The organism is Stenotrophomonas maltophilia, assembly GCF_004920835.1.
GTDB lineage: Bacteria > Pseudomonadota > Gammaproteobacteria > Xanthomonadales > Xanthomonadaceae > Stenotrophomonas > Stenotrophomonas maltophilia_AQ.
Map to the genome: position 1 here is coordinate 56,309 of NZ_QFHO01000012.1, position 54,032 is coordinate 110,340.

Below are 54,032 nucleotides of genomic sequence, written 5' to 3' on the forward strand. Positions count from 1 at the left end.
ATGATCGGATCGGCCTGGCCGAAGGTTGCGAACAGCGTGCCGTCGCCCAGGTACAGGCCGAAGCCCCGCAGGCTGTAGGCCGTTGCGCTGTCGTCGCGGATGGTCACGTGCAACGTGTCATCGCCCACGGCCTTGCCGCCGAAGGTCGAGACGCGCTTGATCTCGCCGGGCAGCGTGGTCTGCCCGGCCGACGGCGTGAACGCGGTGGAAGTCAGGCCGATCTCGGTGATCAGTACGGCGCTGGTGCCGGTATTGGGTGGATTGACCAGCTTGGCGAAGCCGGCTTCGGTGATTTTCAAGCGCATGCGGGGTTTACTCTCCGATCAGTTGGATGCGGCGGAAGGTGGTGCCATGGGCGCCGGCAAGCGCACCGATACCGGTGCTGGCCTGCATGCCCTGGGTGAAGGTGAAGTGCGAACGCACCGGCTTGGTGCGGGTGATCTCGCCGATCACGTCGTCGACGAACTTGGCGGTGGCGGTCTCGCCGCCCTGGTTGGCGATGGTCATCACCGCTTCGAAGGTGTGCGGCGCGCCGGGCGGCTGCATCTCCCACCATTCGCGGATCAGGATCGAGCCACCGAAGGCGGCGACCACGTCGCGCACGCTGCCCCAGGTGCCTTTGCGGCGCTGGATCGCGATCGCGGCGCGAACGCGTGCACGCTTCACTGCCTCCGGCCAGTAGGCCTTCCATTCGTCGACGGACAGCGCCCAGGCCAGCCACGGCAGCAGCGCGGCGGGGCAGCGATCGGCATCCCAGAGTGCGGTGATGTCCACCGGCAGGGGACGAGTCACCGCAGCACGTGCCAGCGCCCGCTCCGCCTGGGTGGCGTTGGGCGGCAACAGGTTGGCTGTGGTCGGTACCCTGACCAGGGCATCGCCGTCGATGATCGCGCCGGGCACGGGCAGCTGGCTGAGTGTGATCACGTTGTTGGTCACGCTGTAATCAGTCACACCCACCGGCACTGGCATGGTGCGGATGTAGCTGGTTGCCTCACGACCTTCCTCCACCTGCACGCCCCAAAGATGGATGCGGCTGTCCGGCTTCAGGTCGGTGTTCCCGGTTGCCCGTCGATCCAGCACGATGCTCACGCCCCGTGGTGCGTCATCCGCGGTTGCGGCATAGGTGTAGCTGTAGCGCTTCCACTCGGTGCCCACCTGCAGACGTGTCCTGCCTGGGCCGGTCGTGCGCATGCCGAAGTCGATGACGCATGGCTCGGTTGCACGCAGCCAGACGCTGATGGTGCGCACGGCACCATTGGGAAACACGCTGCTGTCCTCGTCCACCAGGCCGGCGAAGTTCTGGTCCGGACCCCCGGTCGCGTCGGAAACGGGGAAGGACCAGGCAGTGGGGCTGCCATCGGGAGCGGGATGATAGAACGACAGGTTCGCCGGCTTGACGTGGAAGCCTTTCCACCAGGTGTGACTGAAGGCACCCGAGAACCGCTGCAGGTTGCGCCGCAGCGTATCCGACAACTTAATCCGACCTTGCCAGTCGGTGCGGTACACCGATTGCAGGGTGGCCAGCGAGCCACCGGGATGGCGGAACTGCAGGTTGTGCCCATCGACCGCGCCGCGCAGGCGCGCATTGACCAGGCGCGTGGTGGAATCACTCATCGTTGCCGCCATGGGTCAGGGTCACGGCGGTGCAGTAGGTGGCCTGGGTACGGTCCACCACCACGTCGGCTGCCGGGCTGGCAATCTCCACGCGCTGCACGCCCTCAGCATGCAATGCGGCGAACAGGCCCGAGCGGGTGACGTCGCGACCGAGACGGTGCGATTCGGCGATGTAGCGGTCCAGCCGCGTGCGCGCTTCCGCCAGCACGACCTGCGAATCCGGACCTGCGAAGGTGTAGAGCGTGGCACTGACCATGTAGTTGACGATGGCAGCGGTACGCACCAGCACGTGGTCGGTCAGCGGACGCACATCGGCTGCACCCAGCTTGGCTTCGACCGCGTCGAGCAGGCCCCGGGTGGCAGTGCCATCGGCTTCGCGCGACAGCACCGATACCACCACCTCGCCGGGCGAGGAGCTGGTCGCGCTGGCATCAAGCACGCGCGGGTCCGCGCTCAACGCGTGGAAGATGTAGGCGCCTTCCGGTCCGGCCACACTGAAGCCTTCCGGACCCAGCTGGATGCGGCGACGGAAATCCTCATCGTTCTCGTAACGCGGCGGGATGCCCTCCTGCGGCTTGCCAGGGTCCAGCATCTGGCGGCCGATGCCGAAGATCGCGGCCAGCTGGTCCAGGTCACTGCCGACCGCGTAGGCCAGCATCACGCCGCGTGCCGCATCGTTGACGCGCTGGCGGTCGAGCAGGCGCAGGTAGGTGCAGACCTCCAGGATCTTGAAGGCCGGGTCCGACGGCAGCAGCGCATCGAAGGTGGGATCCAACGCCTGCAGCGCGGTCAGTGATTCATCGAACAACGTCTCGAAATCGAGCACTTCGATGACCGCCGGTGCGGGCAGCTGGGAGAGATTGACACTGGTGAACGAGCCGGATGCCACGGTTAGCGAACCTCGATTCCTTCGATGGTGATCGCCTCGCCGTCGGGCAGATGGATTCCGGTCACTGCCAGGATCATCACGCCAGGGGCGGGGAGGGAGACGTCGACGTTCTCGACGTGGAGCCGGGGTTCCCATCGCGCGAGTGCGTCGACGGTGGCCGCGATCAGGTCCATGCGCAGCGAGCGGTTGGTCGGCGCATCGATCAGTTCGAATACGCGCGAGCCATACTCGCGACGCAGTACGCGGGAGCCCAAGGGCGTGGTGAGAACGTCACGCACGGATTGATGCAGATGGGCCAGCCCATCCAGTGGTTTGCCGGTGTTGGCGTCGATTCCTCGCATGGCCTCTATCGTCGTGGAGTGCGGGTTTTCAGGGCATTGCACGCGTGGCCGTTCAGGGCTGCGCGGGCGTGGTCGGTGCAGTCGGTCCCTGCGCGGTGTGCGTATGGGCCTTGAGGCCGATGGCGCCGGCCTTGATCTCCGCCGGCGTGCTGATGTCCTTGCCGGCGGTGATCGCGCCGGCAACCTCGAGGTCGCCGGTGGCCTTGATCGACGGCGTATCGAGCAGCACCGATTGCGTGGCCATCACCTGCGCATTGCTGCAGTGGACAATGACGTTGCCACTGCCGGCGTGGACGGTCAGCGTGGTGGTTTCCTGGTCGTACTCGACAAAGCTGCCGTCGGCGAATTCAGTGCGCTGCCGCAGGCGTGAATCGGCCGGTGCCGGGAAACGATCCTGGTACAGGCTGCCCAGCACCAGCGCCTGGCCTGGATCACCGTAGGGGCAGGCCAGCACCACCTGCTCGCCCGGCTCCGGTGCACACCAGCTGCGCACGCCGGGCCCGGCACGCCGCTCCAGCCAGGGAATCCAGTCGGTGAGCATGCCGTCGGCATCAATGCGCACGTGGCCATTGGCCTCATCCAGCTCGCGCACGACGCCGATCATCAACAGGTTGGCGATCAGCCTGGCGTGTTCGGCGCTCATGGTGCCGCTCCCTCGATGGACTGGTAGCGGGCCTGGTGATCGCTACCGATCTCCGGCACGAAGCTGTAGAAGGCCTGCGGCACCACGCCACCGGTTTCTTCCCAGCTGTTGCTGCCCAGGGCGACCGGCAACGACCACTCGACCACCCAGGTGCGAAGCCCGGGCTGTGCCGTTGCGGGATCCTCGGGCAGCGCGGCGATCACCTCGATCGCCCCACTGGGTGCGCCTGGGAATCGGCCGAGCTGATGCAGCCAGCTCGCCAGGCCAACAGCGGCGTTACGCAGCTGCATTGCTGCGCCTGCAGTGGCGGTGGCCACGACGATGCGCGCTTCGAAACGCAGCACGGCCTGCAGCTGCCCGCTGCCGTCGTCGTTGTCCTTGCCGCGATCACAGCGGGTCAGTGCCAGCAGGCAGGCCGGCGTGACCGGCCCTTCGGCGCTCGCGTCGCGATAGAACTCGACGGTTGCGAAGCCCGGAAAGCGCGCGCGGATCGCGGCTTCGATAGCGGCATGCAGCGCGTCGAGAGTGGAAGGTTGGGAGTCGTTCGCCATGTCAGCTCGTACGTTGAATGGGAGGACGCGCGTGATCAGGGGCGACGCGCGCTGTCTGCATGTAGTGTTGCCATCACCCGGGGTGGGCGGCATTGCAGGCGTGGCCTTAGCCGGCTCAATACGGGCCGTGCGCGCCTGTGGTGTCACCGGCGGTACATCCGGCTGGTTTCACCAGTGGCGCGCCATTGAGGGTGAAGCCCTGCTGGCTGCCGAGGCTGCACAGCAGGGCGCGCAGCTGATCAGCCAGTTCGTGGTAGTGCCGCGCCACGGCGACGTGGTTGCGCAGCAGCGCATCGTCGTCCGCGGCCTGCAGGTCCGGCAGGGCTCGCGGCGCGCGCAGCTGGGCTGGCGCGATGTGCAGATCAATGCTGAGAGGAGCCTGCGTTGGCTTCGCGCCAGATGCGCACGAACTCAGCGTCAGCATTGCCGCGATCACGGCGAGGGGTCTTGGCATGGGTCTCGATGTCCTGTTGCAGTGCGTTGAACTGCTGGCTGCGCGTGGCCTGTGCGGCGACGTGCTGTGATTCGGCCTGTGCTCCGGCACGTGCGTTGGCCTGGTCCTGCTGGTGGGCGGCCTGGGCGATGCCGGCGCGCAGGGCCTGCTGCGCCGCCTGCACCATGGCGACGGCGCGGTCGGCACTGCGGTCGCGCAGTGTCCAGCCCAGCCAGGCGCAGACCACATGGCTGGCGACCAGTGCAAGCAGGGCGATGCGCATCCGGAGCAGGATCGGCATCAGGAAAGGCTCCCACCGGCGGCGCTATAGGCCGCGCGCAGCGTCTCCAGCGCATGCTCCTTCTGCCCATATCCGGCGCCCGGCAGCGAGGCCCAGATCCCCCGTGCCGCGCTGACGGCGGCGTCGAAGCGGCCGAGGCGGACCAGTTCGTAGGCACCGCATTGCTTGAGCAGGGCCACCGCAGCACGGTCCTGGGACACCGGCCGGAAATCGGGCAGGGCCAGGCGAGCGCGCAGGTCGTCCCAGGTACTGCGCAGGAACTGGTAGCGGCCGGCCGCACTGGACTTGATGCCGTAACGCGGCAGCGATACCAGCACGCGCGGATGATCGCGGTAGTCGCTGAGCAGCTGGCCACCGACGATCACGTCGTAGCCACGGTCACGCGAACGCTGGCGCGGAATATCGGTGCCTTCGGACACGGCCAGCATGTCCAGGAACGCGGCGACGTTGGTGCCGCCGAGGGCGCTGGCTGCAGCGGCGGTCATGCGGCGGCTCCCGGCTGCTTGCGCACCAGGTCCAGCAGCGCAGCTATCTGCACGCTCTGCTGGGTGACCTGGGCACGCAGGGCGCTGACTTCACCGCGCAGCTGGCCGATCTCCTGGGCCATCGCTTCGCGTTCGTGCATCAGCTCATCGGCACGCGTGCGCTCGGCCGCCAGCTGCTCCTGCAGGGTGCGCAGGGTGTTGCTGGTGGCCTCGTCGGCGGTACGGTCGACCTTGGCCGAGGACAGCCATTGTCGAAGCCACAGCGATACCGCGATCACCACGCCGGAGGTACCGCCCAGGTACTTGGCCCAGTCCGGCACACCGGCCAGCAGGTCGCTCTCGTTCATGCGCGTGCGTACCCCTTGAGCAGGGCCGGGTGGACCGGTGGTGGCGGCGTGGAACGGGCGCCGCGCAGCGCGCGCTTGATGGTGGTCTGCGAGACGCCGAACTCGCGCGCGACATGCTCGCGGGGCGTGCCGCTGGCCACCGCGCGTGCGATCTGCTCGCGGCGCTCATGTGCACTGGCGGCGAAGCACGATGCCAGGAACAGCAGCTCGCCACCGAAGTGAGCAACCAGTCGCTGCGCGACCTCAAGGCCAAGGATGTCGATCAGCCGGTGCTGGTCGGGCAGGCTGGAGGGGACGTAGACGATGACGCGATGGCGTCCGGTGGTACTGGAGGTGGTCGGCGGCCACGCACGCACAAGCGTGAGGGCTGCGGATTCGCCGATGACCTCGGCCAGGGTCTGGATGCTGTCGGGCAACGCGTTCATGGGAAGTCTGTTCAGTGGCATGGATATCCACTGTTGCCATCCCGTGGCGTCGGTCAACACCTTTCATCTACTTTCATTGCGGCGTGCTGAAGGCGTTCAGGGCCGGCGGTGAGGATCGGTGAGTGCCTCCAGGTGCAGGTCTCTGAAGCGCTTTTTCAGGTTGTCCGGCTGTGTCCGGACTTCTGCCGCTATGCAGTACTCCTTGTCCTCACCGCGAGAAAACAACGGCAGGGCAAGGGCAGGCGGCAGGTACAGGGTGAGCATGACGCAGGACGGCCCATCCTCATGGTGCGTGACCGCTGAAACGAAAAAGCCCCGGACGATGCCGGGGCTTCAGGACTGCAGGTCAGGCTGGATCAAAGATCGAACACCAGGTTGCCGCCGGTCTTGCGCGGTATGTAGCCGGCATCGCGCAGCCAGCGCGCCGCGTTGACCTGGTCCATGCGCTTGACCGGGAAGCGGTTGGCGAACATCAGGAAGCGTGCAACGGTGATCGACTCGCCCTTGCCCTTGAGAGCAGCCAGGGTTTCGGTGAACCATGGCGCAGGCGGCTGCTGGCTGCCCGGACGGGCGGCGGCACGCGGCTGCAGTGCATTGCCGGTCCCGGTTTGGGCATTGGCCAGCGAGCACAGCGAAATGAAGATCGCATCCAGGCTCACGATGTCCTTGCCACCCTTGGGCTGCGACTTGAACAATTCGATGGCCTTCTGGCGCGTCGACGTGAACTGTTCGACCTCCATGACATTTCCTCTTTTCTAAAGCGGTTGGGGATGCAGGGTGACGGCAGGTGCCGTCGGTGTTGGGGGACGACCTTACCGCATTTTCGCCGATGATGGGCCACGGACCGGCATCAGGCCGGGATCAGGAAGCGCTGCGCGCTTCATCATGCAGGCATCTGCGCCATGCGTTCAGATCCACCCGTGGCGCATCAGCTGGTCCAGCGTATTGCGTACCAGGTCGGCTGGCGTACGGTCGTTGCATACCTCGATGTCGATCAGTTCGTCCGGTAGTGGTTGTTCACTGGCGTGCAGGTCGCTGCTGTGCTGGCCGGGGCGGACGACGCGGATCACGACACCCCCGCGGCGACGAATCGCGCGGGCCTCGTTGGCGAAACGGACATCGGGAACCAGGCCACCTTCCGGCAGGCGCGAGAACAGCGAGCGCACCCACAGCTCCGGGTGGACGCGATCGCGCCCCCATTCAGTGCCGGCACTCTGCATCATGTGGCGAGGCGTGAGGTCGGCCAGCCAGTCGATGGCATCCTCCTTGCGGCTGTCCAGTTCGCGCAGGGACAGGCCGAGGATGGAGGCGACGAACTGCCGCAGCGGTGCGGCGAAGCTGTCGCACGGCAGGGCCAACGCCGAGGCGAGGCCATTGGCAAGGGTGTCCTTGCCGGCACGCTTGCCGCCTGCAATACCGATATAGAGCGGTGGCCGCGCCAGTGATGCGCTGCGCAGCGGCACGCGGCCGAGTGCGGGGCCGGCGCGGAATGCGGCCAGCGTGGCGGCGATCATGCGGTGACCGTTGTCGAGCGAGGTGGGGATCATGCGGTATCTACTCCTGGGAGGATGCGACAGGCGCGGCGACGATCAGGAATCGCGGCTGGCCACGCTGCGGGCGCGAAGCATGCGTTGGGTGATGCGTCCGCCACGTGCGGCAGCGGCGATCGGGTCGAAGCACAGCATGGCGGAGCGGGTGCGACGGCCGGCGGCCAGATGGTCGCGGATGGTGCGCTCGGACAGGATGGGAACGCGTTGATGGATCTGCTGCACGGTCAGCTGTTCGCCTTCGAAGGCATGCAGGTGGGCGCGAGGCATGGCGTGTGCTCCTGGAAGGTGGCGTAGCCGGTGCATGCATCTTGCCCGCCGGGATAACTTTAGTCAACACCTTTCATCTACTTGTATCCTTATGTGCATTGTCCGGATGGGCGGAGGCCCATATCCGCAGTGCCAACGCCGCAAGACGGTCGCGCTCGGCATGGCCACGGATTGCCTGCACACGTTCCAGATACTGCTGACGATGCCGGCGCGGGCTGACCATCCTCCAGCGGCCACAGGCATCAATGCAGCGGTAGCCCCCAAGCTGCAGCAGGCGGCGTGCTTCGCAGGCGAGTCGCCAGTCCGTGGTGTCGGTGCCGGCCTCGCGACCATCGTGGGTGCGTGGCATCAGAACGGGCCCGCCGCGTGTTCGGCGAGGGTGAGCTTCCGTAGCGGCATCAGCCAGACCTTGGCGCGCTCCTTACCCACCACTTTGGTATGCACGCCATGACGCTTGACCACGTAGGCGGCGGCCTCGTTGACCTCGCGGCGGTTCGGCTTGTCGATGCCTACGGCGATGACGATCTCGGTGGCGCGGTACTGTGCGCTCCAGTGCTCGGCGGGGAGGGACCAGTCGAAGTGGCGGTCGATCAGCTCGGCGATCGGCGAGATCGGTTCGTGCTCGCTGTTGGTGGCATTGAGCGCATCCAGTTCCTGGCTGGACAGGTGCCAGGTCTCACCGTCGCAGTACAGCGCGTGGGCCTCGGCCCAGACCTGCTGCATGTCGATCCGCGCCGGTTCGCCCAGTGCCACGGCATGTACGGTCCACCAGCGGGTGTTGCCGGTGGCATCACGCAGGAAGCGCTCATCGTTGACACTGGCGAACAGGATGGTACGCCGCGCATAGCGCGATTCCGTGCGCGCATAGGGGCGACGGATCTCATCGTGGCTGCGCGAGATGAACGACTTCAACGCGGCGATGTCGGTGCGGCGGAAGGTCGCGTCGACCTCACCCAGTTCGACGATCCACTTGGAGATGACCTGCTTGACGCTGTCCTTGTTGGCCGGATCAAGCACCACGCCGTCGGCGATCAGCTGCAGCCCGGCGGGTGCCAGCTGCCGCGCCCAGCGTGTCTTGCCCAGGTTCTGTTTCGACACGAAAGTAAGTACCCCACGGGCGACCACGCCGTCCGGTTCGAACGCCGCGGCCACACCGGAAATCAACCAGCGCCGCATCAACACCTCTTTCAGGATGCGGCCATCGGCCATGCGGGTCGGTTGGGCCTCCTGCACGGTATCGAAGAAGTCCTGCAGGCGTGACTGGCCATCCCATGGCTGCGAAGTAATCCAGCTGGCGACCGGGTTGTAGGGATTTGCCTCGGCCACCTGGCACAGGTTGGTCTCGAAACTGGCCGTTGCCATGCCGGCACGGTGCATGCAGTCCATCACTTCGCCGGCGGCGACCTCCTTGGCATTGTCCACCGTGGCCTGCAGGCCCGGTACCAGGATCTCCAGGTCCTTGCGGATGACGTTGTAGCGCACGGTCACCCCGGTACGCCGGCACAGTTCGGCCAGGTTGCGCGCGGTCGGCAGCGGACGGCCACGCGCGCTGATGTCCGGGAACGGAGTAAAGGTGTCGAACGCGGACAGATTGCCGGGCACCAGGTAGCGCGCGGCGTGCGCCCGCTGCGGTTCGTTCTCTGCCGGGCATACCTCCGGTGCCGTCGCTGGCAGGGGCAGCAGCTGGGCGCGTAGTACCTCCAGGCCTTCGCGCAGATGCAGGTCGTTGAAATCGGTGGGGCGGTCATCAGCGCCATGCATAATGGCGAACTCCGGCCACACCACGCGTGCGTCGATCTCCGCCGCAGCATGGGTGGCCTGGGTGACGCCGGGGTTGTCCAGTGGCTGCCGGGTCCATTGGTCGTTGTCGGCGCAGAGTACGAAGGTGGCGTCGGGCACGGCATTGCGCCAAGCGCGGGCCACCGATGCAAGGTTGCCCGCGTCCCAGGCGACCACCACGCACCAGCCGGTGGCCTGGCGGATCGATTCAGCGGTGGCATAACCCTCGGCGATGGCGATGGGGTGCCCCGGCTGTGGCTTGCCGATGACGTGGAAGCAGCCTTGCTTGCGGCCGCCCGGCAGGAAGTCCTTGTCGCGTGCGAGTGCGGGATCCACGCGAGGAAAGATCGCCTGCAGCGAGACGATCCGGCCCGCTGTGTTCATCACCGGCACCAGCAACGCGTTGTCGATGTGACGGAACACCAGCCCGTCGCTGTTGCGTACCGGCCATGCTGCCACGCGCAGGCCATGCGCCTGGATGCCCTTGCGCACGAGATAGGGATGGCTGCCATCGGCGGGCACGGCGCGGTTCCACAGAACGTTGGCGGCCTTGGCCGCCGCATCCTCGCGCTCGCGCTGCTGCTGTTCGCGCTCGGCGCGGGCCCGTTCCTGGCGCTGGCGGATCGCGCGCTGTTCGGCTGCGCTCAGCATGGTCGGTGATTTCGCGCACCAGGCATGGCGGGTTCCGGTACGCCAGCTGCCGAACTCACCGGCCGGGACGTTGTCACCGAACAGCACGGCCCAGCCGTTGCGGGTGCCGCGGCGGTCGCCCTCCACGTGGAAGCGCACCAGCGTGCCGTCGGCATTGAGTGCATCGCGTCCGCGTGCGTCCGGCACGATGCCGTGTGCATGCATGGCCTGCAGGAACGCGGGAACGACGTTCTGTGCTGGGTGCGGTGTGTGCATTGGGCGGAGTCCCCTTGAAACATGGTTCGATTCACAGCGATCCGTGGCGGCAGGGTGCTGTGCGTTGCCTGCCGTGCGCAGGCCATGCGGCGGCTGCCCGACGCGAGGTGGTCAGTAGGTGGTGGGATGTGCTGAGGCGCTCATGGTGTCGGATCACTTCGCCTTTTGCAATCCCTTCCACTACCTTTCATCCCCAATTGCTTGCGGGGTGTGGAAGCTCGCGTGGGAGATGCGATGGCGATCGCAGATCGCCTTCATCAGCGTGTTCCGTCGCAGTTGGCGAGAACCGGTTTTCCGATGATGGCGTGGCCGTTCCGCACGGCCGCTTTTCCTCTCTCAATCGCCCTGTCCGGGCGCCCATGCACAAGGAGCCTGCATGCCTGAAACCGACCTCGCCGAAGCACACCGATCCGATGAAACACGCGCGTCGTGCATTGCCGCCGCAGCGTTCTCATTCGGTGCGACCACCCCTCGATAAAATACGACTGGCATGACGGACACCATCGACGAAGCGCAGGAACTGGAAGCGCGCCACCTGCAACGCGCATTGGCCCAGCACGCAACGCGGGCCAGCAGCGTTGCCCCTCTCACGCCCATTGGGGAATGCCACAACCCGGACTGCAGCGAAGACTTCGACAACGATCCGGCCAGGCTGTTCTGTGGGCCTGCCTGTGCCGAGCGTTTCGAAGCCATCCATCAACACCGCAACGCATAGGAACAGGGGACATGTCTCTGAACAGCAACGACGCTGGCTTCACCGAACGCATCGCCGGATTGTCGGCCGAGCTCGCCATGCTGGTGAGCCTGGTTGAGAACCACATCCATCTGCAGCTGGCCGATCTGGCGGATGCGGGGGACGTGGATGCACAGGAGCGATTCGCGATGGCCGACCCGGAGCGCTGGTTGGAGAACGCCCGCAACAGCCTGCAGGCGGGTGTCATGTTCCTGGAGCGCGCAGTGCAGCAGCCGGTGCGGTTCTAGCGTTGCCGATCGGGGGCGGAAGGGGCCGGCCAGGCTGGGCGCCCTTCCGTCCCCTCCGGGATGATCAGTGCGCCTCGCGAGCGAGGCTGCGTCATAACGTCGCACCACCTGCGGAGCAACCCTGAACGTGGTCCAAGGTTGGCTGCAGCCCCGTAGAATGGCGGCGTGCGACGTTCTGCTTTCCACCGCCGGTTCCAGGCCCTGGCATGGCTTGCCATGCTGCTGGTGCTGCTCGCCCCGCTGGTGAGCCGCTGGCTGGCGAGTGGTCACGTTGCGGCCACCGCACCGGTGGCAGCCATGAATCACGCGATGCACGCAGAGCATGCGCAGCAGGCGATGGAAGGGCACCACGACCATCACGCGACGGCAATGCAGCACGGTGAGGCCGCGCCAAAGGCACGTGTCGATCCACATGCTGATCATGAGATGGGCGTGGACTGCGATTACTGCCTGATCGCCGGCCGGCTGATCACCCTGCTGGTGGCAGCGCTGTTGCTGTTGGCGCCGATGGCACCGGTGTGCCGCGCGCTGCGTGGTGCGGTGCGGACGTTGCCGCAGCGGATTGCAGGAACGTTGGGTGCACGGGGACCGCCGGTGGCTGCGGCTGTCTGAGCCGAACACGCGGTCATTCATTCGATTCGATTGAAGTCGCCGGGCATGGCCCGGCGCTACCGCGTGCACATTTCTTTCTGCTGCCCGGCCGACCGGGCGGCCCTGCATGCCGTGAACAAATGAAAACGAGCCCCAACTCCGTGCGCCTGCGCAGGGCGGCGTTGCCTGTCCTGTGCGCGTTGCTGCTGCACACCGCTCCCCTGCTTGCCGCCGACACGGCTCCCCCCACCACGTTGGATACGGTGCGCGTGGTCGACACCCGCAGCGGTGAACTGTCTTCTGCCGCCAGCGCCGGCTCTGCGCTGGGCCTGAGCGTGCTGCAGACGCCGGCCAGCCTGACCATCGTTTCGCGCGATCAACTGGAGCAACGTGGTGACAGCAACCTCAGCGAGGCGATCAGCCGCGCCGGCGCGATCAGTGCCATGCCGCACCCCGGCAACGGCCTGAGTGCACTGTCCAGCCGTGGCTTCACCGACGGCGCCTCGGTGATGCGGTTGTATGACGGGCTACGCCAGTACGGCGGCGTGGGCATCACCTTCCCGTTCGACACCTGGTCGATCGAGCGCATCGAAGTGCTGCGTGGACCGGCTTCGGTGATCCATGGCGATGGGGCGATTGGCGGCGTGATCAACATCGTGCCGAAGAAGCCTTCGCGCGGTGCCATCGAGAACGAGATCAGCGTGACCATGGGCAGCGAAGACACCGCGCGCCTGGGCTTCGGCAGCGGTGGCGCGCTGACCCCGGAGCTGGCCTACCGGCTGGATGTGAGCGGGAACTACGGCGGTGGCTGGGTCGACCGCGGCCGCAACAGCGATGCCACTTTCTCCGGTGCATTGCTGTGGCAGGCGCGCCAGGACCTGCAGCTGACCCTTACCCACGCGCAGGGTTACCAGAAACCGATGCGCTACTTCGGCACGCCGCTGGTCGAGGGGCGACAGCTGGAGGCGCTGCGCCACCGCAACTACAACGTGGAAGACAGCGACATCCGCTACCGCGATCGCTGGACCCAGCTCGATGCGCTGTGGACGCCGAACGCGAATGTGGAATGGCGCACGCGCCTCTACCAGATCGACAGCCAGCGCGATTGGCGCAATGCCGAGGCCTATGTCTACAACCGCGCCACTGGCTTGATCGATCGATCGGGCAATACCGAGATCACTCACAACCAGGACCAGACCGGGCTGACCTCCACGCTGCGCGTGCAGGGAACGGCGGGTGGCCTGCAGAACAGCTTCGCGGTGGGCCTGGACGCCAACCGCGCGCACTTCAAGCACACCAACAACACCTATGCCGGCAGCTCGGGCCCGGTCGATCCGTTCGATCCGGTGCCGGGCCAGTTCGCCAGCGATGCGCCGAACCTGCCGCGCTACCGCAACAGTGCCGAGCAGTTCGCGCTGTTCGTGGAAGACCGGTTGGCGCTGAGCGAGCGCTGGTCGGTGCTGGGTGGGCTGCGCCACGACCGTGCACGTATCGATCGTACTGATCTGATCAACGGCCAGAACGCGTTTTCGAAGACCTACAGCAGCACCGGCTGGCGTGCAGGTACGGTATTCGCGCTTCGGCCGACGCTGAGCCTGTATGCGCAGTACTCGCAGGCGGCGGATCCGGTCAGCGGCCTGCTGATGATCAGCCCGGCCAACGGTGCATTCGACCTGGCCAAGGGGCGGCAGATCGAGGTCGGCCTGAAGCAGGCCTTCGAGGGCGGGGAGTGGACGCTGGCCGCGTATCGCATCCGCAAGACTGGCCTGCTCAGCCGCGACCCGCTGGTGCCGGATCGCCGGGTGCAGGTGGGAGCACAGACTTCCCGGGGCATCGAGGCGTCGTTGAACTGGAACTTCGCGCCGAAGTGGTCGCTCGATGCCAATGCCACCGTGCTGAAGGCCGAGTTCGAGGATTTCCTGGAAACCACCGGCTCGCCGGCGGTGCTGGTGTCGCGTGATGGCAACGTGCCGCCGAACGTGGCCGAGCGGCTGGCGAACGCATGGCTGAGCTGGCAGTTCCTGCCGGACTGGAGCGCAGGCGCTGGCGTGCGCTATGTCGGCAAGCGCTACGCCGACAATGCCAACACGCTGGAGTTGCCCGGCTACAGCACCACCGATCTGGCGCTGACCTGGCAGGCAGCACCGCGCACGCGCCTGACCGCTCGCATGTTCAACGTGTTCGACAAGGCGTACTACGCAACCGCGTACTACACCAGCACGCAGTGGCTGCTGGGCGCGGATCGCCGCGTCGAGTTCACCGTCGATCATCGCTTCTGAGGACGCGCACCATGTCGCTGCGATCGAAGGCCAAGCGCTGGACCTATCTGGTGCATCGCTGGCTCGGCATCGGCGGATGCCTGCTGATGCTGCTGTGGTTTGTCAGCGGCATGGTGATGCTGTTCATCGGCTACCCGAAGCTGACGCCGGGGGAGCGCTTGGCAGCCTTGCCCGTGCTGGGGGACGCCCGCGACCTGCAGGGGCTGTCGGTACTGCCTGCCGCGGTGCAGGCCGAGCCGGAGGCCGTGGCCCTGACCACGTTGCGAGGCGCGCCTGCGTATGTGGTGCGCACGGGAAGCAACGTTGGGGCGTGGTCAGCCGTCACTGGCCAGGCCCTGCTGCCGGTGTCGGCACAGCGTGCCGAAGCATCAGCTGCACAGTTCGCCGGCGGCCAGGCGTTCGTGGGCGCGATGCGGGTGGACGAGGACCGCTGGACGCATTCGCGTGCACTGGACGTACATCGGCCGCTGTACCGGGTGGAAGTGGGAGGTACACAGCCGGGAGACCTGTACGTGTCCTCGCACACTGGCGAAGTGGTACTGGATGCACCACGGGTGCAGCAGCGCTGGAACTACGTGGGCGCGTGGCTGCACTGGTTGTACTTCCTGCGCATGCAGTCGGTGGACCCGGTGTGGACGTGGGTGGTGATCGTGTTGTCCGCGCTGTGCACGGTGGCGGCGGTCAGCGGCATCGTGGTCGGGGTGTGGCGTTGGCGTTTCCGTGGTCACTACCGTTCCGGCGCGAAGACACCGTACGTCGAGCCGTGGATGCGCTGGCACCACCTGATCGGATTGGTGGTATCCGCCTTCGTGTTCACCTGGATCTTCAGCGGGCTGATGTCGATGAACCCGTTGGGGGTTTTCAGCAGCACACGCGAGGCGATCGACAGCGGCCGCTATCGCGGTGGTGCGGCGGCGGTGGATGGCGCATTGGGTGCCCCGGCGGCGCTGCTGGCGACGGTCGATGCTACGCGGTTCAAGCCGGTGGAGGTCCAGTGGCGGCGCATCGGAGGTGAACTGTTTGCGGTGCTGCTGGATGGACAAGGCGATACCCGCATCGTGTCCCAGGTTGAAGGGCAGCTGCAGGTTGCGCGCCAGCTGCCAGCGGCATGGCTGCTGCAGAAGGTGCGAGCCATGTCCGATGCACCGGTGCAGGGATTCGTGATCCGGCAGGCGCCGGATGCGTACTTCTATCCGCGTGCACCGGAGGCCATGAATGGTGCGGCGGTGCGCCGCTTCCCGGTGGCAGTGGCGGACTTCGGCGATGCCGAGGCGACGCGCGTCTATCTCGATCTGGCCACCGGCGATCCGTTGCTGACGATGGGGCATCGGGAACGGGTGGGGCGCTGGCTGTTCTACTTCCTGCACAGCTGGGATCTGCCAGCGATGCTGCGTCAGGAAGGTGCGAGGCTGGCTGTGTTGCTGCTGCTGAGCGCTGCTGGCACGGCGTTGTGCGGGACGGCCACGGTGATCGGCTACCGCCGGTTGCGGATGAAGGTGCGGCGGCGCTGATGCTGCCAGTCACACCCGCAGCCAGCGCGTCGACATGGCGACCATCAGCAGCGCCACGGCGACGCCGATGAACGCAGCGATCAGGCCGAAGTGGTTGGCAGCAAAACCGATCAGTGCCGGGCCAGCAAGGATGCCGGCAAAGCCTAGCGTGGACACGGCAGTAATCGCCAGCGCACCCGGCATGCGGGTCTGGTGCCCGGCCAGCGAGAACAGCGCGGGCGCGATGTTGGCGCAGCCGAGGCCGACCAGCACATAGCCGATCAGCGACGCCTGCCACGGCGTGACCAGCGTCAGCACCAGCACGCCAGCGGCGGCAAGCAGAGCACCGAACACGATCGCGCGCTCACGGCCCATACGCGCTACCAGCGCATCGCCGAACAGGCGTGCGACGGTCATGGTCAGGGTGAAGGTCACATAGCCGATACCGGCAATGCTGGCATCGACGCGGCGCACATCGCTGAGGAAGACCGCGCTCCAGTCCAGCATCGCGCCTTCGCCGAGGAAAGCGACGAACGCCAGCACGCCGATGAACAGCACGATGCCGTGCGGAATGGCGAGCATCGGTGTGTCGTGCGGCATGCGCTCGCTGTGCCAGTACGCCGCCGACAGCAGCATCACCAGCAGCATGGCGCCGACACCGATCAGCACCGATGCCAGTGGCGGCAACTGTGCGGAGAGCAGCACGGTCATCGTTGCCGCGCCGAGGAAGCCGCCGATGCTGAAGAACGCGTGGAAGCCGGACATCATCACCCGCCGCGCTTCGCGCTCGACGATGACGGCCTGCACGTTCATCGTGCAGTCCATCGCGCCGACAGCTGCGCCGAACACGAACAGCACCATTCCCAGCGCCCAGGCCGAACCGGCGAGTGCCAGGCCGGGCACCGTCAGGCAGATCAGCAGGCTGCTGGCCACCATCACCCGGCGGCAGCCCAGGCGTGCGGCCAGCACGCCGGACAACGGCATGGCCAGCAGCGAACCGGCACCGAGGCAGAGCAGCACCAGGCCCAGCGTAGCGTCGTTGATGTCGGTGCGCGCCTTGGCGAACGGCACCAGGGTGGCCCACAACGCGGTGGCGAAACCGGGAATGAAGAATGCAGCGCGGGTCGCGTGCTGTTCGGCACGTGGGCGGTTGGCGAGGGACATGAGCGGTACGGTCAGGGCGGGGTGGGGTGTACCGCGATACCGGCGGCGCGGAAGCGCGCGGCCAGTGCGGGCGGTGCCGAGGTGGTCAACACCAGATCGTCGATCTCGTCGAGGCTGGCGATCTGCCAGTTGCCCCGGGCACCGAGTTTTTCGGTGGTGGCGGCGACGATGACGCGGCTGCTGCAGGCCACCATCGCGCGCTTCAGTGTGGCTTCTTCCGCATCCATCGCCCACACGCCGGTGTCGCCATCCACCGCGCATGGGCCGGGCAGGTACACGTCGGCGCGCAGGCGCTGCACCTGGGCCAGTGTTTCGGCACCGACCGCGCCGCCGCCGCGGGCGAGGCGGCCGCCGATCAGCTGTACCGAGGTGCCCTCGTGCTGGCTGGCGGCGGTGGCGATCTGCGGGGCGTTGGTGATCACCGTCAGACCGAGGGCGGCTGGCAGCTGCTGGGCGATGGCCAGATTGGTCGAGCCTGCATCGAGCAGCACTACCTGGCCGGGCTGCAGCAGGGCACAGACGCGGGCGGCCAGTTCGGCCTTGTCGCCACGGTCGCGGGTCAGGCGCTCGCGCAGCGGGCGCTCCTTGGGCGGCGGCAGCACGGCACCACCGTAGACGCGTTGGCACAGCCCCTGGGCAGCCAGCTCGCGCAGGTCGCGGCGGATCGAATCCTCGGAAACCGCATAACGGCGCGCCAGTTCAGCGGCCACCACACGGCCCTGTTGGTGCAGTTCGTCGAGGATCAGCTGGGTCCGCTGGGCGGGAAGGGGGCTGGGATCGGAACTCATGCTGGGAGTGTGCATGTTCGTGCATTAACGTGCAACAACGTGTGATCCGGGATAGGTGGACGCACGCCGGCTGGACTGCCGGTGAACCCGCCCGCGTCCGGGTCTATGGATCACCTTCGTGGCCCGGCATCATGACGGGGCCACCGGCATGGAATCCCCGATGTCCCCCACCGTTCACCGCAAGCTGCGCATCGGCGCGGACCAGTACACCGGCCAGAAAGTGGTCGACCAGCAGTTCCACGAATGCGACTTTTCCGGCGCGGACCTCACCGCCACCGAATTCATCAACTGCAGTTTCTACGATGCCGACAGCCGCGCCGGCTGCCGCTTCAATGGTGCCACGCTGAAGGAAGCCAGTTTCCGCAGCTGTGACATCAGCATGTGCCATTTCAGTTTCATCAAGGCGTTGGGGCTGGAGATCAGCGAGTGCCGCGCACAGGGTGCGGATTTCAGCAACGCCAGCTTCATGAACCAGATAACCACGCGCAGCTGGTTCTGCAGCGCCTTCATCAAGAAGTCGAACCTGCGCTACGCCAATTTCTCGCGGGTGACTCTGGAGAAGTGCGAACTGTGGGAGAACCGCTGGGACGGCGCCAACGTGAACGGTGCCAGCTTCGCAGGATCGGACCTGTCCGGCGGCCAGTTCGAGGGTATCGACTGGAACAGTGCCAACTTCACCGACTGCGACCTGACCAACTCCGAGCTGGGCGAGCTGGACCTGCGCAGCACCAACCTGCGTGGCGCCACGCTGGACGTGCAGCAGGTGGCGCTGTTGATGCAGCGCATCGGTATCACCGTAGTGCCGTAGGCTTCATCCGGCGTACGCCACCCAGCCCTTGAAGCTGAAGCCGGCATAGAACAGCTCCACGTCGTCGAAGCCGGCCTCCTGCAGCAGCGCGACTTCCTGCTCGGGCGCCAGCAGCGGCAGCCGCTCGGCAATCGCTTCGATCGCGCGCTGCGCATCGGCGTGGGCAACCCCCGAAGCTTCCGCGAACGCCGCGTAGCGCTGCAACCAGCGCAGCTTGCCGACCGGATCCTGCGGCACGCTGTGGTGGGCGACAACCAGAGGGGCACCCTGGCGAAGTCGCTTGTGTAGCTCGCGCAACGTATGCAGGCGTTGCGTGGCGTCGAGGAAGTGCAGGGTCAGCAGGCAGCTGGCACCATCGAAGCGCACGTCCGGGGCATCGTCGATGTAGCCTTCCAGCAGCTCAACGCGTGCGTTCAACGGGCCCAGTGTCTGCTCGGCCAGGGCCAGCATCGGCGCAGCCGGGTCCACGCCCAGCAACTGCCAGCCCGGCTGCGCCACGGCAAAGGCCTTCAGCTCCAGCCCCCCACCCGCACCCAGCACCAGCACGCGGCCCTCCGTCGGGACGCGTTCGGCCAGCAGCAGGCGGCTCATCTGCTGCAACGCGAGGAAGCCCGGCACCTGGCGCTGCGGCGCTTCGGCATAGCGGGCCACCGCCTGCGGGTCGGAGAACGTGGACATGCGCGGATTCCTGCGGAGGGGACATACCACTGTAGCGCGCCGTGCAAGTGCCTTTGCGGCTGGACGCTCCCGCCTGCGCTGGCCGGTTCGCAACCAGCTCAGCGCAGTTCCCGCGTCAGCACCTGCCAGATCCGCGGGTCCTGGCACTGCGAGACGTTGAAACGTACATAGTCGGCCGCGCGCTGCGACTGGCTGAAGGCATTGCCCGGGGCCAGCACGATGCCTGCGCGCAGGCATCGCCGGGCCAGTGCGGCGGCATCGCGACCGTCTGGCAGCTGGCACCACAGGAACAGGCCGGCTTCCGGCTGCAGCCACGGCGTGATGCCCAGAGTCTGCAGTTTCCGCTGCGTTTGCCGGCGCGCATCGGCCAGCCGCGAACGCACCGACTGCATGTGGCGGCGGTAGCCGCTGTCGGTCAGCGCGATGTGCATCAATTGTGCCGCGAGGTGTCCACCGCCGAAACTGGTGGCCAGCTTCAGGTCGGTCAGCGCTTCGATCCAGTCATGGCGTGCGGCGATGTAGCCGCATCGCGACGCTGCCGACAGTGTTTTGGAGAAGCTGCCGACGTGGATCACCCGTGACAGCCCATCGAGTGCGGCCAGCCGTGGCGCGGGGCTCAGCTCGAAGTCGGCGAAGATGTCGTCTTCGACGATGATCAGCTCGCTGCGTTCGGCCAGGCCAAGCAGACGATGGGCGGTGCTGGCCGACAATACGGCGCCGGTTGGGTTGTGCAGCCCCGAGTTGGTGATGTACAGCCGCGGCGAATGCGCCTGCAAAGCGTGTGCGAATGCTTCAAGGTCCGGGCCGGTTGCAGTGTAGGGCACGCCGATCGCCTGCACCTGGTGTGCCTTCAGCAACGCGTGGTAGTTGAAGTAGCTGGGGTCATCGACCAGCACGCAGTCGCCGGGTTTGAGCAGGAAACGGCAGATCAGCTCGACCGCATGGGTGCCCGATTCGGTCAGCAGGATCTGTTCCATGGGCGCATCGATGCCCACGGCAGCCGAACGCCGCTGCAGCAGCTGGCGCAGCGCGGGCAGGCCGAGCGGGCCGGCGTAGTCGACCAGCTGTGACGCATCGGCGCGCGCAAGCCGGCGCAGGCCACGACGCATGCCGTCGTGGTACAGCCAATCGCTGGGCATCCAGCCACAGCCCGGTTTGAGATGGCCGGCCGGTGTTTCCAGCGATTGCCGCGACACCCACAGCGGGTCCACCGCGCGATCCAGCCGGGGCTCCATTTCGGCAAGGGCGAGTGGTGCAGCAGGCCCGCTGACGTAGAAGCCCGAGCCCGCGCGCGCGCTGATCACACCCTCGGCGGCCAAGCGCTCATAGGCCTCGACCACGGTGGAGACGGAAACCCCCATTGCGCTGGCCTGTGCACGGACCGAGGGCAGGCGCGAGCCGGGGCCATCGATGCGCGCGCTGATGCGGGTGCGCACCGCCTGGATGACGGATTCGATGCGGGTGAGGGGGCGTGGCATGGCGGACTGTAGTGGAAGTGTGGGCAGTACAGTTACTTGCGACTGTACTGGATTGTAGCTGGGGCCGCGCCGTCTCGGGTGCTTCCATGGAGATCCCGCCGGGTGCTGCCCGGCACGACAGGAGTACAGGCGTGGAACGGTCGGCGAGTGGTTGGATCAATGGCTTCATCGGCGTGGTGATTTTCGCGGGCTCGTTGCCGGCAACCCGTCTGGCAGTGCTGGAGCTGGACGCCGGATTCGTCACCGCTGCGCGTGCCACCATCGCCGCCGTGCTTGGCGTCAGCCTGTTGTTGCTGCTGCGCCAGCCGCGTCCGCAGCGCACCGATCTGGCGGGCCTGGCCGTGGTCAGTTTCGGCGTGGTGGTCGGCTTTCCACTGCTGACCGCACTGGCCCTTCGCCACGCTTCATCGGCACACACCATCGTGTTCCTCGGCCTGCTGCCGCTGAGTACTGCTGTGTTCGGTGTACTGCGCGGTGGCGATCGGCCGCGTCCCGCATTCTGGTTGTTCTCGCTGCTGGGCAGTGCCTGCGTGGTCGGCTATGCGGTACGCAACGGCATCGAGGCCTCGCTTCAGGCTGACCTGCTGATGCTGGCGGCAATCGTGGTGTGTGGGCTCGGCTATGCCGAAGGTGGTCGGCTTGCCCGTCACCTTGGCGGTTGGCAGGTGATCAGTTGGGCGCTGCTGCTGGCACTGCCGGTGATGCTGCCGTTGGCGGTGCTGATGCGCCCGGCCTCGTTCGCGGCAGTCGGTGCTTCGGCGTGGTGGGCACTGGGCTACGTGGCGGTGTTCAGCATGCTGATCGGTTTCCTGTTCTGGTATCGCGGGCTGGCCCAGGGCGGGATTGCCGCGGTTGGTCAACTGCAGCTGCTGCAACCGTTCTTCGGCCTGGCCCTGGCTGCGCTGCTGCTGCACGAATCGGTCAGCCTCAGCATGGTGCTGGTGACCGTGGTCGCGGTGATCTGCGTGGCAGGCGCGCGCCGCTTCAGCCGCTGAGCGAAAAAGGGGGCGGAGGGGATCAAGCCGTAACTTGCCACACTGTGCCTGAAACGCCTTAATCCTCTCCGTCCCCTTTTCGACGATAGCGTGCGCGTATCGTGGAGGGCGGCGAACGGTATTGGCTGCGGCCCGCGTGTTTGGTTGAAGCTGTGCGGATGAAGCCGATCTCGCGTATTTCCTTCGAAGGCCAGGTGGGCCTGGTGACCGGCGCCGCCGGTGGACTGGGCCTGGCCTACAGTCGCCTGCTGGCCGAGCGTGGCGCGCATGTGGTGATGCATGACGTCGGTGCCGGCACCGATGGCCGTGGTACCGATCCGCTGCGCATCCAGCACAGTGCCGAAGCGTTGCAGGCGCGGGGGCTATCGGTGCAGGCCGTCAGTGATCCCATCGACCATCGCGCGGGTTGCCACGGGCTGGTGCAGGATCTGCTGCAGCAGCACGGCCGTATCGATTTCCTGATCCACAACGCCGGCTGGGTCGAGTACCAGACGCTGGAAGCGATCGAGGACGAGGCGCTGGAGCAGATGCTGTGCCTGGCCGCGAAGACGCCGCTGTGGCTGGCGCAGACGGCGTGGCCGGCGATGCGCGCGGCGGGCGGTGGGCGCATCGTCATCACCACGTCCGATCGCGCGCTGTATCCGCAGTACGCACAGCGCGGGCTGTCCGCTTACGCGATGGGCAAGCTGGCCGCGCTTGGCCTGGTCAATGTGCTGGCACTGGAAGGCGCCGAGCACGGTATCGTGGCCAACGCCGTTTCGCCGGTGGCGAAGACCCGCATGTGGGGCGTCGACGGCGAGCCCGACGAGCTGCATCCGGACGCGGTCGCACAGGGCGTGGCCTATCTGGCGTCCACGCGCTGCCAGGACGGCGGATGGGTGCTGCGCGCAAGCAATGGCCAGTTCCACGCACTGCGCCTGCAGGAGGCCGAGCATGTGGCGTATCCGCGGGATCTGCGCGCGGTCAGTGCCGACAGCATCGAGTCGGTGGCCCTGCAGTGGCCGGCCATCGCCCGCGCCAGCGTCGACGTGCGCGGCTGAAGGCGTACTCTAGGCGGGTTCCCACTGCCTGCATCGAGATGATCGACCTGCGCCTGCTTCGCCAGTTCGTGGCCGTGGCCGAAGAGCTGCACTTCCACCGCGCCGCGGCCCGCCTGCACATGTCGCAGCCACCGCTGACAGCGGCGATCCGGCGGCTGGAAGACGAACTGGGCAGTGAACTGATCGTGCGCGGCAATCGTACCCTGGGCCTGACCACGGCCGGGCAGACCTTGCTGGTTGAGGCGCGAGCAACGCTGCAGCAGGCCGAGCAGGCATTGCAGCGCACGCGCGAAGCCGCCGCCGGGCAGTCTGGCAGCCTGCGCGTGGGCCATGTGGGTAGTGCGCTGTATGGCCGCCTGCCAGGCCTGATCCGCCGCTTCCGCCAGCAGTACCCGCAGGTGCAGCTGCATCTGCAGGAAGCGACCTCGCGCCAGCAGCAGCTGTGGCTGCGTGAGCAGCGCATCGATGTCGGCGTGCTGATTCCACCGATTCCCGCGGCCGAGCTGGTACTTCACGACTTCGACCACGACCGCCTCGCGATTGCGCTGCCGCGTGCACATGCGCTGGCCGACGCACCAGAGGTCAGTGTGGCGATGCTCGCCGATGAGCTGTTCGTTTCATGGCCGGCGGGCGAGGGCATCGGCTTTCATGCGCAGGTGCTGGGCCTGTGCACCGCGGCAGGATTCACCCCGCGCGTGGTGCAGGAAGTGCATGGCATGCACGCGGTGCTGTCGCTGGTGGCGGTTGACGCCGGCGTGGCGATCGTGCCGGCCAGCATGGCCAGTTTCCGTTCGCAGGAAATCGTCTATCGGCTGGTGGCCGATGAAGCAGCGCGCTTCGCGCTGCAGTTCTGCACGCGGCCGGAAGCACCGTCGCCGGTGCTGCGCAATTTCCTGGATGCCGCGGCCGCGCGCTGATCCGGTGGATCAGCTGGTCCTGAGCGCTGCGGAGCAGATGCGCAACGGCATCGTCGATTACACCTGCAGGCGTGCGCCAGGCCAACGCGCCGGGACCTGACCGCCGCCTGCGCTGTGCTGTTGCACCTGCTGCTGCGGCGGCCCGCGCTGGTCGCCATCAGAACCGATAGCTGATGGTGCCGCTCACCACGCGCGGGTAGCCGGCGAAGCAGTCGCCAAAGGTGCGGCACGGCGCGTAGTAGCGCTTGCCGGTGAGGTTGGTGATGTTCAACGCCATCGTCCAGTCGGTCACCTGCACTTCCATCAATGCATCGGCCAGCGTGTAGCTCGGAGTGATGATGCGCCCGCCATTGCCCAGCGACACCGTATTGCCCACATGGCGCACGCCCAGGCCCAGCCGCAGGCGTGCGGCATCATCCAGCTGGAAACCCTTCGACACCCAGGCCGAGGCCAGGTCCTGCGGGGTGTCGTTGAGGCGCTGGCCCACTTCCAATGCGAAATTGCTGCGGCTGACCTCAGCCTCGTTGCGCGCAACGGCGGCGGTAACCGTCAGGTCGTTGGAAAACTGGAACTGGCCTTCCAGCTCCACGCCCTTGGAGCGGATCTGGCCGGTCTGCACCACATTCAACACATTGTCCGGATCGTTGGTCTGGCGATTGGTTTCGGTGATGCGGTACGCCGCCAGCGTCAGCAGCAGGTTGCGCGCGGGTTGCCACTTGATGCCGGCCTCGGACTGGCGGCCGCGCATCGGCTTGAAGGCGCTGCCGAACAGATCCTGCCCCGACACTGGCAGGAACGATTCGCTGTAGCTCAGGTAGGGCGAAACGCCCGCACCCAGTTCGCCGATCAGCCCGGCGCGATAGGTGGTGGCGTTGTCGGTCTGGCTGGGCTGGCCTTCCGTCTTCGAGCGGGCATGGTCGCGGCGCGCGCCCAGCACCAGCGAGACACGGTCGGCCCAACGGATCTGGTCCTGCACATAGACACCCAGCTGGGTGGAGGTCTGGTCCGGCTGACGATCCCAGCCACGCACGATCGGTGCTACCGATACCGGGGTGTAGATGTCGATCGGCGTGCCGGTGGCGTCCAGCCGCTGCAGCTGCTCCTTGTACTGGCTGTAGTCCACGCCGGCCAGCAGCAGATGCTGGAAGGCACCGGTGGCGAAGTCGAACTGCAGTGCATTGTCGGCGCTCAAGATCTGCACGTCGGGGCGGGTGCCGTAGGCGGTGCGGTTGACCACGCGCCGCTCGGCGTCGATGAAGGGGTTGGTCGGATTGCTGTAGCTGTCCACGTACATCTGCTGCAGGGTGGTCCTGCCATCGATGTAACGCACTGCCGAGCGCAGGCTGAGCATGTCGTTGAAGCTGTGGTCGAACAGCGCGGTCAGGCTGTACACACGCGAGTCGATGCGGTCGAAGCCGGGATCGCCGATGAAGGTGGACGGGTCGAGGCGGCGTCCGGGCGGGGCCAGCAGGGTCGCGGCCAGCGGCAGGAACTGCTGGCTGGAGCCGGTCTTGTCATGCTGGTAGCTGGCCAGCAGGGTCAAGGTGCTGCGTTCGCCGCGCCAGCTGATCGACGGTGCCAGGTAGACGCGGTCATCCTTCAATACATCGGTCTGCATGTTCGATTCGCGCACCAGCCCGACGAAGCGGCCGGCAAGCGTGCCGGCATCGTTCAATGCGCCGCTGATGTCACCCTGCAGCTGCCTGCGGTCGAAACTGCCGAGCTGCACGCCGACCTCGCCGTTGAGGGCGCCGAAGGTCGGGCGCTTGCTCATCGCATTGATGATGCCGCCTGTGGCGCCGGCACCGTACAGCACCGAAGACGGGCCGCGCAGCACTTCCACCCGTTCCAGGCCGTAGATCTCCGGGCGGGCGAGGGGACTGAAACCGTAGCTGCGGCGCAGGCCATCCTGGTACTGCACCGGGTCCAGCCCGCGCACCGAGGTGGCGTCGTTGCGGGTATCCAGGCCCCAGGCATCGGCGGTGACGCCGGCGCTGTAGCGCAGCACTTCCTGCAGGTTGTGTGCGCCGCGATCGGTGAACAGCTGCTGGGTGACCACGCTGATTGCCTGCGGCGTCTCGGTCAGGGCGGTGTCGGTCTTGGTCGCGGTGCTGGCCCGCTCGGCCACCACCGTTACCTTGTCCAGGGTGCGCGCCGCCGGGTTGTCCTGGGCCTGGGCGAGGGCCGAGGCCAGCAGGGTGGGCAGGGCGAGCGTGTACAGCAGCGGACGGGACGGCAGGGCGGGCATCGGGAATGATCCGGGAAGGGCGGTGACGGCGGATTATCCGGATGCTCGTCCTCAAATACAAATGATTCCCAAATGCAATTGACGGTGATGAGCCCGCTTCAGGGCAGGCCGTCTGCGGCGCCGCGGATGCTCATCCAGGCGCCGCCGTCGGGGGTGCTGCCGGCGCGGACACGGAAGCCGTGCAGACCGGCAATGGCGGCCACGATCGACAGCCCCAGGCCAAAGCCGGGCCCTTGCCCGGCACTGCTGCTGCCGCGGAAGAAGCGCTGGTAGATCAAGGTGCGGTCCTGCGGCGGGATGCCCGGCCCGTTGTCGATCACATCGATCCGGGGCGCGCCGTGGTCCTCCACCGCGCGCAGCAGGATGCGCCCGTGCGCAGGCGTGAACTGCAGGGCGTTGGACAGCAGGTTGGCCACCGCTTCGAACAGCAGTTCGCGATCACCGCGCAGCATCCCGATCTGCGGCGCCACCTGCAGCTGCAGATCCTGTTGCTTCTCTTCGGCCAACGGCAGGTAGAACTGGTGCAGCTCCTGCAGCAGGTCGGCGATGTCGACCTCGTCGAAGGCCGAACGGCGCTGGTGGCTTTCCAGCTCGGACACGCGCAGCAAGGCGGCGAAGCGCGCCATCAGCATGTCGGTCTCCGCCAGCGCCTTGTCCAGCGGGTCCGCATGCGGGTCGTGTTCGTCCAGGCCCACGCGCATGCGGTAGAGGTGTGCACGCAGGCGCGTGAGCGGTGTACGCAGGTCATGCGCGATGCTGTCGCACACGCCTTTGACCTCGGTCATCAGCTGTTCGATGCGTTCCAGCATCGCGTTGACGATGCTCGACAGCCGGTCGATTTCATCGCGGCGGTTGGACACCGGCAGGCGCTGGCCGAGGTCGCCGGCAATGATGCGGTTGGTGGCCGCTTCGATCTGCTGGATCCGCTTCAATGGGCGCCGGCGCAGCAGATGCCAGCCCACCAGCCCGGGGATGACGGTCAGTGACACGCCCCACAGCAGTGCATCGAGGATGATGCTGTTGACCGCCATCAGCTTGCCGTTCTGGCGCACGAACACCAGTGTCCGGCCATCCCGGGTCACCACGCCGAGCGCGCTGCCACCGCTCTCGTGGCGGCCATCGACCAGCGTCCAACCCGCTACCTGATGCGAGTTGCCATCCAGCGGCAGTCCTTCGGGGATGGCCGTCAGCGGGCCCGCCATCGCCACGCCGGCCTTGTCGAACAGCCCGTACGTATACACCTGGTGCAGGTCAAAGCGCTGGCTGTCGCGCAGCGCGTCATCCAGCGCCGGCCCGTCGAAGCTCATGAACAGATGGGCGCGCTGCTGCAGGCCCGATTCGGTCAGGTCGTTCAGGTAGTCCGAGATGCGCCAGTACATCACCCCCAGCAGCAGGCTGGACCAGGCCACGAACAGGATGCAGTACAGGCCCAGCAGGCGGCTGCTGGATGAGCGCCAATGGTCAGGATTGCGCGTCGAAGACATAGCCGGTTCCACGTACGGTCAGGATCGGCTGCGGGCGGCCGGGTTGTTCGATGCGTTTGCGCACGCGGCCGATATGCACGTCGATCAGGTTGGTGCCCGGATCGAAGTGGTAGCCCCAGACTTCCTGGAACAACATGGTGCGGGTGACCACCTGGCCGGCGTTGCGCACCAGGAATTCGAGCAGCTTGAACTCGGTCGGCAGCAGCGCGATTTCATGCCCGCCGCGTCGCGCCGAACGGGTCATCAGGTCCAGTTCCAGGTCACCGGCGCGCAGTACGTTGTCGATGGCGCCAGTCGGGCCTTGGCGCCGGATCAGCACTTCCACGCGTGCAGCCATCTCATCGGAGGCGAAGGGCTTGGTCAGGTAGTCGTCGCCACCGGCGCGCAGGCCACGCACGCGTTCATCCACGTCCGACAGCGCGCTGATCATCAGCACCGGCGTGGTGATGCCTTCACGGCGCAGCGTGGTGACCAGGGCCAGCCCGTCGATGCCGGGCAGCATGCGGTCCAGGGTGATCACCGCGTAGTCGCCTGCACGTGCCAGCGCCAGGCCACGGCCGCCGTCGCTGGCCAGGTCCACGTCGAAGCCGTGGCTGCGCAGTTCAGTGGCGATTTCCTCTGCGGTGACAAGATCGTCCTCGATGGTGAGTACGCGCGGCATGGGCCAGTGTGCAGAGTGGGACAGGGGCATCCTCGCAATCGTGGGCAGCGACTGCAAATGAAAAATGTTTCATGCGTGATTTAGCAGGATCGTGCCGCCGCGTCTTCTATATTCGGCGCCGAACGCTCCCCCACGCGTGGAACCTGCAGCCGATGATCCCTCCGAACCCCTCCCGTCCGTACCGCGCCTGGCGGCTGCCGCGAACCGCGGGCCTGCCGCTGTTGGCGCTTGCCCTGGCCGGCCTGCTCAGCGCCTGCGGCAAGGACGCGCCCAAGCCGGGCGCCACGGCACCGGAGGTGACCGTGCTGACCCTGCGCAGTCAGCCGCTGGCACTGCAGCAGGAACTGCCCGGGCGCAGCGTCGCCTCGCAGGAATCGGATGTGCGCCCGCAGGTCGATGGCGTGCTGGTGAAGCGCCTGTTCGAGCAGGGCCAGTGGGTGAAGGCCGGGCAGCCGCTGTTCCAGATCGAGCCCGCGCTGTACCAGGCTGCGCTGAACGAGGCGCGGGCCAACCTGAAAACTGCCGAGGCCGCTGCGGTGACCGCGCGCCTGCGGGCGCAGCGCATGCAGGCGCTGGGCAAGGACCAGCTGGCCGCGCGCCAGGACGTGGATGATGCGGTGGCCGGCGACCAGCAGGCCGCCGCCGCCGCGCAGGCCGCACAGGCCGCGCGTGACACGGCCAGCACACGGCTGGGGTTTGCCACGGTGACCTCGCCGATCGCAGGCCGCATCGGCCGCGCGCTGTTCACCCCGGGTGCGCTGGTTACCTCCGGCCAGGCCGATCCACTGGCACGGGTGCAGCAGATGGACCCGATGAACGTGGACATCACCCAGTCCAGCAATGAGTATCTGGCACTACGCCGCGCCATCGCCGACGGTGGCGTGCAGGCCGATACTGCGCCGGTACGGCTGCGCCTGTCTGATGGCACCGACTACCCGTTGCCGGGGACGCTGGAGTTCGCCGACATCGACGTGCAGCAGGAAACCGGCAGCATCACCCTGCGTGCGCGTTTCCCCAACCCCGATGGGCAACTGCTGCCAGGCATGTACGTGCGCGCGCTGGTGGGGCAGGGGACCCGCCAGCAGGCGCTGCTGGTGCCACAGGCTGCGGTGGATCGCAGCCCCAAGGGTGAGGCGCAGGCATGGCTGGTGGACAAGGACGGCAAGGCACGGCTGCGGCTGTTCCGCACCGCGCGTGCGATCGGCGACCAGTGGCTGGTGCTCGATGGCCTGGCTGCCGGCGAGCAGGTGGTGGTAGCCGGCGCGCAGGGCCTGGCCGATGGCATGACGGTGCGGGTGAAGCCTGCGCCAGCTTCCACCGCGAAGGACTGAGCGCATGCTGCCGCGCTTCTTCATCCATCGCCCGGTATTCGCCTGGGTCCTGGCGATCTGCATCATGGCCTTCGGCACCATCGCGGTGACCCAGCTGCCGGTGGAGCAGTACCCGGACATCGCACCGCCGCAGGTCAACATCACCGCCAATTACACCGGGGCCTCGGCGCAGACGGTGGAAGACAGCGTCACCCAGGTGATCGAGCAGCAGATCAAGGGTATCGACCATCTGCTGTATTTCTCGTCCACCAGTTCCTCGTCCGGGCAGGCGCGCATCACGGTCACCTTCGACCAGAGCGCCAACCCGGATATCGCCCAGGTGCAGGTACAGAACAGCGTCAACCAGGCGATCAACCGGCTACCTCAGGAAGTGCAGCAGCAGGGTGTGACGGTCGCGAAGTCGCAGGGCGATTCGCTGATGGTGGTCTCGCTGTACGACACCAGCCGGCGCATGGAGCGGGTGGATGTTTCCGATTTCCTGGTCAGCAACGTGCAGGACCCGATCAGCCGCATTCCCGGTGTCGGCGAGATCAACGTGTTCGGCTCGGCCTACGCGATGCGCGTGTGGCTGGACCCGCACAAGCTGCGCGCCTATGACCTGATGCCATCGGACGTGCGCAGCGCGATCCAGGCGCAGAACACCCAGGTGACTGCCGGCGAGCTGGGGGCGTTGCCGTCCAGTGCGACGCAGAGCCTCAATGCCACCGTCACCGCGCAGTCGCGCCTGCAGACTCCGGAACAGTTCCGCGCGATCATCCTGCGCACGCTGCCCAGCGGCGCGGCGGTGCACCTGGGCGACGTGGCGCGGGTCGAGATCGGCGCGGAGAATTACCAGACCAGCAGCTTCCTCAACGGCTATCCGGCTGCGGGTTTCTCGGTGACCCTGGCCTCCGGCGCCAACGCGCTGGCCACTGCCGATGCAGTACGCGCGGAGCTTGAACGGCTGCGGCCTACGTTCCCGCCCGGGCTGCAGGTGGCCTATCCACGCGACAGCACGCCGTTCGTACGGGTCTCCATCGAAGGGGTCATCCACACCCTGATCGAGGCGATCGTACTGGTCGTGGTGGTGATGTTCCTGTTCCTGCAGAACCTGCGTGCCACGCTGATCCCGGCGATCACCGTGCCGGTGGTGCTGCTGGGCACCTTCGGCGTGCTGGCCGTTGCCGGATTCACCATCAACACACTGACCCTGTTCGCGATGGTGCTGGCGATCGGCCTGCTGGTCGATGACGCGATCGTGGTGGTGGAGAACGTGGAACGCATCATCCACGAAGAGCACCTGCCGCCACGCGAGGCAACCGAGAAGTCGATGGGCGAGATCACCGGTGCACTGATCGGCATCACCGTGGTGCTCGGTGCGGTGTTCCTGCCCATGGCGCTGTTCGGTGGCTCCACCGGCATCATCTACCGGCAGTTCTCGATCACGATTGCATCGGCCATGGCGTTGTCGGCGCTGGTCGCGCTGACCCTGACACCGGCGTTGTGCGCGACCCTGCTCAAGCCCTCGTCGGCGCAGAAGCCACCGGGGCGCTTCTTCGCCGCGTTCAACCGTGGCGTCGAACGCAGCCAGTCTGCCTACCAGGGCAGACTCGGCGGCGTCGTCTCCCGGCCGCGGCGATGGATGGCGTTCTACCTGCTGCTGGTGATCGCCATGATTGCCTTGTACGCACGCATGCCCACCGGCTTCCTGCCGGTGGAGGACCAGGGCCAGGTGACCTTCCAGTTCTCCACGCCGGAAGGCACGCCGATGGCGCGCACCGAGGCGCTGGGCGAGCAGATCAGCCGTTACTTCATGGAGCACGAGAAGCAGAACCTGGACGTGGTGTTCGTGGTGGTCGGTCGCAACAACGCCGGTACCGGCCAGAATGCGGGGCAGGGCTTCCTGGCACTCAAGCCATGGGACGAGCGCAAGGGCGACAACACCGCAGCGGCGATCATCGCGCGCGCCAATGCCTATTTCCGCAAGCTGCCCGATGCCAAGGTCAACGTGCTGGCGCCACCGGCAGTGCGCGGCCTGGGCCAGTCCAGTGGTTTCGAACTGTGGCTGCAGGACACCAGCGCGGCCGGACGCGTGGCGTTGCAGGCTGCGCAGGAGCAGGTGGTGCGCGCGGCGGGCGAAGACGACGGGCTGACCTCCGTGCGCTTGAACGGGCTGGGCGACAAGGCCGAGCTGCGGTTGGACATCGACCACGCCCAGGCCAGTGCGCTGGGCCTGGCACAGGCCGACATCAATTCCACGCTGTCTGCCGCCTGGGGTGGCAGCTACATCAACGACTTCCTCGACCGCGGCCGGGTCAAGCGTGTCTACATGCAGGGCGACCAATCCTACCGCAGCGTGCCCGACGACATTGGCCAGTGGTACGTGCGCGGCGGCAACGGCCAGATGGCTTCGTTCGCCAGCTTTGCCAGCAGCCACTGGGCGCGTGGGCCGCAGCTGCAGCAGCGTTTCAACGGCCTGCCGGCGATGCAGATCCAGGGCAGCGCAGCCGAGGGGCGCAGCTCGGGTGAAGCGATGCAGCGCATGCAGGCGCTGGTGGCCGATCAACCCGGGTTCGACCTGCAGTGGAGTGGCCTGTCCTACCAGGAACAACTGGCCAGCAACCAGACGTTGTGGCTGTACACCGCCTCCATTGCTTTCATCTTCCTGTGCCTGGCCGCGCTTTACGAGAGCTGGACGGTGCCGGTGGCGGTGGTGCTGGTGATCCCATTGGGCGTGATCGGTACGGTGCTGGCGACCACGGCTGCGGGCTTCGTCAACGACATCTACTTCCAGGTCGGTCTGCTGACCACCATCGGCCTGTCGGCGAAGAACGCGATCCTGATCGTTGAGTTTGCCGAAGCGCGCTATCGCGCCGGCAGTTCGGCGGTGGAAGCGGCGCTGCAGGGCGCGCGCCTGCGCCTGCGCCCGATCGTGATGACCTCACTGGCCTTCGTGGCCGGCGTGATCCCGCTGGCGCTGGCCACCGGTGCCGGTGCGGTCAGCCGCCGTGAAATCGGCATGAGCGTGATCGGCGGCATGCTCTCCGGCACTGTGTTGGCGGTGGTGCTGGTGCCGTTGTTCTTCGTGCTGGTACGCCGTCTGGGACGATCACGGCTGCAGCACTGAGAGTGGGCCGCGGTTGTCATCTGACTGCCGCAGGGCCCTCACCGGTTCTTTGCCCAGGCATCGCTAGCGTACAGGTCCCCGTCCCCCACGGAGACCCGCCATGTGGCTGCTCGACCATCTCTGGCCTGGCCGCAGGCCGTTACCTGCCCCGGTTGAAGCGCAGCCCCAGGCCGCGCCGAGACGGCCCTGGCTGAAGCGCCCGGTGCGCGCCGGGCGCAGTGGCATGGCACCGTGGCAGAAGGTCGCCGCACCGCCTCGGCGCACCCGCCACTAGGTGCGGCGGTCGGCCGGGTGGTTGACCCCGTCGTTGACCGGTATCACGCCCAGCGCGAACGGGTCGATGCCCTCCAGGCAGGCCACGTTGTAGCCGTACTGGTCGGGGTTGGAGCGCCGCCGGTGGTGGGTGTAGATGCCGCAGATACCGCAGAAATAGTGCTCGGCCACATGGGTGTTGAACTGGTACAGCTGCAGGTGGCCCTGCCCACGTACCACCTGCAGGCCCTGGCGGGTGACGCTGGCGGCAATGGCGCCGCGGCGCCGGCACATCGAGCAGTCGCAGCGGCGAGGTTCGACAATACCGTCCGGCAGGTCCAGCAGCAGTTCGACCGTGCCGCAATGACAGCTGGCGCGGTGCCGGGGTTGGACCGGAACGCCGGCCACGGAAGTGATGCCCATGGTTTCTCCTCGGGGATGGAACGCGACCGCAGGGCCGCTGCCGACGCTGCGCCAGCCTGCCTGAACGGACCGTAGATGCCACGGTGAACCCGCTTGTGGCTAACTATGCGGCTTCGAGACCGCGACAGGATGCCAGTGAAAGCCGCAGGACGTTGGATGACAGGAAGTGCCACGGTGCTGCTGGCGCTGTGGGTGAGCGGGCTGCTGGCCTACCAGTTGCCGGGGCCGGGTTGGCTGGCCAACGGCGTGGCCGTGCTGTGGCTGCTGGTTGCGCTGTGGGCATCGTGGCGGGTCGCGCGGGGCCGTGCCTCGCGCCGACTGGGCCTGGCCTTCGGGGCATCGCTGGCACTGGCCGGCCTGTGGTGGCTGCTGCTGACCCCGCGCCAGGACCGCGTGTGGGCCGATGACGTGGCCCAACGCCTGCACGTGGTGTCCTTCGACGGGCGCCACGTGGTGCTGGACAACGTGCGTGACTTCACCTGGCGCAGCGAAACCGACTACGACGCGCATTGGGTGCGCCGCGAATACAACCTGGACCAGCTGCGCTCGGCCGACCTGGTGCTGTCGTACTGGATGGGCCCGGCGATCGCCCACACCCTGATCTCGTTCGGCTTCGAGGATGGACGCCACGTGGTGTTTTCGCTGGAGATCCGCAAGGAGCGCGGTGAGTCGTTCTCCGCTCTGGGCGGCTTCTTCCGCAAGTTCGAGATGACCCTGGTGGCTTCGGAGGAGACCGACATCATCCGCACCCGCACCAACGCCCGTGGCGAAGATGTCTACCTGTACCGCCTGCACGGCATGGACCGCGCGCAGCTGAAGGAACTGTTCGCTGCGTATATCGCGCAGGCGCGCGAGCTGGATGCGAAGCCGGGCTTCTACAACACGCTGACCAGCAACTGCACGACCATCGTCTTCGACCTGGCCCGGCATATCGCACCGCGCCTGCCGCTGGATTACCGCCTGCTGCTGTCCGGTTACCTGGCCGAGTACGCGCAGGAGGTCGGTGCGCTCACGCCGGGTGTGCCGTACACCGAACTGCATGCCAAGGGCCGCATCACCCAGCGCGCGCTGGATCTCGGTGATGGCGCCAATTTCTCCACCGTAATCCGCCAGGGCGTGCCCGGCACCGAGCAGGACCCGCAGTAATGACCCAACTCTTTCTGACCCGCTGGCAGCGCCTGCTGCCGGTGTTGTTCGCCGCCTTCCTGCTGCTGGGAAGCAGCGGCTGCGCGATGGTCACCGTCAAGCAGGTCAAGTCCAGCGATTCGCTGGTCAACAAGCGCGCGGATGTGCTCAACACCGGCAAGCTCAGCCCGGCCGCGCGTGAAACGCTCAGCGCAGCGGGCCTGGACGAATCGCAGTGCGAGAAGGACTTCCTGGTCTGCCGCAGCACACTGCTGATGACCGACGACCTCAACGTCGAACAGCGCCTGTCAGCATTGTCCGAGTTGTGGGTGAAGGCCGCGCTGGCGCTGACGCCGAAGAAGACCGCTGCCGGTGATCCGCCGATGAGCGATGCGGCGCTGGATGCGTGGCTGGAGGCCGCGCGCTATGCGTACGCGTACCTGTTCTACAGCGGCCGCTCGCCGTCCGATCGTGCCTTCGAGGACCGGCAGACACAGGTGCGTGACTACTACAACTACGCGGCCGAAAAGGCGGCAGTGGTGTTGTTCGTGCGCGCGCGTGCCGCTGCACTGGCCGGCGAGGACTATACGAAGCCGATCACGGTTGGCAGCTGGTCGCTGGCGTCCAACTACCAGCAGCTGGGTCTGAAGAGCATTCCCGCGCAGCTGGTTCCGGCCGGCACCGTCAGCTTTGTCGGCCTGCGCAGCACCTATCGCCGCGATGGCTTCGGTGCCGAGCTGGTGATGGTGATGGATCCGCCGAAGCTGGTCGCACCGGTGATCGCCCCGGATGGCCCGAAGGCCGAAACCACGCAGGACGACGAGAACGACGAGAACGACGAGCGTCGTGGCCGCCGCCATCGCCATGACGATTCGGTGCCCGAGTTCAGTGAGATGTCCTCAATCAACGTCACTGCGCTGCTGCGGTTCGAAGGCAGCAGCCTGGAAGACGTGATGCGCACGCGCCGGGTCGAGCTCGATGCCTATTCGCCGGAAGCCACCGAGCGCATCACCCTGCACGGCGAGCAGGTGCCGCTGGCCGGCAACTTCACTGCCGCCTACGGCCTGTGGCTGGCGCAGAGTGGCTTCGCCCGGCAGTCGCTGCGCACCCTGTTCGGCATGAGCGAGGGCATCGGCGAGCCGCACATCTACCTGATGCAGCCGTGGGATCCGAACCGCCGCATCATCTTCATGCTGCACGGCCTGGCCAGCAGCCCGGAAGCGTGGGTGAACCTGGCCAACGAAATCATGGGTGATCCCGAGCTGCGCCAGAAGTTCCAGGTGTGGCAGGTCTACTACCCGACCAATGCGCCGATCGCGTTGAACCGGTACGAGATCGCCAACGCGTTCAACGACACGCTGAAGCATTTTGATCCCAACGGCAGCACGCGTGCGTCGAAGGACATGGTCTACATCGGCCACAGCATGGGTGGCGTACTGGCGCGGCTGCTGGTGAGCGATTCCGGCGATGTACTGTGGAACGACCTGCTGGCCAACTACGATCTGAAGGGTGAACGGTTGAAGCGGGTGCAGAACAAGCTGGGGCCGCTGCTGCATTTCAAGGCACAGCCGAACGTGGAGCGTGCGATCTTCATCGCTGCCCCGCACCAGGGCACCGACATCGCAGGCAACAAGGTCGGGCGCCTGATCGGTCGCCTGGTGCGGCTGCCGCTGACCATCCTCGGCAAGTTCGAGGATGTGTTCCTGGCGCTGGCGCAGGCCGAGCAGCAGGTCGACGGTACCGCCAAGCCGAAGATTCCCAACAGCATCGACAACCTCAAGGCCAGCGACCCGTTCGTGAAGGCCGCCGCGCAGCTGCCGATTGAAGCCGGCCTGAAGTACCACTCGATCATCGCCCAGCGCAAGCCGGAGCTGCCGGTGGAGAAGTCCGATGATGGGCTGGTGCCGTACTGGAGCGCGCACCTGCCGGGTGCATTGTCCGAGAAGGTGATCATTTCCGGCCACAGCGTGCAGGAAACCCCGCAGGCGGTGCTGGAGGTGCGGCGCATCCTGCATCGCGACGTCGATGATGTGGGGACCGGCGCGAGACCCTGACCGCTGCGGTCGCCGGGCCATGCCCGGCGGAATCCGTCCGGCGGCGCTACACCCGCCGCGCGATCACCGTGGCCAGCAGTGCCAGGCCGAAGGTAATCACCAGGCACAGGAAGTAGCCGGTGTGTGGTGCGGTTTCCACGAACAACGCGAACACCGCACCGGACACCGCCAGTGCGGTGGTCACCGACAACGCTTCGCTCAGCTGCAGCGCCGAGGTGTTGGCGCCCTGCTCATGCGGCGCCGACAGCGAAAGCGTCAGCACCGACAGGCTGGCGTAGATCATGCCCATGCCGAAGCCGGTCAACGCCCAGCCGACCAGTGCGACCGGCAACGGCACCGCATTGAACAGCACCGCCAGGGTGGCGGCGATACCGATCGTCATCAGCGGCGTGCCCACGCGGAGCAGCTGCTGGCGCGACCATCCGCGCTGTTGATGGCCCTGCAGCCAGGAGCCCGCGAACCAGCCCAGCGCACCGAGGCTGAGCACGGCACCGGCCCAGCTGGGCGAGAGTCCGCGCTCGCGCTGCAACAGCAGTGGCAGGTAGGCCTCGCAGGCGAAGAATGCTGCTGCAGCGATGCCGCGCAGGGCGATCACGCTGGGCAGGCCGCGGCGCAGCAGCAACGTGCCGGCTGGCAACAGGCGGTGCACGCAGAACAGCAGCGCCAGCAGCGCCACGCCGATGCAGAGCAGGGCCGGCACGCCGCGTTGCTGGCCACCGAAGTACAGCAGCAGGGCCGCCAGCGAGGCACCGCCGGCCCAGCGCACCACGTTGCCGCGTCCATCGTCGCTGCTGGCAGCATCAGTGGATTGCATGCGTGCCAGTGCCGGGCGCAGCAGCAGCGCGGCCGGGACCGCCAGCAGCGGCACCGCCAGGAACACCCAACGCCAGCCGAGGTGCTGCACGATCAGGCCGCTCAGTGCCGGGCCGATCATCGACGGCACTACCCAGCCTGCGGAGAACGCGGCAAATACCTTTGGCCGCAGGTGCTCGGGGTAGCTGCGCCCGACCATCACATACAGCGACACCGAGATCGCCCCTGCACCCAGGCCCTGCAGCAGTCGGCCCGCCACCAGCATGCCCATGCGCATCGCGAAGCCGGCCAGCAGCAGGCCCAGCACGAAGCAGGCCAGCCCATACCACAGCGGCCGCGCCGGCCCCTGGCGGTCGGCCCAGCGCCCGGCCAGGGTCATGCCGATCACGCTGGTGGCCAGCGTTCCACCGAACGCAAGTGCATACAGGCGCAGGCCATCCAGCGCCTCGGCTACGGTTGGCATGGCTGCGGCTACCGCCAACGCCTCGAAGGCGTGCAGCGCGACCAGCGCGACCATGCCGATGGTGGTGGCGCGGTAGCGTGCTGACAGGATCGAAGTGTCGGCCGACGTGCTGGCGTCGATGGAAGAGGCAGTGGGGGTCATACGGGTCAGGTGCGGGCCGCGCTTGTCAACTGGCGGCGAAGATAGCAGCATGACACCTCAACTGCAGTTGAGGTCAAGCAATGGTGTCCCAGGATCTGAGCGTTGGCGAGGTATCCCAGCGCAGTGGCGTGGCCATTTCCGCGCTGCATTTCTATGAGCGCAAGGGGCTGATCAGCAGCCTGCGCACCTCGGGCAACCAGCGACGCTACAGCCGTGACGTGCTGCGCCGGCTGGCCGTGATCCGCGTGGCGCAGCGGGTGGGCATGCCACTGGAAGCCGTTGGCCGCGCTTTTGAAAGCCTGCCCGAGGGCCGCGCACCGACCAAGTCCGACTGGGCCAAGCTGTCCGCACGCTGGCGCACCGAACTGGAGGAGCGCATCCACATGCTGCAGCTGCTGCGCGACGAACTCACCGGTTGCATCGGCTGTGGCTGCCTGTCGCTGCAGCACTGTCGCCTGGCCAACCCGGGGGACGTCCTCGGCGAACGCGGCGACGGCCCGATGCGCTGGGAATGACGCACGGGAAAGGGCCCGGCTCCGGGTAGCGCCGGGCCATGCCCGGCGGATCACCAGACCGTGATCGTCTCGCCGCTCTGGATGCCTTCCACCGCGCGCTGGAACGCCAGTGCCGCGCGCTGTGCGCTCACCGCTTCAAAGCCGGGGAAGTAGGGCCCGTAGGCGGCCATCGATTCGATCAGCACGTTCGGGCTGACCACGTTGATGCGCAGGCCGCGCGGCAGCAGTTCCAGCGCAGCGGCACGCACGAAGCCTTCCAGCGCGGCATTCACCGAGGTGGCGTTGGCGCCATCTCTGATCGGCTGTGCGCTGACGATGCCGCTGGTCAGGGTGATCGAGCCCCCGGCGCTGAGATGGTGCTGCGCGGTCAGTGCCAGCCGCACCTGGCCCAGCAGTTTGTCCTGCAGGCCGATGTTGAACTGCTCGGGCGTCATGTCCTGCAGCGGGCCGAAGTGCAGCTTGCCGGCGGTGGAGATCACCGCATCGACCGGGCCGGTGCGCGCGAACAGTTCGGCGACGCTGGCGTCGTCGGTCAGGTCGACGCGCAGTTCGCCGCTGTTGCGGCCGGCGGTCAGGATCTGGTGCTGCTGGCCAAGCTGGCGCGCGACTGCCTGGCCGAGGGTGCCGCTGGCACCCACAAGGAGAATCTTCATGGCGGTTCCTTGCGAGAGGGGGATGAGCGCAGTCTGCGCCCTCACATATGTGTTCGGTAAGGGGCGTATGCTTCGAAGATTCCTAACTAAGGGTTAGCAATGGATACGCTTCGCTGCATGCAGGCCTTCGTCGCGGTGGCCGAGCGCGGCAGCTTCACTGGCGCCGCCGATCAGCTGCAGGTTTCGGCGGTGATGGTGGGCAAGTACATCCAGCAGTTGGAGACGCACCTGGGGACCGCGCTGCTGCAGCGGAACACCCGCCGCCAGCGCCTGACCGAAGCCGGCAGCGCCTACCTGGCCGGGTGCCGGCAGGTGCTGGAGCAGGTGCAGCAGGCCGAGGCCGATGTCGCCGGCCTGCAGGTGCAGCCACGTGGCCTGCTGCGGGTCAGCGCGCCGACTACCTGGGGCAGCTGCGTGCTGGCACCGCAGCTTGCCGGCCTGCTGCGCGCGCAGCCGCAGTTGAACATCGAGCTGGACCTGAGCAACCGCCGCGTGGATCTGATCGAGGACGGCTTCGACGTGGCAATCCGCGTCGGGCCGCTGCCGTCACAGGAAGTGGTGGCGCGGCCGTTGCCGCCGTACGCGATGAGCCTGTGCGCGGCACCGTCCTACCTGCGTCGGCGTGGTACGCCGCACACCCCTGGGGATCTGGTCGGGCATGACTGCCTGAGCCATCTGGCCTGGCGCGGCGGCCATGGTTGGCAGCTGGCCAACGGTGAACAGGTTGATTGGGAGGCGCGGCTGACCTGCAACGATGGTGTTGCACTGCGCGAGGCCGCCGTGGCCGGCGCAGGGCTGGTGCTGCAACCGACCGCGCTGCTGGCCGGCGAGATCGCGGCCGGGCGGTTGAAGCCCCTGCTGCGCGACTACCTGCCGGAACCGCGGCCGATGCACCTGATCTACCTGCCGGATCGACGGCCGCGTCCGCGCCTGCAGTGCTTCGTCGATTTCGTCATGGCCACATTGGCGGACTGATCACAAGCGTGGGTGGTTGCCGACCGTTGGTCGGCACCGACCTGAATCAATCATTCGCCGCAGACAGCTCCTGCCCACGCACCTGCGCGGCGCGCAGCGCCGTGTCCACCAGCGCCTCGAAACCACCGGCCTGGAAGCTCTGGATCGCCGCCTGGGTGGTGCCGTTCGGCGAGGTCACTCGGCGGCGCAGTTCGGCCGGGCTTTCGCCGGCTTCATCGAGCATGCGCGAAGCACCCAGCAGTGTCTGCACCACCAGCGTGCGCGCTGCTTCTGCAGGCAGGCCCTGGGCGATACCCGCTGCTTCCATCGCTTCGGCCAGCAGGAACACATAGGCCGGCCCGCTGCCGGATACAGCAGTCACCGAATCCATCAGCGCCTCACTATCGATCCACACCGTGCGCCCGGCACTGGCCAGTACCTGTTCGGCGCGCGCGTGCTGCTGCGCATCCACTGATGGCGTGGCGTACAGCCCGGTCACACCGGCGCCGAGCAGGGCCGGGGTGTTTGGCATCGCGCGCACCACCGGCAGGTTGCCGCCCAGCCAGCGTTCCAGCTGGGCGCTGGTGATGCCGGCGGCAATGGACACCACCAGCGGCCGGTTCGCCTGCGCCAGCGCCTGCAGCGACTGGCACACATCGCGCAGTACCTGCGGCTTCACCGCCAGCAGCCAGGTATTGCCCTGTGTGGCAGCATCGGCGGCGTTGTCGTGCACCTGCACGCCGAAATCGGTGGCCAGTGACTCGCGCAATGCGGCCACCGGTTCGGCCACGTGGATGTGCGCGGCGGGTACGCCCTGGCGGATCAGGCCGGCGATCAGGCTGCGGGCCATGTTGCCGCCGCCGATGAAGGTGATGGAATCAACTGCCATGGAAGTCTCCTTGGAATATCAGGCCGGGCGCGGGCGCGCGCCGAACAGAGCGGTGCCGATGCGCACCAGGGTGGCGCCCTCGGCGATGGCCTCGGCGTAGTCGCTGCTCATGCCCATCGACAGCGTGTCGACATGCGTGTGCTGGGCGCCCAGCGACTGGAAAAGTGTGCGCATGCGCACGAACGCGTCACGACGGCGCTCGGCCTGTGGCCACGGTGCGGGAATCGCCATCAGACCGCGCAGGCGCAGCTGGGGCTCGGCGGCAATTGCGGCGGCCAGCGCGTCCACATCCTCTGGTGCACAGCCATGCTTGCTGGATTCGTCGTCGATGTTGACCTGGACCAGCACGTTCAGCGGGCCGCGCGCGGCCGGGCGATGGCGTGCCAGTGCGGTCACCAGCTTGGGCCGGTCCACGCTCTGTACCCAGTCGAAGTGGCTGGCCACGGCCTCGGCCTTGTTCGACTGCAGGTGGCCGATCAGGTGCCATTCCAGTTCCAGGTGCTGCAGCACCTGCATCTTGGCCAGTGCTTCCTGCACGTAGTTCTCGCCGAAGGCGTGCTGGCCCTGTGCGGCCAGCGCGGCCACGGCCTCGGCCGGCTGGGTCTTGGACACCGCCAGCAGGCGTGGATCGGGCCTGCCAGCGGCCTCGGCGGCGGCATGCAGGTTGCTCAGGATCTGGGGCAGGGGAGTGGCCACGTAACGCGTTCCGTTGAATCAGGAGGCTATACTGCCGCCCGGGGAAAGATCCTTCCAGTCGAAGCCGTTATTGGGGAGTAGCCGCTCATGGATATCGCCGAGCTGTTGGCGTTTTCCGTAAAGAACAAAGCGTCCGACCTGCATCTGTCTGCAGGCCTGCCGCCGATGATCCGCGTGGACGGCGACGTTCGCCGGATCAACATCCCAGCCCTGGACCACAAGCAGGTCCATGCGCTGGTGTACGACATCATGTCCGACAAGCAGCGCCGCGATTACGAGGAATTCCTCGAAGTGGACTTCTCCTTCGAGATCCCGTCGCTGGCGCGCTTCCGTGTCAATGCGTTCAACCAGAACCGCGGCGCTGGTGCGGTGTTCCGTACCATTCCGTCCGAAGTGCTGACCCTCGAGGACCTGGCCTGCCCGCCGTTGTTCCGCGAAGTGATCCAGCAGCCGCAGGGCCTGATCCTGGTCACCGGCCCGACCGGTTCGGGCAAGTCGACCACGCTGGCGGCGATGATCGACTACATCAACAAGAACGAATACGGCCACATCCTCACCGTCGAGGATCCGATCGAATTCGTGCACACCTCGCAGAAGTGCCTGATCAACCAGCGCGAAGTGCACCGCGACACGCATGGCTTCAACGAAGCGCTGCGCTCGGCACTGCGTGAGGATCCGGACATCATCCTGGTCGGCGAACTTCGTGACCTGGAAACCATCCGTCTGGCGCTGACCGCGGCGGAAACCGGCCACCTGGTGTTCGGCACCCTGCACACCAGTTCGGCCGCCAAGACCATCGACCGCATCATCGACGTGTTCCCGGCCGGCGAAAAGCCGATGGTGCGTTCGATGCTGTCCGAGTCGCTGCGTGCAGTGATCTCGCAGGCGCTGCTGAAGAAGGTCGGCGGCGGTCGTACCGCTGCGTGGGAAATCATGGTCGGCACCCCGGCCATCCGCAACCTGATCCGCGAGGACAAGGTGGCGCAGATGTATTCGGCCATCCAGACCGGCCAGCAGTACGGCATGATGACCCTGGACCAGCACCTGCAGGACCTGGTCAAGCGCAGCCTGATCACCCGCAACCAGGCCCGCGAGTACGCCAAGGACAAGCGTCTGTTCGAGTAAGGCGAGGCAATGGCGGGGCAGCGCGCAGCAAGGCGCGGCTGTCCCCGCGATGTTCCCTCCACCGACCGATTCCTGGAGCCTTTCGTGAACACCACTGCCACCACCATCGATTTCACATCGTTCCTCAAGCTGATGGCGCACCAGCGCGCCTCGGACCTGTTCATCACCGCAGGCATGCCGCCGGCGATGAAGGTCAACGGCAAGATCTCGCCGATCACGCAGACACCACTGACCCCGCAGCAGAGCCGCGATCTGGTGCTGAACGTGATGACCCCGGCGCAGCGCGAGGAATTCGAGAAGACCCACGAGTGCAACTTCGCCATCGGCCTGTCCGGTGTCGGCCGCTTCCGTGTCAGCTGCTTCTACCAGCGCAACCAGGTGGGCATGGTGCTGCGTCGTATCGAGACGCGCATTCCGACGGTGGAAGAACTGAGCCTGCCGCCGATCATCAAGACGCTGGCGATGACCAAGCGCGGCATCATCCTGTTCGTCGGCGCCACCGGTACCGGTAAATCGACCTCGCTGGCGGCGATGATCGGCTACCGCAACCAGAACTCGACCGGCCACATCATCACCATCGAAGATCCGATCGAGTTCGTGCACAAGCACGAGGGCTGCATCATCACCCAGCGCGAGGTCGGCATCGATACCGACAGCTGGGAAGCAGCGCTGAAGAACACCCTGCGCCAGGCGCCGGACGTGATCATGATCGGCGAGGTGCGTACCCGCGAGGGCATGGACCACGCCATCGCGTTCGCGGAAACCGGCCACCTGGTGCTGTGCACCCTGCATGCCAACAACGCCAACCAGGCGATGGACCGCATCGTCAACTTCTTCCCGGAAGACCGTCGCAACCAGTTGCTGATGGACCTGTCGTTGAACCTCAAGGGTGTGGTTGCGCAGCAGCTGGTGCCGTCGCCCGATGGCCGTTCGCGCAAGGTGGCGATGGAGATCCTGCTGGGCACGCCGCTGGTGCAGGACTACATCCGCGACGGCGAGATCCACAAGCTGAAGGAAGTGATGAAGGATTCGGTCCAGCTGGGCATGAAGACCTTCGACCAGAGCCTGTTCGAGCTTTACCAGGCTGGCGAGATCAGCTACGAGGACGCGCTGCGCTACGCCGATTCGCAGAACGAAGTGCGCCTGCGCATCAAGCTCAGCCAGGGCGGCGATGCCCGCACCCTGTCGCAGGGGCTGGATGGCGTGGAGATTTCCGAGATCCGATGACCGGACGGGCGCCTGCGGGCGCCCTCTGCTCCGGGATGACTACAGCGCCGGATGCACGCCGGCGTGAACCTGCCAGGGAGGCCTGCATGCGTGCGACTGTGAGCGTGATACTGGCCATCGCCGTGCTGCTGCAGGCCGGCTGTGCCCGTACCCCCGAACCGGCTGCCCCGGCCGAGGACTGCGACGATCCGCAGGCGCATGCCTGGTATCTGCTGCCACCGCCTGCACAGAGGCGTAGCAGGGACCCGCTTCCGTTCCTCGATTTCACCGGGTTTGCGAGGGCATCCTACAGAGACGCGTTGCGGGATCTCGATGGCTTGCCGGAGCCGTCGTTCCGCTGTGGCAGCGTACCGGTCCAGGCGTATCGCTTCGTCTGGCATACCCCATTCTTCCCGGGCGTGGTAGTACGCGCCCAGCGCAATGCAGCGGGCCAGGCGTGGATCGTCGGGCGCAGTGTGCGCGATTTCGAGATTCCCGGATCGTCACCCGGGCGTCCATCCACCGTCATCAAGGGCGGTACGTGCTCTCCACCGCGCGCGCTGAGTGCGGAGGAATGGAAGGCCATCGCCGCCGCGTTTGCGCTGTTGCAGGGCGAAGACTCGAGCGCTGGGCTTGATGGCTCATCGTGGATTTTCGAGTCCGTGGTGGACGGCCAACAACGCTGGTTCGCGCGATGGGTGCCGCGGGATCCGGCGTTCCGCAACACTGGCAGGATGATGGTGGAACTGGCGGGTTGCACTGACACGCTGCAGGCCATGGAATGACCGGCGTGCTGCCGATTGATGAATTCCAGTCATGACCGACTGCCATCCAGTCGGTTCAATCCTCACCTGCTGCAGGCGTATCGTCAGCGCTCCCCCTCTGGAGCACGACGATGCAGACACGTGAACTCGGCCGCAGTGGCCTGAAGGTTTCCGCCCTCGGCCTGGGCTGCATGGGCCTGAGCCATGGCTACGGCCAACCGGTGGAGCGCAGCCAGGGCATCGCTCTGCTGCACGCCGCCGTCGAGCGCGGCGTGACCTTCTTCGACACCGCCGAAGTGTACGGCCCCTACACCAACGAAGATCTGCTCGGCGAGGCGCTGGCGCCATACCGCGACAGGCTGGTGATCGCCACCAAGTTCGGCTTCAAGGATGCGCGCGTCGATACCGGGCTGGACAGCCGTCCCGAGAACATCCGTGCGGTGGCCGAAGCCAGCCTCAAGCGCCTGCGCACCGACCATATCGACCTGTTCTACCAGCACCGCGTCGATCCCAACGTGCCGATCGAAGATGTCGCTGGCACCGTGCGCGACCTGATCGCCGAAGGCAAGGTCGGCCACTTCGGCCTGTCCGAGGCCAGTGCCGCCACCGTGCGCCGTGCGCATGCGGTGCAGCCGGTCGCCGCCGTGCAGAGCGAGTACTCGCTGTGGTGGCGTGAGCCGGAGCGCGAGCTGCTGCCGACGCTGCAGGAACTGGGCATCGGCTTCGTGCCGTTCAGCCCGCTGGGGCGTGGCTTCCTGACCGGCGCGATCAACGCCGATACGACCTTCGACGCCAACGACTTCCGCAACACCGTGCCGCGTTTCGAAGTGGAGGCGCGTCGTGCCAACCAGGCGCTGGTCGACCGTATCAGCACAATCGCCGCTGCCCGAGGTGCCACCCCGGCGCAGGTGGCGCTGGCCTGGCTGCTGGCGCAGGCGCCGTGGATCGTGCCGATTCCGGGCACCACCAAGATCCATCGCCTGGAAGAGAATCTGGGCGCGGCCGACCTGCAGCTGGCACCGGAAGAGCTGCGGCGCATCGCGCAGACGTTGGAGGAAATCTCCATCGTCGGCGAGCGCTACAACGCGCAGCGCGCCGCGCAGGCCAAGGGCTGACCACCGGGCCATCTTGCCTCTGGTGGGTGCGGACGGAAGTGGGTGCGGGCCGTTGGTCCGCACTCCTCAGCTCATCCAGCCATCGGCCCACGCAGTGCGTCAAGCACCGTCCGCATCGCCACGGTGACATGGCGGCGCGACGGGTAATACGCGTAGTAGCCATCGAAGTGCGGGCACCAGTCGTCCAGCACCGACTGCAGGCGGCCATCGTCCAGCATCGGCTGCACCTGGTCTTCCGGCAGCCAGGCCAGGCCGCTGCCGGCCAATGCGGCAGCACGGGTCATGCCCATGCTGTTGAAGATCCACTGTCCGCTCACGCGCACGCTCAGTTCGTTGCCGTCCTGGCCGAAATCCCACGGCATCAGCCCGCCATGCGTGGGCAGGCGCAGGGTGACGCAGTTGTGCTCGGCCAAGTCGTGCGGATGCCGCGGCACCACGTGCTGGCGGAAGTAGCTGGGCGCACCAACCACGCGCATGCGCAGTGGCGGGCTGACCGGCACGGCGACCATGTCGCGCGCCAGCCGTTCGCCGAGGCGGATGCCGATGTCGTAGCGCTCGGCGACGATGTCGGCCAACCCGTAGTCGGCAGCCAGTTCCACCTTCAGGTCCGGATACTGCTGCAGCAATGGCGCCAGCCGCGGCCAGGCGATGTACTCGGCGGCATGGCCGGTGGCATTGATGCGGATGGTGCCGGCTGGTCGGTCGCGGTACTCGGCCAACGCGGCCAGTTCGTCCTCGATCTCGGCCAGGCGCGGAGCGAGGGTCTCGAGCAGGCGGGCTCCAGCCTCGGTGGTGGACACGCTGCGGGTGGTACGGGTCAGCAGGCGCACGCCGAGTCGCTCTTCCAGGCCGCGCATGGCATGGCTGAGTGCGGACTGTGAAACGCCCAGCTGGGCGGCGGCCCTGGTGAAGCTGCCCTCGCGGGCGACGTGGACGAAGGCCTGCAGGTCATTGAGGTTTTCACGGGGCATGACGGGATGATACGGCTCCCGGATTGAACGGATCTGTCGATTTCCTGCTCCCCGGTTCGTCGTACCGGTACATCCATCGCAAGGAGCTTCCGCATGAGCACTGAAAAGCCCAAGGGCCCGGCCTCGTACTTTCCCTCCATCGAGAAGACCTACGGGCAGCCGGTGGCGCACTGGTTCGGGCTGCTGGCGAAGCAGCCTGGCCTGAAACACATGGAGCTGGTCAGTTTCCTGAAAAGCGAGCATGGGCTGGGCCATGGCCACGCCAACGCGCTGGTGGCGCACCATCTGGCCGGGAAGGGATGAGGCAGGCAACGCTGCGCTGAACGGTCGTGTGGGGTCAGGCCACACGGCATCCAGAGTCAGGCAGACTGGGCGTCCATCCCGAGGCAGGACGCCCATATGCAGGTCACGCTGGACGCGATCACCGTCGACAACTACGAAGCCGTGTGCGATCTCGACGTCAGTGAGGCGCAGCAGGATTTCGTCGCCGGCAACACCTGGTCGCTGGTGCAGGCCGCGTTCCATCCCGGCTTCCAGACCCGTGCCATCCAGGCCGACGGCGAGCTGGTCGGATTCTTCATGTGGGTGCCGGAGACGCCGCAGCGCATCTCGATATGGCGCTTCATGGTCGATCAGCGCTGGCAGGGGCGTGGCATCGGGCGCCGCGCGCTGGAACTGGCGCTGGAGCAGATCCGGGATACGCCCGGCCTGGTCGAGATCGAGATCTGCTACAACCCGCACAATCCGGTGGCGGGAGCTTTCTATGGCAGCTTCGGTTTCGTAGAGACCGGCATGGACGATGATGGCGAGGACATGCTGGCCGTGCTGCCGGTGACGCCTCCGAAATAACCTGAATGGGCGAGCGCAGCTGAACGATTTCATCTGCAACTGTCATGCAGATCGTGTCTAATATCGCTCCCCACCTGCTGTTCCCCCGCCCGTATGTCCCTTCCCGCCCATGGCTCCGCGCCGTGCGACGACGCTGACGGCCACCTGGTCACCGCTGGTCCGCTGACCCCACCGCCCGACAGCGCCGGCACCACCGCCGACGAAAAAGCGCTGCGCCACTCGATTGCCGAGGACGTGCAGGGCATGGTGCTGGCCACGATGGTGGCCTCGCTGGGCCTGGCCATCTTCGCCAAGGGTGGGCTGATGATCGGCGGCATGGCCGGCATGGCCTTCCTGCTGCACTACTCGATGGGCTGGAACTTCGGCCTGGTGTTCGTGCTGGTCAACCTGCCGTTCTACTGGGTGGCGCTGCGGCGCATGGGCTGGGAATTCACCCTGAAGACCTTCGCCGCGGTCACCGCCTGTGGCGTGCTGACCGACCTGCTGCCGCGCTGGATCGATTTCTCGCACATCAACCCGCTGTATTCGGCGATCGTCGGTGGTGCGTTGTCTGGCCTGGGCATCCTGTTCTTCATCCGCCACCGCGCCAGCCTCGGCGGCATCGGCATTCTTGCCGTGTACCTGCAGCGCACCCGTGGCTGGAGCGCCGGCAAGGTGCAGATGTCCTACGACGCCTGCCTGATGGTGGCTGCGTTCTTCGTGCTGTCGCCGTCGAAGGTGTTGTACTCGGCCATCGGCGCGGTGGTGCTCAGCCTGGTGCTGATGTTCAACCACCGCCCGGGCCGTTACATGGGCGTGTGACGATTCGACGGTAGTGCCGGCCGCTGGCCGGCAACACCTGCAGCATTCCGGAGGCTGCCGGCCAGCGGCCGGCACTACCGGGAGGCCTGCAACCACGGCGGCGACAGCTTCAGCAGCCGCGCGTGCACCGGGCAGTCCTCGGCGTGCGCACCGGGCAGGTAGCCCAGGCTCATCAGGAACTCGCCGGTGATCTCACCGCCGGTGAAGCGGAACGTCTTCTTGAACAGCTTCACCCAGTCGGCCTTGCTGCGCGGATGGTGCGCGTCCAGCCAGCCCGCGAAGCTGCCGTGGCTGGCCCGCAGCTGCTGGATCACCTGCGCGTTGTGGATCGCCGCCAGCACCTTCAGCCGGTTGCGGATGATGCCCCCGTCCGACAGCAGCCGCTCGATGTCCTGCTCGGCGTAGGCTGCAACCCGATCCACATCGAAGCCGTCATAGGCCGAGCGGAAGCCCTCGCGCTTCTTCAGGATCGTCTCCCAGCTCAGCCCGGCCTGGTTGATTTCCAGCACCAGCCGCTCGAACAGCTCGCGCTCCTCACGCTGCGGAAAGCCGTACTCGTTGGCGTGGTAGTAGTCGTGCACCGGATGACCCGGGGCGATGAGGCAGTAGCCGCTCATGGGGAAGACTCGTTGGATTCGGGTTCGGGATCGATGGCCAGCGCGGGGCGCCCGCCGATGGACAGCATCGGCCAGCGCGGTGGCACAAGCGTGAGTTCGCCATCACGCAGGGCCTGGTTGATCGCCTCGGCTTGGCCGCTGACGGTGCCGAACAGCGAACCGGCCCGGTGCCACTGGGCATCCCTGCCACGTGCGTACAGCACGCAGTCCGGCCCACGGTGGGTGTACAGCTCGCACAGCAGCACCTCGGTGCTGCCGTCGCCATCCAGGTCCCGATGCACGATCAGGCAGTCACGCTCGCTCTCGGCACAGGATTCGCCGTTGATCGCGCGCGTGGCCAGCGCCTGCCACCAGTCGGCGGGCGGCGAGGTGGATCCCTTGGCCAGCTTCAGCGCGCGCTGCAGGGCGGCGACATCCTGCGGGCCCTTGTCCAGGCGGGTGCCGCTGTCCCAGCGTGAGGTGCGTGCCAGCGCATCGGCGATCACCTGCGGCGCGTTGGCATCGGCGCGGATCGCCGGATCGTCCTGCAGTCCGCGCAGCGCCTGCACGCCGCGGCGGCCGAGGTCGAAGCGCAGTACGTTGACGTCGCTGCTGGTGATCGCCGGCGGGTCTGCACGCAGCCGTGCCAACTGGCTGGACAGGGTCAGCCGCACCGGGTCCAGCAGCGGCGAGTTGCCCAGCAATGCCAGTGCCAGCACGGCCCAGCACATCCAACGGTTGATCGGCTCCAGCGTCTGCAGCCAGCGGCCCTGCCGGCGCACTACCGCCAGCGCGTAGCCCAGCGCATAGCCGGCCACGGCCAACGCGATCAGCACCGCCCAGAAGCGGTCCAGGGTCCAGCCGTACTGCACCACGCGCAGGCCCAGTGCATACAGCGCCAGCACCGCATAGACCGGCAGCGCCAGCAGGCTGGCCTCGACCAGCCGGCGCAGCACGACGGGGTAGGGCGCGGTGTCGTCTCCCTGCTGGTAGACCGCATTGGTGAACGACACCAGCAGCAGCGACAGCACCAGCAGCAGGCTGGCGGCCGAACGGGTCTTCCACAGCGGTTCCAGCCCGGTCAGCGGCAGGCTCAGCACGAACAGCACGGCGATGAACGAGAGCAGCGGCAGCAGCCCGCGACAGATCGCGAACAGCACCTGGCGGGTGATCTGGATCGCGCGGTGCTGGGTGCGCCCGATCAGCACACCGAACCCGGCCAGGCTGCCGGTGGCCAGCGCGATGAACGCGTCCTGCCGGAACAGGTCGCGGAAGAAGGTCACGTCCAGCAGCTGGAACAGGGCCGCCCACAGCCACAGCAGCAGCCAGGTCAGCCCGGTGAACAGCGCCGCCAGGGCCAGGGTCAGGCCGTTCTGCCAGGCACGCTCGAACAGCTCCGGATAGCTGGCGCGCCAATGCCCGTGCTGCAGCTGGAACTGCCACCAGGGCAGAGCCACGAACACCGCCACGGCCATGCCCAGGGTCAGCGGGAACTGCAGCGCGCCCGAATCCAGCGCGGTCTCGCCGTTGAGGTTCCAGCCGATCCAGGCGGCCAGCGCCAGCACCACCGCCGAGCCGAGCGCGGCCTGCAGCCACAGGCGGCGCTGGCCCAGCTCGACCAGGCTCAGCGCCACCGCGCTGGGAATGGCCAGCACCCAGGCGTACCAGCAGTAGCGCCAGCCGATATCGCGGAACGGCCACGCATCGGACAGCTCCTGCGCGGCATACAGCATCAGGCCCTGCAGCAGCGCGATCAGAACGATGGCGCTGCGTGCCGGCAGGGTCAGGGGCGATGAAGACTGCATCGACGACCTTCCATGGCAAAGCACCATCCTAGCCGATCGCCGCACGCGTCCATCGCGCGACCATCCCGCCCCCAGCAGGTAGAATGGGGGCATGCCTGTTACGCCGACTTCCCTTGCCGATCACCTGCTCGTCGCGCTGCCCTCGCTGCTCGACGCGACCTTCGCCCGCAGCGTCGCGCTGATCTGCCAGCACGACGAGAACGGTGCGATGGGCGTGCTGGTCAACCAGCCTTCCGAGTACACGCTGGGCGAAGTGCTGGCACAGATGGACATCACCACCGTTGATGGCGACCTGCAGGCGCGCATGGTGCTCAACGGCGGCCCGGTGCATCCCGAACGTGGCTTCGTCATCCATGACGATGCGCGGGCATGGGATTCCAGCCTGGTCGTGGGTGAAGGCCTGTACCTGACCACCTCGCGCGACATCCTCGAAGCGATGGCACGTGGCGAAGGCCCGGCCAATGCCGTGGTCACGCTGGGCTGTGCGGGCTGGGGGGCAGGGCAGCTGGAAAGCGAACTGTCCGAGAACAGCTGGCTGACCGTACCGGCCGACGCCGAGCTGGTGTTCCAGCTGCCGCTGGAGCAGCGCTGGCAGGGCGCGGCCTCGCGCATCGGCGTGGACCTGTTCCGCCTGACCGACTACAGCGGCCATGTCTGAGCCGGCGGCGCCCGCACCGGTTTCTCCTGCTCCGGCCATCCGCCGTGACGGCACCGTTCTGGGTTTCGATGTCGGCTCGCGGCGTATCGGCGTAGCCATCGGCAGTGCCTTCGCTGCGCATGCGCGCGCGGTGGCTGTGGTCGATGTGCACGGCAACGGCCCGGACTGGACCGCGATCGAACGCCTGATCAAGGAATGGAAGCCCGATGGCCTTGTGGTGGGCGATCCGCTCACGCTGGACGGCCAGGACCAGCCCAATCGCAAGCGGGCGCAGGGCTTTGCCCGCCAGCTGCGGGAACGTTTCAAGCTGCCGGTGGTGATGATCGACGAGCGTTCCAGCTCGGTCGAGGCCGCACGCCGCTTCGCTGTCGAGCGCGCCGAAGGGCGCAAGCGCCGCCGTGATGCGGCCGCCCTCGATGCGGTGGCCGCGGCGGTGATCATCGACCGCTGGCTGTCGTCGCCGGACGACGCCACTCCCATTCCCTGACTGCCCGACACCGCCATGACCGCCCAGCAAATCGATGCCTCCGGACGCCTGCGCCACCTGTTGACCCTGGAGGGTCTGCCGCGCGAGACCCTGCTGCAGCTGCTTGACCGCGCAGGTCAGATCCGCGATGCCGCAGTCGGCCGCGTCGGCAACAAGCGCCACGTGCTGGCCGGTTCGGCGGTATGCACGCTGTTCTTCGAGCCGTCCACGCGCACCCGCAGTTCGTTCCAGCTGGCGGCGCAGCGACTGGGCGCCGATGTGCTCAACTTCGATGCCTCGACCTCGTCCACGCGCAAGGGCGAAACCGCCTGCGACACGCTGCGCAACCTGGAAGCGATGGGCGTGCGCGGCTTCGTGGTGCGCCACCCGGATGACGGCGCCGTGGCCGCACTGGCCGAAGCGGCGGGCGAGGGCACTGCACTGATCAACGCCGGTGACGGGCGCAGCGCGCACCCGACCCAGGGCCTGCTCGACATGCTGACCCTGCGCCAGGCCAAGGGCCCGGATTTCTCGAAGATGAAGGTGGTGATCGTCGGCGACGTGAAGCATTCGCGCGTGGCCCGCACCGACCTGCATGCGCTGCGTACGCTGGGCGTGGGCGAGATCCGCGTGTGCGGCCCGCAGTCGCTGCTGCCGGATGACGAGACCCTGAAGGGCTGCGTGGTCGGTGATGATTTCGACGCGATGCTGGAAGGCGTCGACGCGCTGATGATGCTGCGCCTGCAGCGCGAGCGCATGGAAGAAGGCCTGGTGCCGTCGCTGGAGCAATACCACGCGCAGTACGGCCTGACCAACGAACGCCTGGCCCGCGCCGGCAAGGACGCAGCCGTGCTGCATCCAGGCCCGATCAACCGCGGCGTGGAAGTGACCGACGAAGTGGCCGACGGCCCGCAGTCGTGGGTGCTGCGCCAGGTCGCCAACGGCGTCGCCGTGCGCATGGCCGTGCTGGAAACCCTGCTGGGCTGACCCCGCTCTGGTAGGTGCCAACCTTGGTTGGTACTGCTGGTGTGGTGGGTGCCAACCTTGGTTGGCATTGGCCTACCCGGGCGAAGGTGATTTCCCGATGTTCAAGGAACATGCGCCCGCCCATGCTCTTCTGCATGAACAGCACCCGCCTCCTGCTAGGCCGTCATTCCCGTATCGGCCAGAGCTACATCCTCACCACGAACGTGGATGGCCGGGCGGCTCTGTTCGCCAATGACGCCGTTGCGGTTACCGCCATGCAGGAGTTCCAGCGTCTGGATCTGGAAGGTCTGACCCATTCGATCGCCTACGTTGTCATGCCGGATCACGTCCACTGGTTGATGCAGCTGCGCGCGGCATCGCTCGACGTTGTCATGAGGCGCTTCAAGTCGCGTACGGCCGTGCACGCAAACAGGGTACTGGGCAGGGTGGGGCGCTTCTGGCAGTCCTGCTATCACGATCACGCGATCCGCTCTGATGAATCGCTGTTCCGGCATGCAATGTATTTGATGGCGAATCCGATCAGGGCGGGGCTGGCAACGCAGCTTGGCGAGTACCCGCATGCGTGGTGTGGGTGGGAACTCGAAGGTTCCTGTGCCAAGGCGGAGTTTATGGGGGCGGACAGATAGTGCCAACCAAGGTTGGCACCCACCGAAAGCAGGTTCCAACCTTAGTGGGTACCTACCAAAACCAGGCTCCAACCAAGGTTGGCAGCTACCATGAGTTGGGGTTCAGCGCTTCTGCGCGAACAACCATGCCCACATCGTGGGATCCGCATACGTGGCGTCCCAGGCGTTGTGGTTGCCTTCGGGGTATTCGGTGTAGCGCACATCGCGTGCGTTGGCGCTTTGGAATGCGACGTGCAGCCTGCGGTCGTCGTCCGGTGGCACCACGTCGTCCAGCGCGCCGTGGAAGATCCAGATCGGCGTGTGCTGCAAGCGCTGCGCGATCACGGCATACGGATCGGTTTCCTGCGCGACGTGCTCGACGAACAGGGTCGGCCGCTTCGCACGCGGTGCCAGCACGGCACCGCACACCGGCACGATCGCAGCAAAACGGCGTGGGTCGTCCAGGGCGATGTTCCAGCTGCCGTAGCCGCCCATCGACATGCCGGTCAGGTATTGCCGTGCCGGGTCGGCGCCGA

General features: G+C 66.9%; 59 protein-coding genes (2 of these 59 running past the window's edge). 26 read left to right on the forward strand and 33 right to left on the reverse strand.

Annotated features, from left to right (window positions below; genetic code table 11):
* The 17 genes from DI041_RS10690 to DI041_RS10760 all read right to left on the reverse strand — a co-directional run.
* Positions 1-305 carry the 5' portion of a tail fiber protein gene (locus DI041_RS10690; protein ID WP_136638925.1) on the reverse strand. It extends 1,213 nt beyond the left edge of the window, so only the first 305 of its 1,518 coding nucleotides appear in the window; its start codon is at positions 303-305; the stop codon falls past the left edge of the window.
* A 7-nt stretch (positions 306-312) separates the two neighbouring features.
* Positions 313-1,614 (reverse strand): phage tail protein I, encoded by a 1,302-nt coding sequence (locus DI041_RS21545; RefSeq protein ID WP_136638924.1) that lies wholly within the window; start codon positions 1,612-1,614, stop codon positions 313-315.
* Positions 1,607-2,503 carry a baseplate assembly protein gene (locus DI041_RS10700; protein WP_136638923.1) on the reverse strand — a complete coding sequence of 299 codons (897 nt, stop codon included), beginning with the start codon at positions 2,501-2,503 and terminating at the stop codon, positions 1,607-1,609. The genes DI041_RS21545 and DI041_RS10700 overlap by 8 nt, the downstream gene beginning before the upstream one ends.
* 2 nt (positions 2,504-2,505) lie before the next feature.
* The gene (locus DI041_RS10705; RefSeq protein WP_046982780.1) at positions 2,506-2,844 is read right to left on the reverse strand and encodes a GPW/gp25 family protein; all 339 of its coding nucleotides are present in this window, start codon (positions 2,842-2,844) and stop codon (positions 2,506-2,508) included.
* Between the two features lie 52 nt (positions 2,845-2,896).
* Complete coding sequence (locus tag DI041_RS10710) at positions 2,897-3,487, reverse strand: phage baseplate assembly protein V (protein ID WP_136638922.1); 591 nt, start codon at positions 3,485-3,487, stop codon at positions 2,897-2,899.
* Positions 3,484-4,038, reverse strand: a complete 555-nt coding sequence (locus tag DI041_RS10715) for a hypothetical protein (protein ID WP_136638921.1) — start codon at positions 4,036-4,038, stop codon at positions 3,484-3,486. Before DI041_RS10715 ends, DI041_RS10710 begins: the two co-directional genes overlap by 4 nt.
* A gap of 115 nt (positions 4,039-4,153) precedes the next feature.
* Positions 4,154-4,462: a hypothetical protein gene (locus tag DI041_RS21245; RefSeq protein ID WP_046982777.1), complete on the reverse strand. Its 309-nt coding sequence runs from the start codon at positions 4,460-4,462 to the stop codon at positions 4,154-4,156.
* Positions 4,401-4,772, reverse strand: coding sequence for a hypothetical protein (locus tag DI041_RS10720; protein ID WP_248298478.1), 372 nt, complete (start codon positions 4,770-4,772; stop codon positions 4,401-4,403). Before DI041_RS10720 ends, DI041_RS21245 begins: the two co-directional genes overlap by 62 nt.
* Complete coding sequence (locus DI041_RS10725) at positions 4,772-5,257, reverse strand: glycoside hydrolase family 24 protein (protein WP_136638919.1); 486 nt, start codon at positions 5,255-5,257, stop codon at positions 4,772-4,774. Before DI041_RS10725 ends, DI041_RS10720 begins: the two co-directional genes overlap by 1 nt.
* Positions 5,254-5,604, reverse strand: a complete 351-nt coding sequence (locus DI041_RS10730) for a hypothetical protein (RefSeq protein WP_046982774.1) — start codon at positions 5,602-5,604, stop codon at positions 5,254-5,256. The genes DI041_RS10725 and DI041_RS10730 overlap by 4 nt, the downstream gene beginning before the upstream one ends.
* Positions 5,601-6,029: a Mor transcription activator family protein gene (locus DI041_RS10735; protein WP_136638918.1), complete on the reverse strand. Its 429-nt coding sequence runs from the start codon at positions 6,027-6,029 to the stop codon at positions 5,601-5,603. The genes DI041_RS10730 and DI041_RS10735 overlap by 4 nt, the downstream gene beginning before the upstream one ends.
* Before the next feature lie 96 nt (positions 6,030-6,125).
* Entirely contained in the window at positions 6,126-6,293 is a 168-nt protein-coding gene (locus DI041_RS21250) for a hypothetical protein (RefSeq protein WP_169050345.1), read from the reverse strand.
* 92 nt (positions 6,294-6,385) lie between these two features.
* Positions 6,386-6,769, reverse strand: coding sequence for a hypothetical protein (locus DI041_RS10740; protein WP_046982773.1), 384 nt, complete (start codon positions 6,767-6,769; stop codon positions 6,386-6,388).
* A gap of 168 nt (positions 6,770-6,937) precedes the next feature.
* Positions 6,938-7,576 (reverse strand): deoxynucleotide monophosphate kinase family protein, encoded by a 639-nt coding sequence (locus DI041_RS10745; RefSeq protein ID WP_046982772.1) that lies wholly within the window; start codon positions 7,574-7,576, stop codon positions 6,938-6,940.
* Between the two features lie 42 nt (positions 7,577-7,618).
* On the reverse strand, positions 7,619-7,846 hold the full coding sequence (locus DI041_RS10750; protein WP_046982771.1) for a hypothetical protein: 228 nt from the start codon (positions 7,844-7,846) through the stop codon (positions 7,619-7,621).
* Between the two features lie 73 nt (positions 7,847-7,919).
* Positions 7,920-8,195, reverse strand: a complete 276-nt coding sequence (locus tag DI041_RS10755) for a hypothetical protein (protein ID WP_136638917.1) — start codon at positions 8,193-8,195, stop codon at positions 7,920-7,922.
* Positions 8,195-10,531 (reverse strand): VapE domain-containing protein, encoded by a 2,337-nt coding sequence (locus DI041_RS10760; protein WP_136638916.1) that lies wholly within the window; start codon positions 10,529-10,531, stop codon positions 8,195-8,197. The genes DI041_RS10755 and DI041_RS10760 overlap by 1 nt, the downstream gene beginning before the upstream one ends.
* Positions 10,532-11,021: 490 nt before the next feature.
* Here DI041_RS10760 and DI041_RS10765 point away from each other — a divergent pair, with 490 nt between their 5' ends.
* The 5 genes from DI041_RS10765 to DI041_RS10785 all read left to right on the forward strand — a co-directional run bounded on the left by DI041_RS10765 (position 11,022) and on the right by DI041_RS10785 (position 15,893).
* Entirely contained in the window at positions 11,022-11,246 is a 225-nt protein-coding gene (locus DI041_RS10765) for a hypothetical protein (RefSeq protein ID WP_046982768.1), read from the forward strand.
* An 11-nt stretch (positions 11,247-11,257) separates the two neighbouring features.
* Positions 11,258-11,512 carry a hypothetical protein gene (locus tag DI041_RS10770; protein ID WP_046982767.1) on the forward strand — a complete coding sequence of 85 codons (255 nt, stop codon included), beginning with the start codon at positions 11,258-11,260 and terminating at the stop codon, positions 11,510-11,512.
* Positions 11,513-11,728: 216 nt separating this feature from the next.
* The gene (locus DI041_RS10775; RefSeq protein WP_046982766.1) at positions 11,729-12,124 is read left to right on the forward strand and encodes a DUF2946 family protein; all 396 of its coding nucleotides are present in this window, start codon (positions 11,729-11,731) and stop codon (positions 12,122-12,124) included.
* 119 nt (positions 12,125-12,243) lie between these two features.
* Entirely contained in the window at positions 12,244-14,382 is a 2,139-nt protein-coding gene (locus DI041_RS10780) for a TonB-dependent receptor (RefSeq protein ID WP_136638915.1), read from the forward strand.
* Between the two features lie 11 nt (positions 14,383-14,393).
* Entirely contained in the window at positions 14,394-15,893 is a 1,500-nt protein-coding gene (locus DI041_RS10785; protein ID WP_136638914.1) for a PepSY domain-containing protein, read from the forward strand.
* A gap of 9 nt (positions 15,894-15,902) precedes the next feature.
* On the opposite strand, the gene DI041_RS10790 is transcribed toward DI041_RS10785, so the two are convergent.
* Together DI041_RS10790 and DI041_RS10795 are read right to left on the reverse strand one after the other, a co-directional pair.
* Complete coding sequence (locus tag DI041_RS10790) at positions 15,903-17,036, reverse strand: MFS transporter (protein WP_136638913.1); 1,134 nt, start codon at positions 17,034-17,036, stop codon at positions 15,903-15,905.
* An 11-nt stretch (positions 17,037-17,047) separates the two neighbouring features.
* The gene (locus tag DI041_RS10795) at positions 17,048-17,824 is read right to left on the reverse strand and encodes a DeoR/GlpR family DNA-binding transcription regulator (protein WP_136638912.1); all 777 of its coding nucleotides are present in this window, start codon (positions 17,822-17,824) and stop codon (positions 17,048-17,050) included.
* 160 nt (positions 17,825-17,984) lie between these two features.
* On the opposite strand from DI041_RS10795, the gene smqnr reads away from it, so the two are divergent.
* Complete coding sequence (smqnr, locus tag DI041_RS10800; protein WP_136638911.1) at positions 17,985-18,632, forward strand: SmQnr family pentapeptide repeat protein; 648 nt, start codon at positions 17,985-17,987, stop codon at positions 18,630-18,632.
* A gap of 3 nt (positions 18,633-18,635) precedes the next feature.
* Here the strand turns inward: smqnr and DI041_RS10805 are convergent, their stop codons facing one another.
* Together DI041_RS10805 and DI041_RS10810 are read right to left on the reverse strand one after the other, a co-directional pair.
* Positions 18,636-19,310, reverse strand: coding sequence for a class I SAM-dependent methyltransferase (locus tag DI041_RS10805; protein WP_046982761.1), 675 nt, complete (start codon positions 19,308-19,310; stop codon positions 18,636-18,638).
* Between the two features lie 98 nt (positions 19,311-19,408).
* Positions 19,409-20,788 (reverse strand): aminotransferase-like domain-containing protein, encoded by a 1,380-nt coding sequence (locus tag DI041_RS10810; RefSeq protein WP_046982760.1) that lies wholly within the window; start codon positions 20,786-20,788, stop codon positions 19,409-19,411.
* Between the two features lie 131 nt (positions 20,789-20,919).
* On the opposite strand from DI041_RS10810, the gene DI041_RS10815 reads away from it, so the two are divergent.
* From DI041_RS10815 to DI041_RS10825, 3 genes are all read left to right on the forward strand, one after another.
* The gene (locus DI041_RS10815; protein WP_136638910.1) at positions 20,920-21,783 is read left to right on the forward strand and encodes a DMT family transporter; all 864 of its coding nucleotides are present in this window, start codon (positions 20,920-20,922) and stop codon (positions 21,781-21,783) included.
* Between the two features lie 158 nt (positions 21,784-21,941).
* A complete protein-coding gene (locus DI041_RS10820; RefSeq protein WP_136638909.1) occupies positions 21,942-22,823 on the forward strand; it encodes an SDR family NAD(P)-dependent oxidoreductase in 882 nt (293 codons plus the stop codon).
* Between the two features lie 38 nt (positions 22,824-22,861).
* Positions 22,862-23,740: a LysR family transcriptional regulator gene (locus DI041_RS10825; RefSeq protein WP_136638908.1), complete on the forward strand. Its 879-nt coding sequence runs from the start codon at positions 22,862-22,864 to the stop codon at positions 23,738-23,740.
* A 157-nt stretch (positions 23,741-23,897) separates the two neighbouring features.
* Here DI041_RS10825 and DI041_RS10830 read toward each other — a convergent pair whose 3' ends face one another.
* The 3 genes from DI041_RS10830 to DI041_RS10840 form a co-directional block, all read right to left on the reverse strand.
* Positions 23,898-25,988: a TonB-dependent siderophore receptor gene (locus DI041_RS10830; RefSeq protein ID WP_136638907.1), complete on the reverse strand. Its 2,091-nt coding sequence runs from the start codon at positions 25,986-25,988 to the stop codon at positions 23,898-23,900.
* Positions 25,989-26,086: 98 nt separating this feature from the next.
* A complete protein-coding gene (locus tag DI041_RS10835; RefSeq protein WP_136638906.1) occupies positions 26,087-27,472 on the reverse strand; it encodes a sensor histidine kinase in 1,386 nt (461 codons plus the stop codon).
* On the reverse strand, positions 27,450-28,133 hold the full coding sequence (locus tag DI041_RS10840; RefSeq protein WP_046982754.1) for a response regulator transcription factor: 684 nt from the start codon (positions 28,131-28,133) through the stop codon (positions 27,450-27,452). The genes DI041_RS10835 and DI041_RS10840 overlap by 23 nt, the downstream gene beginning before the upstream one ends.
* A 152-nt stretch (positions 28,134-28,285) precedes the next feature.
* On the opposite strand from DI041_RS10840, the gene DI041_RS10845 reads away from it, so the two are divergent.
* Together DI041_RS10845 and DI041_RS10850 are read left to right on the forward strand one after the other, a co-directional pair.
* Positions 28,286-29,464, forward strand: a complete 1,179-nt coding sequence (locus tag DI041_RS10845) for an efflux RND transporter periplasmic adaptor subunit (protein WP_136638905.1) — start codon at positions 28,286-28,288, stop codon at positions 29,462-29,464.
* A gap of 4 nt (positions 29,465-29,468) precedes the next feature.
* Positions 29,469-32,570 (forward strand): efflux RND transporter permease subunit, encoded by a 3,102-nt coding sequence (locus tag DI041_RS10850; RefSeq protein ID WP_136638904.1) that lies wholly within the window; start codon positions 29,469-29,471, stop codon positions 32,568-32,570.
* Positions 32,571-32,840: 270 nt separating this feature from the next.
* Here DI041_RS10850 and DI041_RS10855 read toward each other — a convergent pair whose 3' ends face one another.
* Positions 32,841-33,245, reverse strand: coding sequence for a GFA family protein (locus DI041_RS10855; RefSeq protein ID WP_136638903.1), 405 nt, complete (start codon positions 33,243-33,245; stop codon positions 32,841-32,843).
* 156 nt (positions 33,246-33,401) lie between these two features.
* Here DI041_RS10855 and DI041_RS10860 point away from each other — a divergent pair, with 156 nt between their 5' ends.
* A complete protein-coding gene (locus DI041_RS10860) occupies positions 33,402-34,391 on the forward strand; it encodes an Lnb N-terminal periplasmic domain-containing protein (RefSeq protein WP_136638902.1) in 990 nt (329 codons plus the stop codon).
* Positions 34,391-36,424, forward strand: coding sequence for an esterase/lipase family protein (locus tag DI041_RS10865; protein WP_136638901.1), 2,034 nt, complete (start codon positions 34,391-34,393; stop codon positions 36,422-36,424). Before DI041_RS10860 ends, DI041_RS10865 begins: the two co-directional genes overlap by 1 nt.
* A 46-nt stretch (positions 36,425-36,470) precedes the next feature.
* On the opposite strand, the gene DI041_RS10870 is transcribed toward DI041_RS10865, so the two are convergent.
* Positions 36,471-37,892 (reverse strand): MFS transporter, encoded by a 1,422-nt coding sequence (locus DI041_RS10870; RefSeq protein ID WP_136638900.1) that lies wholly within the window; start codon positions 37,890-37,892, stop codon positions 36,471-36,473.
* Positions 37,893-37,921: 29 nt separating this feature from the next.
* Between DI041_RS10870 and soxR the strand changes: the two genes are divergently transcribed.
* Positions 37,922-38,356: a redox-sensitive transcriptional activator SoxR gene (gene soxR / locus DI041_RS10875; protein ID WP_046982747.1), complete on the forward strand. Its 435-nt coding sequence runs from the start codon at positions 37,922-37,924 to the stop codon at positions 38,354-38,356.
* 50 nt (positions 38,357-38,406) lie between these two features.
* Here the strand turns inward: soxR and DI041_RS10880 are convergent, their stop codons facing one another.
* Positions 38,407-39,009, reverse strand: coding sequence for a short chain dehydrogenase (locus DI041_RS10880; RefSeq protein WP_136638899.1), 603 nt, complete (start codon positions 39,007-39,009; stop codon positions 38,407-38,409).
* 99 nt (positions 39,010-39,108) lie between these two features.
* Here DI041_RS10880 and DI041_RS10885 point away from each other — a divergent pair, with 99 nt between their 5' ends.
* A complete protein-coding gene (locus DI041_RS10885) occupies positions 39,109-39,984 on the forward strand; it encodes a LysR family transcriptional regulator (protein WP_136638898.1) in 876 nt (291 codons plus the stop codon).
* A 46-nt stretch (positions 39,985-40,030) separates the two neighbouring features.
* Here the strand turns inward: DI041_RS10885 and proC are convergent, their stop codons facing one another.
* Both proC and DI041_RS10895 read right to left on the reverse strand, forming a co-directional pair.
* Entirely contained in the window at positions 40,031-40,852 is an 822-nt protein-coding gene (proC, locus tag DI041_RS10890; RefSeq protein WP_136638897.1) for a pyrroline-5-carboxylate reductase, read from the reverse strand.
* Positions 40,853-40,870: 18 nt separating this feature from the next.
* On the reverse strand, positions 40,871-41,548 hold the full coding sequence (locus DI041_RS10895) for a YggS family pyridoxal phosphate-dependent enzyme (RefSeq protein WP_136638896.1): 678 nt from the start codon (positions 41,546-41,548) through the stop codon (positions 40,871-40,873).
* Between the two features lie 87 nt (positions 41,549-41,635).
* On the opposite strand from DI041_RS10895, the gene DI041_RS10900 reads away from it, so the two are divergent.
* The 4 genes from DI041_RS10900 to DI041_RS10915 all read left to right on the forward strand — a co-directional run bounded on the left by DI041_RS10900 (position 41,636) and on the right by DI041_RS10915 (position 45,758).
* Positions 41,636-42,673 (forward strand): type IV pilus twitching motility protein PilT, encoded by a 1,038-nt coding sequence (locus tag DI041_RS10900; protein ID WP_004147099.1) that lies wholly within the window; start codon positions 41,636-41,638, stop codon positions 42,671-42,673.
* 84 nt (positions 42,674-42,757) lie between these two features.
* Complete coding sequence (locus DI041_RS10905; protein ID WP_005408369.1) at positions 42,758-43,900, forward strand: PilT/PilU family type 4a pilus ATPase; 1,143 nt, start codon at positions 42,758-42,760, stop codon at positions 43,898-43,900.
* 86 nt (positions 43,901-43,986) lie between these two features.
* Complete coding sequence (locus DI041_RS10910; RefSeq protein ID WP_169050812.1) at positions 43,987-44,664, forward strand: hypothetical protein; 678 nt, start codon at positions 43,987-43,989, stop codon at positions 44,662-44,664.
* A 110-nt stretch (positions 44,665-44,774) separates the two neighbouring features.
* Entirely contained in the window at positions 44,775-45,758 is a 984-nt protein-coding gene (locus tag DI041_RS10915; protein ID WP_136638894.1) for an aldo/keto reductase, read from the forward strand.
* A gap of 71 nt (positions 45,759-45,829) precedes the next feature.
* Here DI041_RS10915 and DI041_RS10920 read toward each other — a convergent pair whose 3' ends face one another.
* Positions 45,830-46,729 (reverse strand): LysR family transcriptional regulator, encoded by a 900-nt coding sequence (locus tag DI041_RS10920; protein ID WP_136638893.1) that lies wholly within the window; start codon positions 46,727-46,729, stop codon positions 45,830-45,832.
* Between the two features lie 93 nt (positions 46,730-46,822).
* Between DI041_RS10920 and DI041_RS10925 the strand changes: the two genes are divergently transcribed.
* The 3 genes from DI041_RS10925 to DI041_RS10940 all read left to right on the forward strand — a co-directional run bounded on the left by DI041_RS10925 (position 46,823) and on the right by DI041_RS10940 (position 48,379).
* Positions 46,823-47,032 (forward strand): DUF4287 domain-containing protein, encoded by a 210-nt coding sequence (locus DI041_RS10925; protein ID WP_088481050.1) that lies wholly within the window; start codon positions 46,823-46,825, stop codon positions 47,030-47,032.
* A 96-nt stretch (positions 47,033-47,128) separates the two neighbouring features.
* Entirely contained in the window at positions 47,129-47,578 is a 450-nt protein-coding gene (locus DI041_RS10935) for a GNAT family N-acetyltransferase (RefSeq protein WP_046987979.1), read from the forward strand.
* 93 nt (positions 47,579-47,671) lie between these two features.
* Positions 47,672-48,379, forward strand: coding sequence for a YitT family protein (locus DI041_RS10940; protein WP_012510275.1), 708 nt, complete (start codon positions 47,672-47,674; stop codon positions 48,377-48,379).
* Positions 48,380-48,453: 74 nt separating this feature from the next.
* Here DI041_RS10940 and DI041_RS10945 read toward each other — a convergent pair whose 3' ends face one another.
* Positions 48,454-48,996, reverse strand: coding sequence for a DNA-3-methyladenine glycosylase I (locus tag DI041_RS10945; protein ID WP_046983638.1), 543 nt, complete (start codon positions 48,994-48,996; stop codon positions 48,454-48,456).
* Entirely contained in the window at positions 48,993-50,780 is a 1,788-nt protein-coding gene (locus DI041_RS10950; RefSeq protein ID WP_136638892.1) for a DUF4153 domain-containing protein, read from the reverse strand. The genes DI041_RS10945 and DI041_RS10950 overlap by 4 nt, the downstream gene beginning before the upstream one ends.
* Positions 50,781-50,871: 91 nt before the next feature.
* Here DI041_RS10950 and DI041_RS10955 point away from each other — a divergent pair, with 91 nt between their 5' ends.
* From DI041_RS10955 to DI041_RS10970, 4 genes are all read left to right on the forward strand, one after another.
* Complete coding sequence (locus tag DI041_RS10955) at positions 50,872-51,438, forward strand: YqgE/AlgH family protein (RefSeq protein WP_136638891.1); 567 nt, start codon at positions 50,872-50,874, stop codon at positions 51,436-51,438.
* A complete protein-coding gene (ruvX, locus tag DI041_RS10960; RefSeq protein ID WP_046983641.1) occupies positions 51,431-51,925 on the forward strand; it encodes a Holliday junction resolvase RuvX in 495 nt (164 codons plus the stop codon). Before DI041_RS10955 ends, ruvX begins: the two co-directional genes overlap by 8 nt.
* Positions 51,926-51,940: 15 nt before the next feature.
* Positions 51,941-52,891, forward strand: coding sequence for an aspartate carbamoyltransferase catalytic subunit (locus tag DI041_RS10965; protein ID WP_046983642.1), 951 nt, complete (start codon positions 51,941-51,943; stop codon positions 52,889-52,891).
* 134 nt (positions 52,892-53,025) lie between these two features.
* Positions 53,026-53,517 (forward strand): REP-associated tyrosine transposase, encoded by a 492-nt coding sequence (locus tag DI041_RS10970; RefSeq protein ID WP_136638890.1) that lies wholly within the window; start codon positions 53,026-53,028, stop codon positions 53,515-53,517.
* Between the two features lie 102 nt (positions 53,518-53,619).
* Here DI041_RS10970 and DI041_RS10975 read toward each other — a convergent pair whose 3' ends face one another.
* On the reverse strand, positions 53,620-54,032 hold the 3' portion of the coding sequence (locus DI041_RS10975) for a carboxylesterase family protein (RefSeq protein ID WP_136638889.1). Its footprint extends 385 nt past the window's final position; the window shows 413 of its 798 coding nt (coding positions 386-798); the start codon falls outside the window, past its right edge; its stop codon occupies positions 53,620-53,622.

What these genes read in the sequence shown, in the direction of transcription:
- DI041_RS21545 (WP_136638924.1), bottom strand. Translation starts at nt 1,614, where the DNA reads ATGAGTGATTCCACCACGCGCCTGGTCAATGCGCGCCTGCGCGGCGCG.
- DI041_RS10705 (WP_046982780.1), bottom strand. Translation starts at nt 2,844, where the DNA reads ATGCGAGGAATCGACGCCAACACCGGCAAACCACTGGATGGGCTGGCC.
- DI041_RS10710 (WP_136638922.1), bottom strand. Translation starts at nt 3,487, where the DNA reads ATGAGCGCCGAACACGCCAGGCTGATCGCCAACCTGTTGATGATCGGC.
- DI041_RS10715 (WP_136638921.1), bottom strand. Translation starts at nt 4,038, where the DNA reads ATGGCGAACGACTCCCAACCTTCCACTCTCGACGCGCTGCATGCCGCT.
- DI041_RS21245 (WP_046982777.1), bottom strand. Translation starts at nt 4,462, where the DNA reads ATGCTGACGCTGAGTTCGTGCGCATCTGGCGCGAAGCCAACGCAGGCT.
- DI041_RS10720 (WP_248298478.1), bottom strand. Translation starts at nt 4,772, where the DNA reads ATGCCGATCCTGCTCCGGATGCGCATCGCCCTGCTTGCACTGGTCGCC.
- DI041_RS10725 (WP_136638919.1), bottom strand. Translation starts at nt 5,257, where the DNA reads ATGACCGCCGCTGCAGCCAGCGCCCTCGGCGGCACCAACGTCGCCGCG.
- DI041_RS10730 (WP_046982774.1), bottom strand. Translation starts at nt 5,604, where the DNA reads ATGAACGAGAGCGACCTGCTGGCCGGTGTGCCGGACTGGGCCAAGTAC.
- DI041_RS10735 (WP_136638918.1), bottom strand. Translation starts at nt 6,029, where the DNA reads ATGAACGCGTTGCCCGACAGCATCCAGACCCTGGCCGAGGTCATCGGC.
- DI041_RS21250 (WP_169050345.1), bottom strand. Translation starts at nt 6,293, where the DNA reads ATGCTCACCCTGTACCTGCCGCCTGCCCTTGCCCTGCCGTTGTTTTCT.
- DI041_RS10740 (WP_046982773.1), bottom strand. Translation starts at nt 6,769, where the DNA reads ATGGAGGTCGAACAGTTCACGTCGACGCGCCAGAAGGCCATCGAATTG.
- DI041_RS10745 (WP_046982772.1), bottom strand. Translation starts at nt 7,576, where the DNA reads ATGATCCCCACCTCGCTCGACAACGGTCACCGCATGATCGCCGCCACG.
- DI041_RS10750 (WP_046982771.1), bottom strand. Translation starts at nt 7,846, where the DNA reads ATGCCTCGCGCCCACCTGCATGCCTTCGAAGGCGAACAGCTGACCGTG.
- DI041_RS10755 (WP_136638917.1), bottom strand. Translation starts at nt 8,195, where the DNA reads ATGCCACGCACCCACGATGGTCGCGAGGCCGGCACCGACACCACGGAC.
- DI041_RS10760 (WP_136638916.1), bottom strand. Translation starts at nt 10,531, where the DNA reads ATGCACACACCGCACCCAGCACAGAACGTCGTTCCCGCGTTCCTGCAG.
- DI041_RS10765 (WP_046982768.1), top strand. Translation starts at nt 11,022, where the DNA reads ATGACGGACACCATCGACGAAGCGCAGGAACTGGAAGCGCGCCACCTG.
- DI041_RS10770 (WP_046982767.1), top strand. Translation starts at nt 11,258, where the DNA reads ATGTCTCTGAACAGCAACGACGCTGGCTTCACCGAACGCATCGCCGGA.
- DI041_RS10775 (WP_046982766.1), top strand. Translation starts at nt 11,729, where the DNA reads ATGCTGCTGGTGCTGCTCGCCCCGCTGGTGAGCCGCTGGCTGGCGAGT.
- DI041_RS10780 (WP_136638915.1), top strand. Translation starts at nt 12,244, where the DNA reads ATGAAAACGAGCCCCAACTCCGTGCGCCTGCGCAGGGCGGCGTTGCCT.
- DI041_RS10785 (WP_136638914.1), top strand. Translation starts at nt 14,394, where the DNA reads ATGTCGCTGCGATCGAAGGCCAAGCGCTGGACCTATCTGGTGCATCGC.
- DI041_RS10790 (WP_136638913.1), bottom strand. Translation starts at nt 17,036, where the DNA reads ATGTCCCTCGCCAACCGCCCACGTGCCGAACAGCACGCGACCCGCGCT.
- DI041_RS10795 (WP_136638912.1), bottom strand. Translation starts at nt 17,824, where the DNA reads ATGAGTTCCGATCCCAGCCCCCTTCCCGCCCAGCGGACCCAGCTGATC.
- smqnr (WP_136638911.1), top strand. Translation starts at nt 17,985, where the DNA reads ATGTCCCCCACCGTTCACCGCAAGCTGCGCATCGGCGCGGACCAGTAC.
- DI041_RS10805 (WP_046982761.1), bottom strand. Translation starts at nt 19,310, where the DNA reads ATGTCCACGTTCTCCGACCCGCAGGCGGTGGCCCGCTATGCCGAAGCG.
- DI041_RS10810 (WP_046982760.1), bottom strand. Translation starts at nt 20,788, where the DNA reads ATGCCACGCCCCCTCACCCGCATCGAATCCGTCATCCAGGCGGTGCGC.
- DI041_RS10820 (WP_136638909.1), top strand. Translation starts at nt 21,942, where the DNA reads ATGAAGCCGATCTCGCGTATTTCCTTCGAAGGCCAGGTGGGCCTGGTG.
- DI041_RS10825 (WP_136638908.1), top strand. Translation starts at nt 22,862, where the DNA reads ATGATCGACCTGCGCCTGCTTCGCCAGTTCGTGGCCGTGGCCGAAGAG.
- DI041_RS10830 (WP_136638907.1), bottom strand. Translation starts at nt 25,988, where the DNA reads ATGCCCGCCCTGCCGTCCCGTCCGCTGCTGTACACGCTCGCCCTGCCC.
- DI041_RS10835 (WP_136638906.1), bottom strand. Translation starts at nt 27,472, where the DNA reads ATGTCTTCGACGCGCAATCCTGACCATTGGCGCTCATCCAGCAGCCGC.
- DI041_RS10840 (WP_046982754.1), bottom strand. Translation starts at nt 28,133, where the DNA reads ATGCCGCGCGTACTCACCATCGAGGACGATCTTGTCACCGCAGAGGAA.
- DI041_RS10845 (WP_136638905.1), top strand. Translation starts at nt 28,286, where the DNA reads ATGATCCCTCCGAACCCCTCCCGTCCGTACCGCGCCTGGCGGCTGCCG.
- DI041_RS10850 (WP_136638904.1), top strand. Translation starts at nt 29,469, where the DNA reads ATGCTGCCGCGCTTCTTCATCCATCGCCCGGTATTCGCCTGGGTCCTG.
- DI041_RS10855 (WP_136638903.1), bottom strand. Translation starts at nt 33,245, where the DNA reads ATGGGCATCACTTCCGTGGCCGGCGTTCCGGTCCAACCCCGGCACCGC.
- DI041_RS10860 (WP_136638902.1), top strand. Translation starts at nt 33,402, where the DNA reads ATGACAGGAAGTGCCACGGTGCTGCTGGCGCTGTGGGTGAGCGGGCTG.
- DI041_RS10865 (WP_136638901.1), top strand. Translation starts at nt 34,391, where the DNA reads ATGACCCAACTCTTTCTGACCCGCTGGCAGCGCCTGCTGCCGGTGTTG.
- DI041_RS10870 (WP_136638900.1), bottom strand. Translation starts at nt 37,892, where the DNA reads ATGCTGCTATCTTCGCCGCCAGTTGACAAGCGCGGCCCGCACCTGACC.
- soxR (WP_046982747.1), top strand. Translation starts at nt 37,922, where the DNA reads ATGGTGTCCCAGGATCTGAGCGTTGGCGAGGTATCCCAGCGCAGTGGC.
- DI041_RS10880 (WP_136638899.1), bottom strand. Translation starts at nt 39,009, where the DNA reads ATGAAGATTCTCCTTGTGGGTGCCAGCGGCACCCTCGGCCAGGCAGTC.
- DI041_RS10885 (WP_136638898.1), top strand. Translation starts at nt 39,109, where the DNA reads ATGGATACGCTTCGCTGCATGCAGGCCTTCGTCGCGGTGGCCGAGCGC.
- proC (WP_136638897.1), bottom strand. Translation starts at nt 40,852, where the DNA reads ATGGCAGTTGATTCCATCACCTTCATCGGCGGCGGCAACATGGCCCGC.
- DI041_RS10900 (WP_004147099.1), top strand. Translation starts at nt 41,636, where the DNA reads ATGGATATCGCCGAGCTGTTGGCGTTTTCCGTAAAGAACAAAGCGTCC.
- DI041_RS10910 (WP_169050812.1), top strand. Translation starts at nt 43,987, where the DNA reads ATGCGTGCGACTGTGAGCGTGATACTGGCCATCGCCGTGCTGCTGCAG.
- DI041_RS10915 (WP_136638894.1), top strand. Translation starts at nt 44,775, where the DNA reads ATGCAGACACGTGAACTCGGCCGCAGTGGCCTGAAGGTTTCCGCCCTC.
- DI041_RS10920 (WP_136638893.1), bottom strand. Translation starts at nt 46,729, where the DNA reads ATGCCCCGTGAAAACCTCAATGACCTGCAGGCCTTCGTCCACGTCGCC.
- DI041_RS10925 (WP_088481050.1), top strand. Translation starts at nt 46,823, where the DNA reads ATGAGCACTGAAAAGCCCAAGGGCCCGGCCTCGTACTTTCCCTCCATC.
- DI041_RS10935 (WP_046987979.1), top strand. Translation starts at nt 47,129, where the DNA reads ATGCAGGTCACGCTGGACGCGATCACCGTCGACAACTACGAAGCCGTG.
- DI041_RS10940 (WP_012510275.1), top strand. Translation starts at nt 47,672, where the DNA reads ATGTCCCTTCCCGCCCATGGCTCCGCGCCGTGCGACGACGCTGACGGC.
- DI041_RS10945 (WP_046983638.1), bottom strand. Translation starts at nt 48,996, where the DNA reads ATGAGCGGCTACTGCCTCATCGCCCCGGGTCATCCGGTGCACGACTAC.
- DI041_RS10950 (WP_136638892.1), bottom strand. Translation starts at nt 50,780, where the DNA reads ATGCAGTCTTCATCGCCCCTGACCCTGCCGGCACGCAGCGCCATCGTT.
- DI041_RS10955 (WP_136638891.1), top strand. Translation starts at nt 50,872, where the DNA reads ATGCCTGTTACGCCGACTTCCCTTGCCGATCACCTGCTCGTCGCGCTG.
- ruvX (WP_046983641.1), top strand. Translation starts at nt 51,431, where the DNA reads ATGTCTGAGCCGGCGGCGCCCGCACCGGTTTCTCCTGCTCCGGCCATC.
- DI041_RS10965 (WP_046983642.1), top strand. Translation starts at nt 51,941, where the DNA reads ATGACCGCCCAGCAAATCGATGCCTCCGGACGCCTGCGCCACCTGTTG.
- DI041_RS10970 (WP_136638890.1), top strand. Translation starts at nt 53,026, where the DNA reads ATGAACAGCACCCGCCTCCTGCTAGGCCGTCATTCCCGTATCGGCCAG.